We start from the raw sequence: 48,931 nt of genomic DNA on the forward strand, positions 1-48,931 counted from the left end.
TTGTGGTTAAAAACATTGTACCGTAAAAGGGCTGTTACATGGCCTTTTATCTTTTACACAATTATATGGACTTTATCATAACGAGTTAACTACAACTAAATAACATTATTTTATTCGATTAATTAGAAGTTTATTAGGTTTAATTTTTTTTTATGAATTTGTATGCTTAATATACTTCCCCACTATTATCGCTATAACAGCAACCAAATCAGCTGTTTATTTTCAAAATTCATTCTCCAACAAAAACATAATGAACTGTTTTTATGATGTCTTTGAAAAGGTTCTCTACCTTGCTGAAAAAGCAAATAATTATCCAAACAATAATTTCTTTTTTTTTTAAAAAGTGATGGCAGACTGTAGACAATCACCTAAATTCGAAGTGTTGTTTTCAGTCTTTTTATTTTATATTAATCGTACAAACAATTTTGAGAGGGATCTTAATGATGAGAAAACAAGCCATTGAACTAATTTTTACAGATGCAAAAGAAGAAGAGCCAAAAAAATAAGCCGGACCGTCCCAAAATAGTTGTTCCGATTTTGAGATAGTCTGGCTTGTTAAAAAATATTTTTATTGCTGTTTCTTGAAGGAAAATGATTTAGAACATCGAACTCGTTTTAACCTTAGCAAGAGGTCAGTCTAAGATCAATTAATATTCCATCAATGTGATCATGTCATATCCTTCGATTTTTTCGCGGCCTTTTAGTTCCATCAATTCGATCAAGAATGCACAGCCAACTACAACGCCACCTAGTTCTTCCACTAAGTCGATCGTTGCTTTGATCGTACCACCTGTCGCTAGTAGATCATCGCAGATCAATACGCGTTGGCCTGATTTGATTGCATCTTTATGCAGTGTCAATGTGTCTGTACCGTATTCAAGTCCATAAGTCACTTCGATGGTTTCACGAGGCAATTTTCCTTTTTTACGCACTGGAGCAAAACCAACACCCATTTCATAGGCTACCGGACAACCAACGATAAATCCGCGAGCTTCAGGTCCAACTACCATGTCAATTCGTTTTTCTTTTGCATAATCCACGATTTGTTTTGTGGCTTCGCGGTAGGCATCCCCATCTGCCATAAGTGGGGAGATATCCCGAAAAATGATTCCTTTTGATGGGTAATCAGGAATGCTTGCAATATAATCTTTTAAATCCACTCTTTGTTTCCTCCTAGGTTGTTAACCTTTTTTTAATAGTTGGAATATCACTCAATAGTAAAAATTCCTCCACTTTGATCTTCTTAAGTCGCCGCTGATAAAGCGGGCTTTCAGTCAATGGATGACTTTCAGGTTTTTCGACTTTTTGTAAAACGCCATTTTCTATTGTAACAAATTTCAGCTCAAAAAACACCTGAATCATAAAAATTAATAATTTTTGTGGTATTTTCAAATAAGTTGAAATTGCTTCTAACTTATAACGGATATCGATTTTATCTTGCGTATGGATCAATTTGAACAATTTCGCATACTGTTCTCTTGTACCGACACCATTTAAATACGCTTCATCATAAGAAACCCCTAATAAATACATTCGATCAAATGAACCAAACGTAAGGATTTCTTCCAAAACAAGGAGATCGGTGGGACAATCAACGAGTAGCAATGCGTGGTACGCTTTTCCTTCAATTAACTCTTTCGTCTTTTCAAGGTTTTCAAAAAGTATGATCTTCTCTCTTATTTCCTTGTTCAACTCTTTAAGAGAATTTTTTTCAAAAGCCAAGTAAAAGATATCTTCTTTGAATTCGGTTAGGGTTCTGTACCGTTTTGAACGCCAATCGAATATCTGGAAACCATTGACGCCAAAATCCGTCACCATCAACTGCGGTTTCTTGCGGCCATTCCATTCATTGACTGAAAGTTTCCCCACCACATCAATGGGGTTATTCAATAGTTCGTTTTCTTCACTACCAAATCCGAAGGCAACAGCATCCAATTGTGCACCATCGTCTACTAGCGTTAATTTTAAATGTTGTTGCGCTGTACCGATCCTTTTTACATTTTCGACTGAAGTCTGACGGAACAGAAACTGCGGAACCGGATTATCCGTTCCAAATGGTGCGAGTAACTTCAAGGCATCGATCAACTCTACGGTTGCATCCTTTGGTGTCAAGATTTCATCAATCCTTAAAACAGGCCCCTTAGTTAAATCGATTTCTTGTTCTACAACATAGTGATTCATGCGTTCTTGTAAAGCTGAGATATTTTCTTTTGGCATCGTTAGACCGACAGCTGCATGGTGCCCTCCGAAGAATGTAAATAGATCACGCATCTTATCCAACATTTCATATAGATTCAGTGCGTCAACACTGCGACCAGACCCTTTAGCTGTTCCATCTTCTTTTATCCCCAGAACAATAGTTGGTTTGCCTGTTTGGTTCATGATTTTACCAGCTACAATCCCCAAAACACCTTCATGCCAGCCTGGGTGTGCAAGTAAATGGATCTGATTCATTTCGTCGATCATCCCTAGTGCTTCCTGAACGATGTCATCCACTATTTTTTTTCTTTGATCATTGATTTCATTTAGTTTCTTGGCTTGTCTCGCTGCATCTTCTTCATCAAAAGTAGCCAATAATTCCACAGCTGGATTTGGATCACCCATACGACCGATGGCATTCAATCGAGGCGCAATCGAAAAACCGATCATTGTTTCATCTACCTCTTTCGCCTTCACACCACTTTCTGAGAAAAGTGCTTGTAATCCGATGCGTTCAGAGTGCTTGATAGCATCCAAACCTAGAGAAACTAACACACGGTTTTCATCCGTCAGCGAAACCAGATCGGCAATCGTACCGATAGCAACTAAATCCAAGAATTCAGCCGGAGGTTCTTCTAGTAGAGCAGTGGCCACTTTAAAGGCTACACCTACTCCAGCAAGATCCGGAAAAGGATAATTTCCTTCTGGATGACGGGGATGTACGATGGCATAAGCCTCTGGTAAATGATCAGGTAACTCGTGATGGTCTGTAATGATCACATCCACCCCAGCTTCCTGTGCATAGGAAACGGCCTCATTCCCTGCTACGCCATTATCGACAGTGACGATCAATTGGACCCCTGCTTCGATTTTTTCTTTGTATACAGTAGAATTCGGGCCATATCCATGCAGAAAACGATTGGGTAAAAACGTTTCGACCTCTGCTCCTAAGAGTTCTAGTGTCTCTTTCATTACTGTCGTGCTGGTGATTCCGTCTGCATCATAGTCGCCGTAAACCAAGATTTTTTCTCCCTCAATCACAGCTTTTTGAATCCGACTGATGGCTTTGTCCATGTCGTGCATCAAGTAAGGATCATAAAGAGATTGTTCTTTTGGATTTAAAAATCGTTGTAATTCCTTTTCTTCTCGATAACCGCGTTGCCATAGCAACTTGCCGATAAAAGGAGAGATACCTTGTTTTTCGATCATTTGGAGAAAGGATGCGGAAGGCTCCGTATCACTTAACTTCCAATCATAGTTTGCTTGTCTCACGTTCTCACTCCTAACTTAGTTATTATAGCAAAGGAAAACGCTAAAAAAAAGAAGAAAGAAACAAAAAGAAAGCCCGAAAAGAGGAAGGAATCCTAAAACTTTTTCGGGCCTCGCAAGAAATAGTCTTTATCAATTTTCTTAGCCTAAACATTCATGATAAAACCGATCAATCAAAATAATTATAGCTTTGTTTAGGTGATGGCGTATTATTTTCCTTTGATGTTTGCAACTGTTGCAGTTGTTCTTTCATTGCTTGCAGTTCTGCTTGATAAGCAGCTTCAAGTTCTGCGCGTTCATTTCTGAATTCACGCTGTTGTTCTTCTTTTGCCTCGTTCACTTTTGCTTCCACATCTTTTTGGGCTTCAGCTAGTTCTTGTGTCAACTGTTTGATTTGTTTTTTTTGTTGCCATAATGTCGTTGAGGCGGTGACAAAAACAATCAATGCGCCGATGATCGCAGAACCTATGATGACTAGTATCAGCGGTGCAGAAAACGAAGCAACACCGAAACTAACTGGCACATTTTTGTTATTCAATACCGCAAATAGTACAATGACTAAAACAAGTAGAAATCCGATGATCACACCACTTTGTTTTTTCACTTTTCTTCACCTACTTTTTATTGAAAATACCACTCGCTAAATAATCGCCAATTGTTGGGAAGAGCGTGTAAAATTTAGCTGCGATTTCAAGAATCACTGGTTTATTGATTTCACGTTTCGGATATTTCATATTACGAACGATTGCTTTCGCTAATTTGGTTGGATCCAAAACAAGTTGATCTACTTTTTCTAAATAGCTGCCACTAGGATCTGCTTTGTCAAAGAAATCTGTAGCGACAGGCCCAGGATTGACAGTAGTAACGCCTACGCCTAATGGTTTCAATTCTAATCTCAATGCATTGGAAAATCCCAAAACGGCGAATTTCGTAGCGGAATAGATCGTTGACTTAGCTGTAGCCATTTTGCCAGCCATCGAAGCTATATTGATAATATGCCCTTGTCTTCGCTCAGCCATATCAAGTGCGAATTTTTGAGTCAAGACCATCATTCCCAACACATTCACTTCAAACATGTCGTATGCTTTGCCTAAATCAAAGCTTAGAAAATCTTCGAAAATACCGAAGCCCGCATTATTGACTAACACATCGACTCGACCGACTTCATCCATTACTTTTTCATACAATGCATCGACACTATCGGGATCACTGACGTCTACTTGAAAAGCATAAGCCTCTGTTCCACTCAGTCTTTTGCATTCTTCTTTCACTTCGCCGATCATCTGGATCCTTCTCGCACATGTGATGACGATTGCCCCTTGTTTTGCTGCTTCATAACAGATTTGAGCGCCTAATCCTCCAGAACCACCTGTTACTAGCACTACTTTATCTTCTAGATTCACATCTATTCCTCCTCACGAAACGGTACTTCAATCGTTTCAAAATCTTTCATAATCAACGTATTAGGAAAGATTTCTTTTGCTTCATTTTCAAGTTCCAATGCTGCTTTGCCTAAATAACGAGCACTGATATGTGTCAATAATAATTTGTTAGTTTTCGCTTCTTTCGCGATTTCCGCTGCTTGATGCGTAGTTGAATGGTAATAATTACGCGCCATTTTTTCCTCATTTTTGTTAAATGTACTTTCATGAACGAGTACATCACTATCCTGAGCAAGAAGGACAGAATTACCTGTTTTTCGAGTATCGCCTAAAATCGTGACGATCCTACCTTTTTTATCCGGTCCCACAAATGCTTTGCCATTGATGGTCCGTCCATCATCAAGAGTGACTGTTTCACCTTTTTTTAGCTTACCATAAATCGGTCCAGCTGGAATAGCTAATTCTTTCAGTTTGTCGACTTGCAATTCTCCTTTATGGTCATGTTCCACGACCCGGTAGCCAAAACTATCGATGCCATGATCCAGTTTCTTTGTATAAACAGAAAATTGTTGGTCTTCAAAGATTGGCTGATCCTCAGTCAATTCAATAAATTTCAGCGCATAACCTAATCGAGTTTGCGAAACAGCTAAAGAAGTTTTGATAAACATTTCGATTCCCTTAGGTCCGTATATTTCAAGCGGTGTATCTCCCCCTTGAAAAGAGCGACTGCTAAGTAAACCAGGTAATCCAAAAATATGATCCCCATGTAAATGGGTGATGAATATTTTTTCGATTTTTCGTGGGCGGATACTCGTACGCAAGATCTGCATCTGTGTTCCTTCCCCACAATCAAATAACCAAACTTCATTTCTTTCATCTAAGAGTTTTAATGCAATACTTGTCACATTTCTATGTTTAGCAGGTACCCCTGCTCCTGTTCCTAAAAATTGTAATTCCATAATCTACCTGACTTTCTTTAAGTTCCCTATTAATTTTATGGGAAAATCAACTGATAATCAACCGAAAGTCTGAAATGCTTCAATAATCATAAGAAATAAACAAAAATCGAAAAAGAGGTCGAGACAAAAGTCGTTTAGGTTTGAGAAATTGGAGAAAAAAGATGCTGGGACAGAAGTGTTTAACTCCGAGAAATAAGAAGGAGTTGCTTCTGCTCCCACCGTTTATTCGTTTTTAAAGAATGAGACAACAGTGCTTCTTACTTTTGTCCCACACTCTTTTTTGAAATTTCCGAAAAACCTGACTTTTGGCCGCCGTTTATTCAAGAGTCTGTAGCAGAACGATTTTTAATTTTATCCCACACTCATCGTTATTCAGCTGGATGATCGGAATCAGCATCCTGTTGAGGATGTTTGTCTTGCCAGTTTTTCTTGGCAGTTTCTTTGGCTTTATCCTCGACTTCTCGGGCATCATGGACATCTTTTTCTACATCATCGTAGTCCAAGCGAGTGATTTCTCCCCCTAATTCCATTGTCACTAATTGATTCAATGGACGGTTGTCTTCTTCTTCAGCAATTAAAATCAGCCCCGTCGTACCTTCACTGATTTTACTTCCTACAAAATCGAAAACTGTCTGTGCATCTTTGATTTCTTTTGCATCTTGTGTTGCTCCGATCATTCCGCCAGCAAACCAGCCTAACAAAATCCCTAGTGGTCCTCCCAGAATGCCAACTAACATGCCGATCAATCCGCCAGTAGATGATTTGTTATTGCCTGTAAAATCTAGAAAATCTTCAATTTTGAATTGATGGGCCCCGTTTGGTTCATGACGGATGACTGCCATTTGCTCTCCTTTGATCGAACGAGCAGCATGGAATTTTTTGATTTCCGAAAATGCTTGATAGGCTTGACTCTCTACAGGAAAATTTAAAATGATTACTCGTTTATTCATCGAAAACACTCCTTCTTCTTTTTATTCATTCTACCGTTTATTTCAAAAAAACAAAAGAAATACCCTTTAAAAATAACAAAAAAGAGCAAGAAAAAAGCAAACCTACTTTTCTCTCACTCTTTAGATACTCAAAAACAAACTTTTATTATTTTTACTTGAAACAAATTACCATTATTCAACGAATTCAAATTCAAATTCGCCGATTCTTACGAGGTCACCATCTTTAGCCCCTCTAGCACGTAAAGCTTCGTCGACACCCATTCCACGTAATTGACGGGCAAAGCGCATGACTGTTTCATCATGGTCGAAGTTTGTCATTTGGAATAATTTCTCGATTTTTTCACCAGATAAGATCCAAGTAGCATCTGGATCACGATCGATCTTGAATTCTGGCTCATCTGGATTAAAGCCATATTGTACTGTTTCTTCCTCGATTTCTTCATCATATAGAGGAAATTCTGGTGTAACCTCAAGTAGATCCGCTGTTGCATTCAATAATGAATCAATTCCTTTTCTAGTCACGCCTGAAATTGGGAAAACAGGAATGTCATCTGCAAACTCGTCTGTTTTTTCTTTGTTCAATTGCTCTTTGAATTTTGCCAAGTTTTCCTCAGCGTTTGGCATATCCATTTTATTTGCAACAATGATCTGTGGACGTTCGAGTAAACGTAGATTATAAGAAGATAATTCATGATTGATCGCTAAATAATCTTCATATGGATCTCTTCCTTCCATTCCACTCATGTCGATCACATGTAGTATAACGCGCGTACGCTCGATGTGACGTAAAAATTGAGTTCCCAGTCCAACGCCTTGGGAAGCTCCTTCGATCAGACCTGGTAAATCAGCGGCTGCAAAACTTCTGCCATCGCTAGTTGTAACCATGCCGAGATTCGGAACAAGGGTCGTAAAATGATACGCACCGATTTTCGGACGAGCTGAAGAAATCACTGAAAGAAGTGTGGATTTACCTACAGAAGGAAAACCAACCAAACCTACATCAGCCAGTACCTTCAATTCTAATTCGATTTTTCTTTCTTGTCCTGGTTCGCCATTTTCGGCAATTTCAGGTGCTGGATTTTTTGGTGAAGCAAATCGGATATTTCCGCGACCGCCGCGGCCACCTTTTGCTACAACAAGTGTTTGACCATTTTCAATCAAATCACCTAGTAAAGCGCCTGTTTCTGCGTCTCTCACTGTTGTTCCCTGTGGCACCTTGACATACGTATCTTCTGATCCACGGCCATGCATACCTTTACTCATCCCGTTTTCTCCAGGTTGAGCTTTAAAATGACGGTTGAAACGAAAATCCATCAATGTGCGTAATCCTTCGTCAACAACTAAGATCACCGCACCCCCGTGTCCGCCATCACCGCCAGCAGGACCACCATCAGGTACATATTTTTCTCTGCGGAATGCCACCATTCCGTCGCCGCCTTTACCGGCTTTCACATCGATCGTCACTTGATCTAAAAACATGGACATCTTTAAGTCCTCCTATTAATTTATTTATATTTAATTACTTGACTGCCTGAATTTCCACAATAAACAAAAGTCCTATTTATTTTATCGGTGAAAAGCCATTTTGTCCATCTTTTCAGCCAAAGTTTCTCCCTTTTATCTGTTTTATCTCTGATTTGACTTGCCTACTTACTTGCGAAGACTCAAAAAGAGAAATAATTAAGGTCACTTTACTTTTGTAAGTATAATTTTTTGACAAATCAAAAAAACAGGAGGAAAATAATGGATGTATTAATGAAGATTGGGCATTCGACAATCTCCAAATAAAGGAGGAACTTTTGATTATGACAGTAAAAGTAGGTATTAATGGATTTGGACGTATTGGACGTTTGGCGTTCCGCCGTATCAAAGAAGTATCAGATGATATTGAAGTAGTAGCAATCAATGACTTAACTAGCCCAACGATGTTGGCTCAATTGTTACAATTTGATTCAACACACGGTACGTATCCAGGTACAGTTACTGCAACAGAAGACTCAATCGTAGTTGATGGTGAAACTACACGCGTGTATGCGGAACCTGATGCAAGTAAGATCCCTTGGGTTAAAGAAAATGGTGTCGATATTGTTTTAGAATGTACTGGTTTTTACACTTCTGAAGAAAAAGCACAAGCCCACTTGAACGCAGGCGTTAAACGTGTCGTGATCTCTGCGCCAGCCGGAGCAATGAAAACGATCGTTTATAACGTAAATGATGATACGTTAGATGCAAATGACAAAATCATTTCTGCTGGTTCTTGTACAACAAACTGCTTAGCACCAATGGCTTACTTTTTAAATAATGAATTTGGGATTGAAGTAGGAACAATGACAACTGTCCATGCTTATACTTCTACACAAATGTTACTAGACGGCCCAGTAAAAGGTGGTAACTTACGTGCTGCTCGTTCTGCAGCAGATAACACTATCCCTCACTCAACTGGTGCTGCAAAAGCTATCGGCTTAGTTATTCCTGAATTACAAGGAAAACTTCAAGGACATGCACAACGTGTTCCAGTCGTTGATGGCTCATTAACAGAATTAGTTTCCATCTTAAAAACAAAAGTAACTGCTGAAGAAGTCAACGAAGCAATCAAGAAACATACGGTTGACAATCCTTCATTTGGATATGACGATCGCGAAATCGTTTCTGGTGACGTTATCGGAACGACTCAAGGTTCAATTTTTGACCCAACACAAACTGAAGTAACTACAGCAGGTGATTTCCAATTAGTGAAAACAGTTGCTTGGTACGACAATGAATATGGGTTCACTTGCCAAATGATTCGTCTATTAGAAAAATTTGCAAACCTTTAATTTTTAGTCGTTTAGGCTTGAGGAATTGGAGAAAAAAACGAGCAATACGTTTTGTATTGCTCGTTTTTTTGAAATTTACGAAAAACCTGACTTTTGGACGCCGTCTATTCGAGAGTCTGTAGCAAAACTGATTTTTAGATTTATCACACTCTGTTTTTTTACACTAATACTGACTGATCTTTTTTTATAACCTGACTTTGTTTAGAAACGCTACTTTTTTTGCTGAATGTCTGCTTGTTCTGCCTTTTTATTTTCCTCTACTAAATAGTAGGTGAATCACTTGAATGTGCTTTTTCATAAAAAGCTGGATTGTCTATTCCACCTGACTTAGCAGGCAACTTCCGATGTTTTTTGATTGTGTCCATACTTTTTTGGAATGCACTAAGTTTTTTCTCCTCTATTTGCTTTTTTTCATGAATACTAAAGGATTTTTCATACGAGAGATCAGATGTCTTTATATTTTTTATCGCTGCTGCTAGATTATTTTTCTGTTTGCTTGTAAATTTCGGTGAATTTTTTTCTATGCCTGTAAGATGATCAATAACTAGTTGATGGATGATTTCGATGTTTTCTGGAAGTGAAAGCATCTGCGGTTCTTTTGCCAACTCCTCATTGAAAATCCCCGAACAAACTGCATAATTTACTGCACATTCAAAATTTTTGATATCGCCTTTATCCACGGTATCTACCTCTTCGTATTTTCGAAATTCTTTCTGTACGCTTATCTTATCCAATCCATCATATGTAGAAAACTTATTATTGCTCTCTCTTGTTGACGTTAACAGATCTGCAATAAGATGTGTTCTAACGGTTGGAACAAGATACCTAGTTAGAACAACATTAGGTCCTTGTGATAAAAATTTTTCTAACTCTTTGTTCCTTATATCCTTAAAATAAGTATTATGTTTATCTATGACAATTATTTCATAGTTGATGTCATCGAACTTACGGATAACGACGCCACCTGATTTCCCCCTGTTAGTATTTTTAGACGTGAAAAAAGCCGGATAAACTAAAAATGAAGATTTGGTATTTGCACTCAATTCATATAAAGAACGAATGGTTCCATATTTACTTGTTAAAAACGTTGCACTCTTCTCTAGCGAAACACTCAATAGGTGAAACAATATTTTGGGAGTATTTATCGGATTTAGTGAGTCTTTTGTTAAGCTACCGTTTTTAAATAGAGTTGCCCAATAGGATAAATAAGATTTAAACTCTTCGTTAACAAACGATTGCTTCTCACTTTTACTACACGCTAAACCTATCATTCTTGCATGATACTGCTCGATTTTCTCAAACCCTTCGTCTTTCTGGAATAATTCAGTAAAAAAAAGCCTTGTTTCCTCCTCCGCTTTCCTCTGTTCGCGAGAGATAGTTTTTCTACTTGAAGCTTTTTGATACTGATATTTTTCTTTCAAGGATTCTTTTTCTATATTTTTCTGTCTTTTTTCCGATACTTGATAATTTTTTCCTAACAAAGGTTTCTCATCTTTGGTTTCTGATCTTTGTTTTCTCATCTTTGGTTTCTCCTCTATAATCTATCAATGGCTCGTTGTTCCCACAATTATAATCACTAGTGCACTTCGCTTATTTTCCAATATTTAATGTAGTTTTCTGACTATTAGTTTATCTTGTAATACCAAACAATTAGTCCTTTTTTTATTTGCATCTGGAAATTTAGTTTTCTCTAGAAGCTACACCTTGAATAAGCCTAGCAGATAACTAATGAAAAATGGCTTATCAACTATTAGAAACAGATACTAGCTATGGTCGCTTCTTAAACACTTTGGTTACAGTACATACAAAAAAGACAAAGGCATCTACTTATCTTCTCCGCAAGAAAATAAATCGATACTTTTGTCTACAACGTAAAGCTTGCTAGTGATAAACAAATAAGTAATCAGCATTTTAACTATTTCACTTTTTTATCTTGATCGAATCGGATCGTTGAAATTTTTACCCTTAAACGATTTTCTCCTCATCCGATCGTACGATTAGTCACTCAACAGCAACTAGTCGACTTTTTACCAAATCCCTCGAACTCTACTCTTCACACTTATCCCCATAGTTCGATCGTTTGACACTTTCTACACCGCCGACAATTTATTTCTTTGAGTGTCTCGCACTCGATTTCCCCCTCGCTTTCTATTTTTATACTAAAAGAATAACAACAAAGCGACCGTTCATGTTAAAAATATCCTTAACACATAAAAAAAGTCTTGTATGGAATAAAAATAAGTTTGGTTATACATGTTTCTTTTTTTATATATCACAGACAGATCCAAGCAGCCTCAGTTTCATTTGATCTACGAGAGTGGGACAAATCTAAACGATTTTTGTCTCGACCTCATTTTTTGCGCATCTCAATGATAAAAGTGTTCAACTACAAAAAATAAGCCGAACAACCACCAAAAAGAAACATTCTTGGGATCATTCGGCTTAGTGCCATTTGTTGATTTTAGGAGAAACTTTCGTTTATTCCGTTCGACCACACGGATTACAAAAATTTTATTTCAACTGAAAATCATTGGACATATTTATTTAAAAAATTTTTTACAACCGTTTGGTATTTTTCTGGATCGATCGAATACGCCTTTGCGTGTTCAGCACCTTTGGCTACGTATTTCTCTTTTGGCCCTTTCGTTTCATCATATACTTTGTCCAACATTTCATAAGGAACAAAGGTGTCCGCGTCCCCATGAATAAATAACATTGGTCGTGTATTTTTTTCTAACTGATCGACCGCACTAGCTTCGCCAAAGAAATACCCTGCTCTGACTTTCGTCATCAAACTTGTGACTGGGATCAATGGGAATGCCGGCAGATGAAACATGTCATCTAATTGATAGCTAAGTTCATCGCTAACGGAAGAATATCCACAATCTTCAATGATTGCTTTTACGTTATCAGGCAGTTTCTCCCCGCTAGTCATCATAACAGTAGCTGCTCCCATACTGATACCATAAAGAACGATTTTTTGCGATGGCCCCTCTTTTTCTATGATCTGATCGATCCACTGGACATAATCTTTTCGTTCTGGCCAGCCAAATCCAATGTAATCTCCTTCGCTTTCTCCGTGGCCGCGGGCATCTGGGACTAACACGTTATAGCCTAAGTCATGGAACATTTTTGCGTAATTTGCCATTGTTTCTGCGTTGCCCATATAGCCATGAGCGGCAATCACTGTTTTCTCACTTTTTGTTGCTGCCGGTAGATAAATGGCTGAAAGTTTCAAACCATCTTTTGAAGTAAGGTGCCAATAACTACGATTGTCTTTGTCATTGAACCATTTTTGTGCTTCTGTTTCCTTCACTACCTTTGATGTACCTGGTGTGTCGTCTTCTAAAAAATCTTTTTCAGATGGCACGACTGCGTAATTATAAAAATAATTTCCTGCAAATAATAATGCCATGATAATCACTATAATGATTCCTATGGCTATTTTGATCCAAAGTTTCATGTCATACCTTCCTTTATTTCAATGTTCCAACAGTCTTTTCTAAAATCAGTATAAATAATCAGCCCCATAGATGCAAGCCTACCTAATAAAATCAGATAGCTTGATAACAGATAGATCATATTCTTCGTTTTTTATCAAAGAAAGTTCTGCCCGCTTTTCTTTTGATGCTAAGCTAAGATAAAAAGGAGTGATCTTATGGATACTAAATTAACTGACGAAACTGCGTGGAACGCAACCATTACTGCCACCTATCGCAAAGATCCCAATTATAGTTACCGAATGTTGGAAATACATAACCAAGTTCTTGATCTAGTAAAAAATCGACTAACCCCTCACCCAGATGATCTCAAAGAACTTTATTCTATCTATTTAAATATAATTGAGAATGATCATTCAAGAAAGTTTGTCGAGGAAAAAAATCAGTCGACTGTGGCTAAGTCAATTTATCAAAGTATTTCTGTGTATCCTAGTGTTCAGCTGTTAAAAGAAGCACTTTCCAAGTTAGATTCGGAAAACAAACATTCCTTTCTACTTTTTCCAGCAGGATTCAATGTATCAAAATACAGTGGCCACACTTGTTGCTTCGTTTGTACAAAGAAAGAGAATGAATCATTATATGTCGACCTTGTTGATACTCTGGCACGGTATCACCTAAGTTATCCTTTGAAGCACACAGCTCCGGTTCATCGTTTTATTATTCCAATGAAAAAGATTCATCAATTAGCAACTTATTTAAACGCTAGTGCTTTTATGCCCGACTTAAAACACGACGAGAAATTTTTTATCCAGAAGAAATTACTCAAGATTGCCCAATCCAACAGACCATTGGATTATCTATTCAAAGAGGAACAAAAGGTCGGAAATTGCTACCTTAAACAATCCCAATTTGGCTTGCAATATGTACTCTGGGTAAGAAATACTAAAAAAACAAACATCATCACTTGGCCCATTTCTACAAAAATCATGCATCAAAAAATTAGTGAAACAATGAGGAATAACCCCCGTTTAAGCCCTGAAATCAAAAATCAGATGAAAAACTTTTTCCTCTTTTATCAAAAAAATAATTTACATGTACTAAAAAGAACGGCCTTTGAAACACGTTGGCAAAACGCACAACTAGAAAAAAACTATGAAAAACAGTTGTTTGCACAAAAAGAGGACCGCTAGATGCCTTCCTCCCAATAGCAATAGCTGTTCTCCTAAAAAAGGCATCTCATGTTCTCCCTACGATCAAAGTAGGGAGAACAAAAGATGCCTTTTCGTCTATTCTATCCATTTTTTGGTGAGGGCCAGACTATGAATTGTATATTTTTAATCGTTCATTGGCGGTTGTTTTTTCGTATCAAAGCCAACTATTTATTTTCGATCAATTTGAAGTTTGACCATGGTTTCAAGAAATCTAACAAGAACAATTCATCATCAGCAATACGTCCCACGACATTCACGCGTCCATCATTTTTCATTTCTTTCAACGCAATTTGTGTTTCCCCTTTATATTGGCCATACCCTACGTTATCGATCAATACATCTCCATGGGTCATATCACGAGTATTATGCGCAGGAAAAGGTTTATCTTTGTAATATACACGAGTCATCGTTGATCGTAGGATATATTCCGAGCGGTCACCGCGATAACTATGCAGATTGTCGAACAAACAAATTCGTTCATCTTCTGTGATGTCTTCTGCCACATCAACTTTCAATGTAGGATAATCTGCTTGGAATGTTTCCGCCATCGCTTGTAGTTCAGCCTCGCTTGCGTAAGCATTTCCAATAGAGATATCGTCGATCAGTCCTGTCAGGATCAAGTGTTTGACTTGTGTAGAAATCTCTAAGTCGCGGTGATCTTCTAGCGTACATAAACCATCTTGTGTTGGCCATGGCCCAAAATCAGCGGCCTGTGAGTTCACAAAAGCCATTGTATTTAAATTATACTTTCTGAACTTTTCTGAGCAGTAAACAAAGTGATCATAACCTAACCCAGAATAGCGATGAGGATAGAAATTGTGGGAACCTAACAAGTTTGAAGTATTTGGTGAATAGCTCATGATGTTGTCCACATAGTTCGTTCCTGAGCTCATATTGATCTCAATTTTTATGCCATAAGGATTACGCGTCATCTTCGCTTCTTCAGCACCAGTAAATCCTACGTCCAAGCGAATACCATAAGCGCCCATCTTATCAAAGAAAGATAAATCATCGTATGATATCTCAAGTTGATCAAATAAGGCTGGATTGATATCCACCATTACTTCCATCCCTAAGCTGTTAGCATACTCCACGACTTTAGTAAAATCAGCTAAGACTTGCTCTTTATCTCCATCGATTTGAAGTAGACTTGTAAAAACACGTTTAAAGCCATATTTATGCGCTAAATCAAGATAGGCTTTATCCTTTTCAAAAGTTGAACGTTCTGGATAGATCGAAATACCTAATTTTCCCATCAATAAAATCCCCCTGTGTTTTCTTTTTGTATCCACTTACATTATAACAAAAGCACTTCAAATGGTCTACACCTTTCCTCTAAAAGAAAATTTAACGAAAATTTTATAGGTAAAAAGATAGGTATTCGTACCATAGTTTGTTATCATTATAGATAACAATAATTTCAACTTGAAAGGAAAGAAAAATGAAAGTAAAAAAAGTATTTTTAAGCATTGGATTAGCAGCAACCTTACTATTCTTCGCAGGTTGTACGCAAAATAATTCAGAAAGTTCTTCTTCAACTACAAATGACTCCACTGAAAAAACAACAGAAACTAGCACAAAAGAAAGCGTGGATCTTGATTCTTTGACCTTGCCACAATTGACGAATGAAGTAGCAGCTAATGAAGATTTGGTTGAGATGGTCACAAATAAAGGGACAATCAAAATCAAACTATTCCCAGAACTTGCACCTAAAGCCGTAGAAAATTTTATGACCCATGCCAAAGATGGCTATTATGACGGTTTGACTTTCCATAGAGTCATCAAAGACTTTATGATCCAAGGAGGTGATCCAAAAGGTGACGGTACTGGCGGTGAAAGTATTTGGGGCAAAGGCTTTGAAACAGAGATTTCAAACCAGCTATACAATATCCGTGGTGCCCTATCAATGGCTCGCAGCCAAGACCCGAATAGCAACGGCAGTCAATTCTTTATCGTCCAAAACTCTGACGATGTCCATGACGGACTTTTAAAAGATGACTATCCTCAAGCAATCATCGATGCTTATAAAAAAGGTGGCTACCCTACATTAGATGGTCAATATACTGTCTTCGGACAAGTAATTGAAGGCATGGATGTCGTTGACACGATCGCCGCTACCGAAACAGATAGTTCGGATAAACCGAAAGAAGATATCAAGATCGAGAAAATCAATATTTTACAAGAAGCAAAATAAACGAAAGGATGAGTCCAAAGCAAAATTGCTTTGGACTCATCCTTTTTCAATTTAATGTGATGACAGAACTAGAAGAAATTACGCCAATAATAAGTTGTATTCATAAAAACAAATATCTCATTTCTACAATTACTTTCTTATTTTTTGAACCTCCTCTTTCCATTCCTATCTTTTTCTTTAAGAAAATTTATTATTTACTTAAGCATCTTTATTAACGATAAATGTAAATTCACATTCACATACTTTTTTGTCGTCGACATACGCTGCGGATAACGCTGTTCCCACCGCACCCTTCATCTTTGTGATCTCAAAGTGGCATTTCATCACATCACCTGGGACTACTTTTTGACGGAATTTCGCTTTATTGATCCCTCCGATATACGCTCTTTTACCCAAGAATTCTTCCGATTTCAAAATAAGGATAGAGCCTGCTTGCGCTAAGGTTTCTAAGATCAATGCGCCTGGCATTACTGGATTATCTGGAAAATGTCCTTGGAAAAAATCTTCATTGATCGTTACATTTTTCGTGGCAACGATTTTTTTCCCTGGTTCCAAAGTATCTACATAGTCGATATAACAAATTGGATAGCGATTAGGAATCAAGTCCATCACTTCCGTGGCTGATAATACGTAAGACATAAATTACTCCCTCTTTCGGCTAAACGCCTAGTTTATTACTTTGATTATCAAAGTATCATATTCTTAAAGTTTTAGCAATCTTTTTTTTTTCTGCAAAAAAATAGTTTGACAATCAAAGCATTTTGCCTAATAATAGAAAAACAAGAGGTTATTTATTGCATTTATTTTTCATTATTACGACCTATCAAATTTTTCTAGGATCAAAGGAGTGTCAATATGTCTTTTTTAGAAGGAAAGAAAATCGTCATCATGGGAGTTGCCAACAAGCGTAGTATTGCTTGGGGCTGTGCTGAAGCGATGATGAAACAAGGTGCGGAAATCATCTATACTTATCAAAATGAAAGAATGAAAAAATCATTGGTTAAGTTAGTCGGTGAAGAAGCATTTACAGTTGAATGTGATGTGTCAAGTGATGAAAGTATCGAAACAGCGATGAACGCAATCGGTGAATACGCTGGAGAGATCCATGGATTGGTGCATGCCATCGCCTATGCCAATAAAGAAGAACTATCAGGTAACGTATCTGATATTTCCAGAGATGGTTATCAATTGGCGCAAGATATCAGCAGTTATTCTTTGATTGCTGTTTCAAAATATGCGCAAAAGTATCTTGCACCAAACAGTGGGATCGTCAGCATGTCTTATCTAGGATCAGAACGTGCGATACCAAATTACAATATGATGGGGATCGCCAAAGCATCACTAGAATCTGCTATCCGTTACTTGGCAGCAGAATTCTCACCTAAAGGGATTCGTGTCAACGGTATTTCTGCTGGAGCAATCAAAACATTAGCCGTTACTGGCGTGAAGGATTACCAAAAGCTGATCCAATTGTCTGAATCACGTACACCTGACCAACAAGGTGTCACGATCGAAGAAGTTGGGAACGCCTGCGCCTTCTTGATCAGTCCCCTTTCAAGCGGTATGATCGGTGATATCATCTATGTTGATAAAGGTGTTCATTTATCTTAATTATCTAACTAAAAAGGAAAGAATCCGTATGATGCGGATTCTTTCCTTTTTAGTTAGATTTTTTCCAAATGGTTTATCCCACCACTTGGATCCACCCTTCTGGCGCTTCTATATCGCCGAATTGGATGCCTGTCAATTCATCATACAAACGTTTTGTCACAGGTCCGACTTCCGTTTCACTATAGAAAACATGAAGATTGTTTTCGTAGTAAATACCACCGATTGGCGAGATGACTGCTGCCGTACCACACGCACCTGCTTCTGCAAAGTGATCCAACTGATCAATAAAGATATCCCCTTCAACCGCTTTTAAGCCTAAACGTTCTTCTGCTAGTTGCAACAAAGAATATTTCGTGATACTTGGTAAAATTGACGGTGATTGTGGCGTAATGAATTGACCATCTTTCGTGATCCCAAAGAAATTCGCAGCCCCCACTTCTTCAATTTTTGTATGGGTCGCAGGGTCGAGATAAACACAATCAGAATAATCCAATTCTTTTGCTTCTGTTCCTGGTAATAGGCTTGCGGCATAGTTACCGCCCACTTTAGCAGCTCCTGTACCTTTTGGCGCAGCACGATCATAATCAGATACGATAAAGTTCGTTGGTTTCAATCCACCCTTGAAATACGCGCCTACTGGTGTACAGAAAACAACAAATAAGTACTCTGGAGCTGGATGGACGCCAATGTTTTCCCCTACCCCGATCAATAAAGGACGTAAATATAAAGTGGCTCCTGTACCGTATGGAGGCACAAATTCATCGTTTGCTTTTGCAACTTGTTTGACTGCATCGATAAACATTTCTTCTGGTACCATCGGCATCAATAGCCGTCTTGCACTTTGATTCAGACGTCGACTATTTTGATCTGGACGGAACAAGTTTACTTTTCCATCTTTTCTTCGGTAAGCTTTCAATCCTTCAAAACATTGTTGTCCATAATGAAGCGCTGGAGAACCTTCGTGGATTGTTAAATAATTATCTTCTGTCAACTCCCCTTTTTCCCATTGCCCATCTTTCCATTTTGCTACATAGCGCCAAGGAGTTTTAATATATGAAAATCCTAAATTATTCCAATCCAATTGCATATTCATTCCACCAATCATTGCTTTTTGAATATTTTAGCACTATCACTGTTATTTGTCATTTGAATTTTTGTTAATTTCTGAAATTAAGATATCCCTTTAAAATATTTTCATGGAGATTTTCTTTTGTGTCAGTTATTGTTACAATACAAGTACATCAAATAGTATAGAAAAGGAGATTTTATGCTTTTACAATTAGCTACTGCTTCATCTACCACATCTACAGGAGAAACATTGACGGAACAGGCAGCCAACCAAGTAAATGCCTTTCAACGTTTTTGGGACGGGATCGATTGGGATGGGATTCTAGCCACACTTATCCAGAAAGGACTTTATTTAGTTTTTTTGATCGTCTTATTTGGCGTGATCAATCGAATCGGAAAATATCTGATGGATAAATCATTTAAACAGTATGCTAAAAAAACAGTCCTAAACGAGAGTCGTTTAAAAACGTTACACAGTCTATTAAATACCATTTTTCATTATACGATGGGTTTCTTCTTCATCTATGCGATTTTATCAGTGATCGGTGTCCCAATTGGCTCACTATTAGCAGGAGCTGGAATTGCCGGGGTTGCTATCGGGTTAGGTGCGCAAGGATTTATGAGCGATGTCATCACAGGTTTTTTCATTATTATGGAACAGCAAATGGATGTCGGTGACTATGTAAAATTGGCGAACTTGACGATTGAAGGAACAGTTGTTTCTGTCGGTATTCGAACATTGCAGCTAAAAGCAACGGATGGAACAGTCCATTTTATTCCTAACCGTAATATCACAACGATCAGCAATCTTTCACGGGCAAATATGCAAGTTTTATTAGATATTCGGATCGTTCCAGAAGAAGGATATGACCGTATCTACGGTATCATTGAACAAGTAAATACACGTTTAGCAGAAAAATACAATGATGAACTACAAACACAACCAGAGATTTTTGGTCTAGTTGATCTAGGGAACAGTAACTTCGCGATCCGCACGGTTTGCTACGTGTTAAATGGGAAACAGTTTGCGTTAAAAGAAGAATTTCTAAGCTCTTATGTCAAAGAGCTCACTGCTGCTGGCTTTACGATCCCTAACACTCCGATCATTTTAAAATAACTTAGATTTGTCATTCTAATAAAAGCAGCTTAAGCAAACGAGACTTTACTCTTGCCTCACTCATCTTTATATCAAAAAAGTGTTTCAAAAGCGCTCTGAGAAAATTGTATCCTCTGAAATAAGTCACTTTTTCAGAGAATCAGCTTCTCAGTGGGTGCTTTTGAAACACTTTTCGTTTAAGGTAGAAAGTCGACTGCCTTATTTTTACTCATTCGTCTAACTGACGATATTGATTTTCTCTTTTAATTCTTCTACTTTAGGAGAGACGATGTTCCGACGTTCTAATTCATGAACCATATAGTTCACAGCCTTCAATAATTCTTTTCTGGTAATGATCCCCTTAAAGACTTTTTCTTCTGTCACAACTGGTAAAAATGGCGAATCCACTAGCAAATGCAAGACATCTTCTAGTTCCCAATTCTCGTCGATCGTTGGAACATTTGTCTCCATCACATCAGCTACTGTCAACCCTTCTAAAGGATCCATACTGATCGTTTGAAGGTCGATCATCTTGTTTACCACATCGGATAGACTAACTAATCCAACAAAACGGTCATCTTTTCCTAAAACAGGGATCTTCGTGTAGCCAACTTTCGATAAAACGAGCAACCCATGTGATAAAGGATGTTGATACATCACATTTGCTACATTTTCAGCAGGAATCAAAAAAGTTTCCTGATTTTGTAGTAATAAATCTCTTACAATAGGTCCAATCATCGGATGCCCTCCATTTCTATTTCACTCAACAATCTTATTTTACCGAAAACGGATGCACAAATCATAAAATCAATTGATTTTTTAGCAAAAATTAGAGAAATTTAAGTTAGCGTGCATACGTAAATGTCAATTCCTCTACTGGTTGGTGTGCACGATTATAGTACTGTACCTCTATTTTGGTTGCTGTACTATCAATAATTGCATACGATGGGATTTGGATTGGGCCACGAGGCTGGGAAATACTGCCAGGATTTAAATAGAGAATGCCTTGGTCAAATTCACAACCGATTTGATGAGTATGTCCAAAAAAGATCATGTTCGCTCCTAGTTCTTTAGCTGCCATCGCTAACTGAGTCAGGCCAAAACGGACATTCGCTAGATGTCCATGAGTAAGCAATACTTTATCGACCCCTGTATCGATAAATTGCTTTGTTTCGTATCCTGGACCAAAATCACAATTGCCTTGAACGACATTAAAAACATTCCACAACACATCTTCTGCTGATAATTCTGAGTCCCCACAATGGAAGAAATGATCAATCTTTCCTTGGTAACGTTCGACCAGCTGTACTAAGATATCTCGATCGCCATGATTATCACTTACTACTAAATACCGCACTTATTTCCCACCTTCCAGCCATGTTTTCCACTGTTTGCTTAATTTTTTCATCGCTTGCGCACGATGGCTTTTTTTATTTTTTTCTTCACTTGGTAATTCTGCTGCTGTTTTATCAGACCCATCTGGTAGAAATAACGGATCATAACCAAACCCATTTTCACCTTGTGGAATCCTAACGATCTTCCCTGGCCATTCTGCCTCCACTACTAAACTATCCTTGTTTGGTGCAGCAAAAACCAACGTACAATGAAATTGGGCAGTCCTTTTTTCATCTGGTACTTCTGTCAATTCATAAAGGAGTTTTGCATTGTTTCCAGCATCACTTTTATGTTCCCCGGCAAAGCGTGCCGAATAGATGCCCGGCATGCCCCCCAAAGCATCCACCTTTAATCCAGAATCATCTGCTAACACAGGTTGATTCAGTAAATGAGCAATCGTTTCCGCTTTCAAGCGTGCATTTTCTTCGAATGTCGAACCCGTTTCTTCCACGTCTGGCAACTCTGGATAGTCGAACAATGTCTTCACTTCGTATCCTTCTTTACCGAACATCGCTTTGAACTCTTCTGCTTTTCCTGCATTTCTAGTAGCGATGACGATTGTCTTGTCTTTTTCCAAAGTATCTGACACTTCTGGAGTAAACAAGCTGTTTTTTTGTTCCAAGATCAGCTGTTCAATCGCACTCTTTCCATAAAAAAGCATTTCATTCAATTGTTCGCCATCAAAAGTGGCTTCTTCACCAGTCCCTTGGATCTCCACAAACTTTCCTGATTCAGTCATCACGAGATTCATATCCACCAATGCAGCAGAGTCTTCTTCATAATCTAAATCCGTTGCACAGGTTCCATCTGGAAGAATCCCTACACTGATTGCTGCTAAGTGTTCTTTGATAGGGTCTTCTTTTAAGTTCTTCTCTTGAAGCAATTTGTCAACAGCTAGTTTCAAGGCTATAAACGCACCTGTGATACTTGCTGTACGCGTCCCGCCATCTGCTTGTAAGACATCACAATCCACAATGATACTACGTTCTCCTAGTTTTTCTAGGTCAACGACGGCTCGCAAAGAACGTCCGATCAAACGTTGGATCTCCATCGTTCGACCTGATAGTTTTCCTTTGCTGCTCTCTCTGCGGTTTCTCGTATTCGTCGCACGCGGAAGCATGCTGTATTCAGCAGTGACCCAACCTGTACCGGTATCTCTCAAAAAAGGAGGGACACTGGTTTCAACCGTTGCAGAACATGCAACAGTCGTATCACCAAACCTGATCATAACAGAACCTTCCGGATGTTTAAAAACATTTGTTTGGATCGTTACTTTTCTTAATTCCTGTGCCTGTCTTCCATCATGACGCATGTCTCATACTCCTCCTAGATCAATATGTTCTACTTTTACATGGTCGATCGGTAACCAGTCTTCTGCAATCTCTTTAAAAAGTTTCGCAGAACCCGTTGTATAAAATCGACAAATCTCTCGGCCGTTTTTTGGCGAATTACTGATTTCAAAATAGTCTAATAACATAGATACTTCACCTACTGTTTCAGCTCCTGAATCAATCAGTGTAACATTCTCTCCCATAACATTTTGAATAATCGGACGCAGCAATGGATAATGTGTACATCCTAAAACAAGCGTATCGATATTTTTAGAGAGAAGCGGTGTCAAGGTTTCCGCTACTATTTTTTTTGCTACTGATGAATGGTACTCATTACTTTCGACTACCGAAACAAATTTCGGACAAGCCAAACTAGTCACTACTAATTCCGGTACTTTTTCTTTAAGGGCTGTTTCATACGCACCACTTTTTACCGTTCCTAGTGTACCAATGATACCAACATTTTTATTTTTTGTTTTCTTCACTGCCGCTCTTGTTCCAGGTAGGATCACACCGATAACTGGAATGGGGAGCGTTTCTTTGATTTTTTCCAACGCAACCGCTGTCGCTGTATTGCAAGCAATCACCAACATCTTGATTCCTTGCTCCACCAGATGGTTTGTCATTTCCCAGGTAAATTTGATGACCTGCTCTGCGGGTCTTGGACCATAAGGACAACGTGCAGTGTCTCCCATATATAAAATATTTTCGTTTGGCAATTGTTTCAAGGCTTCTTTCACTACGGTCAAGCCGCCGACCCCTGAATCAATAAAACCTATTGGGCGCTTATCAGTCACTCATATCATCCTTTTTTCAATAAATTCTATCTTCCTTATTGTGGACTTTTTGCCCTTATTTTTCAAGTCCTACATTCTTAATTGCTACCCCCTATTTCTATAGTTATTATTTGAAAACCGAATGTGGGACAAATCTAAAAATCAGTTTTGCTACAGACATATAACATGGTTAGATATAGATTTTTACATCATTCAACTGAAAAGTTTGGAATCCCCTTCGATTTTCCCATATAATGCAGTATACATTTGCTGATTGTTGTTACAAAAAGAAAAGAGTGTGGGACAAAAGTAAGAAGCACTGTTGTCTCATTCTTTAAAAACGAATAAACGGTGGGAGCAGAAGCAACTCCTTCTTAAATAAGCCGAAATTCACAAAAATTTGAAAAGCAATTTTCGTGAATTTCGGCTTATTTCTCGGAGTTAAACACTTCTGTCCCAACCTCTTTTCTTTTATTCGCTGTTCGGATTATTTTTGAAGTTTTCTGTAAATTTAGTTACCGTTGATACAAGTTATAGATATAAATCAACTCGTCCTCTATTTTCGTCTCATAAGTAAAATCAAGTTTCTCAAGCAACCTGATTGAAGCATCATTTTCTGGTAAAACACCCGCCTTGATCACCTTGCCTCCTTGATCGATGACCCAATTTATAGTTTCAGTAACTGCTTCTGATGCGTAGCCGTTTCTGGCATATTGTGGATGAATAGTATACCCGATCCAATAGGTATCATTTTCCTTTCTCAAATAGATATCCCCCACCAACTGATTTGTGTCTGTATGGATAATTACAAGCTGCATCCCTTTTTCCAAAGAGACATCATGAAGTAATTCAGCTTCGTAGAACGCCTTTGACTTTCCTTTAAACCCTTGATAACGCATCCAATCAATATTGTTTCGATAGTCCATAAAGCTATCGATGTCTCCAGAAACAAACTTCCGTATGTTGAGACTCTTCGTCTTTATCTCCATTCTGCTTCTCCTCACATCCAATTAGACTTAGTGAAATATCTGATCGCTTTTTGGTTATATTCTGCCATTTTATCAGAGATAATGCTACTTACTTTTTTTAGAAAAGATGTCAAAACAAAACTTATTAAGACAAATCGATAACTTAATCTTGACTGCAAAATAACTTTTGTCGTTACTAAAGTAAATTTCACATGTGTTTCATTCAAAAAAACCGTTACTCGTAAAATGACCCGTTTTACGAATAGCGGTTTTTTCTAATGATCGTGCGTTTATGCTTCTTTTTAAAGCTTGTAATAGCCTAGATTTTGGTTTAATAACTGTATTTTCTTCTTTCTAGATAAGAAGAAAGCAATGATAATGCATAACAAACAACGAAGTACATGAATGTCATAGCGACGAACATCGGTAAGACATAATTCGTGTTTTGCCCGTAGATGATTCGTGCTTGGTGTGTCAATTCAGGTAACGAAATGATCACTGCCAAAGAAGTGTCCTTGATCAATGAGATCAATTGGCTGACGATAGCAGGAATCATTGATTTAAAGGCTTGCGGTAAGACAATGATTCTCATAGTTTCAACATAAGTCAGTCCTGTCGAAAGCCCCGCTTCCATTTGTCCTTTAGGAACAGCATTCAACCCGGCACGAAAAATTTCTGATAACATTGCTGATTCAAAAATCGTCAAAGCGACAACAGCTGACCAGAAGATATTCATTTGAATCCCGATCTGTGGTAAAGCAAAATATGTGAAAAAGATGATCAGCAATAACGGTAGATTTCGTATGATATCGATCACAAATCCTAAGATTTTTGAAAAATAAGGAATATTCGAGAAACGGATGACCCCTGTCAAACCGCCAATCAAAAAGCTAAAAATGATCGAGAACAACGATACTTCTACCGTGACTTTTAGTCCTTCTAATAAAAAGCGGATATTCATCCATGAAAAAGCGCCACTAAAATCCATTCTGTTTTCCCCTTTCTATGAACGAACTGCCCATTTTTTTTCAAGATAAACCATCAAATAAGACAATGGCAAAGTAATCACTAAGTAAAAGAGCCCAACAATGATATACGTATCGAATGTATTAAATGTTTCACTCGCAATCAAGTCTCCTTGGTACATTAGATCCAAACCGGCAACAATGGCCAAGATCGAAGAATTTTTTACTAAATTGATAAACTGGTTTCCAAGTGGCGGTACCACGATCTTAAATGCTTGAGGCAAAACGATATAACGCATCGTCTGCGAATAAGTAAGACCCGCGGATAATCCAGCCTCTGTTTGACCTTTTGGTACTGTTTGGATCCCTGAGCGCACTGTTTCTGCAATAAATGCAGATGTGTAGATTGTCAAACCGATCGTCCCTGCTTGGAATCCATCAAAGCTGATCCAATAGAGAGGAACAACGACATAGAAAAACATCACAATGATCAATAATGGAATATTTCTAAAAAATTCAACATAAGCTTTTGCTAAACCGCTGATTAGTTTGTTTTTCGACAATTGGAAAATTGCCATCAATGTACCGATGATCAAGCTGAATAACAAGGCTAAGATACTTGAATAAATCGTGATTTTAAATCCATCTACGAAGGTGGATCCATATGTTTGTATCAATTCACCCATTCTTTTTCCTCCTTAATCCACTTTCCCTTGCGTTGAACCTGGGAACCATTTTTGGTAGATTTTTTCATACGTACCATCTGCAAGCATATCCTTCAACGCTTTGTTGACAGCATCCAAGAAATCCTTCTGCCCTTTATTGATTGCGATCCCATATGGTTCATTCGTGAACGCTCCTCCAGCTAAAGTGTACTCAGGATTTTCATCTGCCATCCCTAATAAAATAGCATTATCTGTTGTCATCATATCCCCTTGACCTGACTGCAACGCTGTAAAAGCTTCTGCATAGTTTTCTAGTTCAAGGATCTTTGCATCTGGTGCATGTTTTCGAATATTGATGGCTGAAGTTGAACCTTTAACCGCTAATACCGTTGTATCCGCGTTCAAATCATCCACACTTTTGATTGGACTTCCTTTTTTGACAAGTAATGACTGCCCTGCATCAAAATAGACTTCCGAAAAGTCAACTTGTTTTTTTCGTTCATCCGTGATCGTCATCGTCGCAATGATTGCATCAATGTTCCCATTTTTCAATAGAGGAATACGTGTTTTAGATGTCACTTCCACAAATTCCGCTTTTCCTTGTTTGCCTAGAATTTTCTCAGTGATTGCTTTAGCAATATCAATATCAAAGCCTTCTACTTTGCTGCTTTTAATGTCCATCATACCAAACAATCGGGTATCATATTTTACGCCCCAAACGATCGTATCTGTTTTTTTACTACGTTCTAATATGTTTTCATTTGCAACACTTTTTCCTTTACAGCCAGTCAATACCAGAAACATGAGCCCTAAAAGGAAAAATAAACGAATAATCGATTTTTTACGCATCTTATTCCTCCTACTGATGATTAATGATTGATTACTTTGCTGATGAATTGTTTTGCTCGCTCTTCCTTTGGATTTTCAAAGAAATTCTTCACATCACGACTGTCCTCTAACACTTCTCCATCAGCCATGAAAATCACGCGGTCTGCTACTTCTTTAGCAAATCCCATTTCGTGAGTAACCACGATCATCGACATGCCATCATGTGCTAATTTTTTCATAACATCCAAAACATCACCGATCATTTCTGGATCAAGTGCAGAAGTTGGCTCGTCAAAAAGCAGCATTTCAGGATTCATCGCAAGTCCGCGAGCAATCGCTACACGCTGTTGTTGACCACCAGACAACATTGATGGATAAGAATCTTTTTTATCTAACATATTGACTTTCTTCAAAAATTTTTCTGCATTTTTTACAGCACTTGCCTGATCTTGTTTCAACACTTTGATTGGTGCCAAAGTGATATTTTCTAAGACAGTTTTATTTGGATAAAGATTGAAATGTTGAAAAACCATCCCAACATTTTTACGTACTTCTGTTAACTTTGTCTTTTTATCATGTAGGTCGATATCATTAATCAACAGCTTTCCAGAAGTGATCACTTCTAACCCATTGATACATCGAAGCATAGTGCTCTTCCCAGATCCAGAAGGACCAATGACAACGACGACTTCCCCTTTCTCAAACTCAAGGTTTATGTTTTTCAAAGCTTGGAATTTGCCGTAGTATTTCTCTACGTTATCAAATTTAATCATTGCCATCACATTACACTCCCATTATTATTTAGTAAGATTTCCTTTAAAGATATATAATAGAACATATTATATCTGATAGGTAAGCTACTTGTAAAGTTTCTTTGAAAATTTCCTAGATACTCTTTTCTAGCAAGTCTTTGACTATCTTACCGTTTTTTTCTCTATTTTACTTGAATTTTGATTGGCAACTGTTGTGTCTTCATCTAAAAAACGGTAAGATATGAAGTGCTTAGTCTTAGAAATCGTAAAGAGGTGTCTTTTTTGAAAAATATTATTTTAACAGGCGATCGACCAACAGGAAAATTACACTTAGGCCATTATGTTGGTTCATTAAAAACACGTGTTGACATGCAAGCAGACGAGAACAATCAACTATTTGTGATGATCGCTGATATGCAAGCATTAACTGATAATGCTAAAAACCCAGAAAAAGTATCTTCTAATGTCTTAGAGGTTGCACTCGATTATTTAGCAGTAGGACTTGATCCAGCAAAGTCTACGCTCTTTATTCAATCTCAGATACCAGAATTAGCAGAGTTGACGATGTACTATTTGAATCTAGTCAGCGTAGGTCGTGTGCGTCGTAACCCTACAGTCAAAACAGAAATTGAACAAAAGAAATTCGGTGAAAGTGTTCCCACTGGGTTCTTCATCTATCCTGTTTCTCAAGCAGCTGATATCACAGCCTTCAAAGCAAATCTAGTTCCTGTGGGCGAAGACCAAAAACCAATGTTGGAGCAAACACAAGAAATCGTGCAAAGTTTCAACCATACGTACAGTGATGTCTTAGTTGAACCAAAAGGTGTTTTTCCACCTAAAGGAATGGGTCGCTTACCGGGTATTGATGGTAACGGAAAAATGAGTAAATCATTAGGAAACGGGATCTATATCTCTGATCCCGCTGATGTCGTGAAGAAAAAAGTTATGAGTATGTATACTGATCCAAATCATATTCATGTCGAAGACCCTGGACAAGTTGAAGGAAATATGGTCTTCACTTATTTAGATGTCTTTGGAAAAGATAAAGAAGCAATCGAAGAGATGAAAGCTCATTATCGTCGTGGCGGACTTGGTGATGTGAAGATCAAGCGTTACTTGATTGATGTTTTAGAAGAAGAATTCGCGCCGATCCGCGCCCGTCGTGAAGAGTTAGCCAAAGATCCAGATGCGGTCATGGCGATTCTTCGTGAAGGAAGCGCAAAAGCCGCAAAAGTAGCAGCGAAAACATTAGCAGAAGTCAAAACTGCAATGGGTATCAACTACTTCAATTAATCGGATAAACAAAAAAACAATGACTAAATCGTACTGATTTAGTCATTGTTTTTTTATTATCGAATATTTGCTTGGACTGTTTCGGTCAGTTTTTTCTCTACTTTAGCCATCGCTTGATTGATTTCTTCATCGGTCATTGTGGCTTCTGGGTTCGTAAACGTCAAACTGTACGCCAACGATTTATATCCTGGTTCGATATTTTGTCCTTGATAGACATCGAACAATTGGATACTCGTTAAAAATTTTCCTGCTGCTGCACGAATGACAGTCATTACTTCTTGATTTGTCACTGTTTCTTTCACTAACATTGCAATATCACGTGTCACACTTGGGAATTTCGTCACTGCTTGGAATGTGATTCCTTTTTGAGCGGCTGACAATACTGAAGACAAATCGAATTCCGCTACATATGTTTCTGGAATATCATATGCTTTTGCTGTGTTTGGATGAACTTGACCGACAAAACCAAGATACGTTTCTCCTAGATAGATTTCCGCAGTTCTTCCGGGATGCATGTCTTTCATGGTAGTAGTTGGCTGATAAGAGATTTCATCTGCCACTGCTAATTGTTCAAACAAGTTTTCCAATACACCTTTGATCGTATAAAAATCAACTGTTTCAGGTTTTTCTTGCCAACTCTTTTCCTGCCATGTCCCTGTCAAGGCTAGGGCAACATGTTTCACTTCTTGTGGCAAGTGTGTCAACGGATCATTTTCTTGGTAGAAGACACGACCTACTTCATAATACGCTACATCACTATTCTTTCTTGCCACATTGTAGTTGACATTATCCAATAGACCACTGATCAAATTCATTCTTAAAACAGAACGTTCTTCACTCATTGGCCAGTCCAGTCTTGTGATCTGTGATTCCTTTGTTGTGAATTGGCGGGATTTTTCTTCTGTTGTCAATGCATAGCTGATTGCTTCACTTAATCCACTACCTTCTAATAAAGTACGGATCTTACGTGTGGCTGCTTGTTCACTCGTCAAGCTTCCTGCGACAGTTGCTCCACTTGGCAATGTAGAAGGCAAACGATCATAGCCGTAAATCCGAGCAACTTCCTCGATGATGTCAGCTTCGATTTGAATATCCCAGCGTCTAGGTGGAACAACGACCGTATAAGTTTCCCCGGTCACTTGATAACCGAAACCTAACGCCTCAAAAATTTCATTCACTTCAGTTACTGTTAATGCTGTTCCTAGATATTGGTTGATTCGCGACAATGTAATCGATACTTCTACTTCATTTGCTTGATATTCAGAACCTTTGACAGCACCTTCTAGTACTTCTCCTCCTGCTAGTGACTGGATCATGGCAGCAGCAACATCACTTGCTTCACCAACAGTTGCTTTGTTGATTCCTTTTTCAAAGCGTGCAGAAGATTCACTGCGCAAATTGAATTGTTTTGCTGTACGACGGATCGAAACTGGATCAAACAAGGCAGATTCCAGTGCGACTGTTGTCGTTGTTTCTGTGATTTCAGAGTCAAGTCCACCCATCACACCAGCTAATGCAACTGGTTCTTTTCCATTTGTGATCACTAGATTATCTGATGTCAAATTACGAGTTTCTCCATCTAATGTGACTATTGTTTCTGCATTTTTTGCATGGCGAACAACGATTTCTTGAGAACCTAATTTATCATAATCGAATGCATGAAGCGGTTGTCCAAACAAGAGTAAGATATAATTTGTGATATCCACGACATTATTGATTGGACGAATGCCTTCATTCATCAATAGATTTTGTAACCATTGCGGACTTGGTTGGATCTTGACATTTTCAATGATCCGAATTTGGTAGGCAGGGACTAATTCTTGATCCTCTACGGTTACATCGATTTTATCCGCTGCTTTGCGCGCAACTTCAACTAGTTTTTCATCTGCAAATTTCGGTGTTTGACGATAGATTGCTCCCACTTCATAAGCAACCCCGCGCATGGATAACGCATCTGCACGGTTTGGTGTGATCGACAGTTCAATGATCGCATCGTCCATATCAAGGTAAGAAAAGACTGGTTCTCCATTTATCGCATCTTGAGGCAAATAATAGATTCCTTCCGCATACTCTTTAGGAACGACGCTATCAGAGTAACCAATTTCTTGTAATGCACAGATCATTCCATTTGATAATTGTCCGCGCATTTTTCCTTTTTTGATTTTTACATTTCCTGCAATGCGTGAATTTGGTAAAGCGACGATTACTTTGATCCCTTTTTTCACATTTGGTGCACCACAGACGATTTGTGACAGTTCTTCTTCACCGATATCTACTTGGCAGATCGACAAATGGTCAGAATCTGGATGTGGCACACACTCCATGACTTCACCAACGACGATTTTTTTCAAACCTTCTTCTGGAACAGTGATTCCTTCTACTTCGATCCCTGTCACAGACATTTTATCAGCCAGTTCTTTTGGTGAAACTGCTGATAGATCGATGTATTTATTTAGCCATTTATAAGAAACTAACATGCTTTTTTACTCCCCTTTGAACTGACTTAAGAAACGTAAGTCATTTTGATAGAAATTACGGATATCATTGACACCATAACGTAACATTGCCACTCGATCTGGTCCAAGGCCAAAGGCAAAGCCAGAGTATTCTTCTGGGTCGATCCCTGACATTTCCAAGACATTCGGATGAACCATTCCTGCACCTAGGATTTCGATCCAGCCAGTGTGTTTGCAGACATTACAGCCAGCACCACCACATTTGAAACAGCTCACATCTACTTCTACAGAAGGTTCCGTAAATGGGAAGTAGCTTGGGCGTAAGCGAATTTCACGGTCTTCCCCAAACATTTTTTTCATTACGACTTCTAATGTTCCTTTTAAGTCACCCATCGTAACGTTCTTATCAACTACTAGTCCTTCAATTTGATGGAACTGGTGGCTGTGGGTTGCATCATCTGTATCTCTACGAAAAACTTTTCCTGGAGAGACCATTCGAAGTGCACCTTTAGAGAAATCATGTTTTTCCATTGTACGTGCTTGAACAGGTGAAGTATGTGTACGGATCAAAATATCCTCAGAGATATAAAAAGTATCTTGCATATCACGGGCTGGATGATCTTTCGGTAAATTCATCCGTTCGAAATTGTAATGGTCTGATTCCACTTCATTTCCTTCAACGATTTGGTAACCCATTCCCACAAAAATATCTTCGATCTCTTCCATGATCTGTGTCAAAATATGACGTGTTCCTTGTTTTACCTGACGGCCTGGTAAAGTAATATCGATTGTTTCTTTTTCTAATGCAGCATTTAATGCAGCTTCTTCTAATTTTTGTTTTTTACGCTCGATTTCAGCTGTTAAGAGGTCACGGATCTCGTTTGCAAAACTTCCTACTTTAGGACGTTCTTCTGGACTAAGATCTTTCATTCCACGTAAGACTTCAGTGATTGGTCCTTTTTTTCCTAAAGTTTCTATACGGATTTGATTTAATTCTTTCAAATCTTGTGCAGTCGTGATTTTAACGATTGTAGCTTCTTTCAAGCTTTCTAGTTGTGCTTGTAAAGACATTTGCCTGTTTCCTCCTTCAAAATTCAAATACAAAAAAAGACCTCATTCCTGTAAAGGAACGAGGTCTTCGCGTTACCATCCTAATTTACGGTCGAAACCGTACACTTATTTTCTTTAACGACAATTGCCGGTCTGAATCATCAGACGAACTCGGAAAGTGAACTTCATTTTTCAAACGCAGAATCTGCTTACAGTCTATGACAGATCTCCCTGGTCAGGTTTATCCAAATTACTCTTTTTCGTCATCGTTCTTTATCTATTCAACTAACGTTAGTTTACAAGATTTTCTAAACAAAATCAACTGCATTCTTCCTCAGTGACCCACTTCTCACTCCAAACTTGCAATTGGACCATTGCTTTTTGGAGATCTGCGCCTTTTTCAGTCAACATATATTCAGAACGACCAGAATCATTACATGAAATGTTTCTTGTGACGATTCGTTCTCGTTCGAGCTCTTTTAATCGTTCAACTAAAACGCGATCACTCACCATAGGTATTTTCGCTGCGAGATCAACAAAGCGTTGCGGACCGTTTTCGAGCAATACATCGATAATCAACCCATTCCATTTTTTTCCTAATATCGAAAAAGTTTTTTCAAATTTAGGACATAGAGCGAATTCTGTCTGTGTTAGCTCCATCTTACTCACCTCTTTTTTAGAGTATAGCATATTACTTACAAAGTGTAAGTCGCAGTTGCTCAATTATTATTATTTATTAAGATTTATTATTTTCTTCGCATCCAATAAAATAAGATACACATTTGTCACTGGTTTGTCTAGTGCTTCTGACAAAGCTTTTTTGTATAAATTCAATTGTCCTTGATATTTTTGGACGATTTTTTCTATTTCCGCTTGATTTTCACCATTTGAAATATAGTCAGTTTTGAAATCATATAACTCGATAAACTCTGGAAATTCGATGTAGCCATCGACGATCCCATGAATCAGCAATTCATCGTCTTCATTTGGATACTGATCGAACACTTGATCAGCAGACAAGAGCATCGAAAATGGCTGTTCTCGTTTCACTAGTTCGCTGTGTTGCACCAGCCGTTTCCCAAGTTCAGTCTGATAAAACCACAAAATACCAGAAAGATCGATTTTTTTAGCGACTTTTTCATCGACTAGCCGTTTAGCGACCAACTCTTCTAAGAGAGAACGGATGAAGTTGGTCGTTGGCATCTCTAATGGAAGCAACTGCAATAAATAGTGTGTAGCTGTTCCAATAGAGGCAGCAGATATTTTTTGGCTTTTTTGTAAGAATTTTGGCTCAGCCAAAGTGTTTTGTGTATAACGGAATTGCTGATTATATCTCCGTTTTTCATTGTTTTCCCAAACTAGTTTGGAATCAGACGTATCATCTGGATCTTCAAATAAACGCTTAATTTCTGAAACGGATTGGTAACTTGTCGTCTGGGTCGATGCTTTGTAGGGGTAACTGTAAGCTAAACGGGCTTTCAATGATTCTTGAAGTGGTGTTTGGTCTACCTTCACTGATTCAAGTTCTTTCTTCGTCTCATTTGCCAATGATTGGCGGTTCTCTACAATATCTTGTTGCTTCATCCATGTGATCAAAAAGCGGCTTTCCGACTGTACCAACTGATTATGGACCGTTGTATCTTCCGCGTATACCTTCATTTTAGGATGACGCATCAAGCTGTAACCAATCCAGTTCAGCAAACTGCCTTTTCCTTTCAAACGAGTCGACGGCTCTAAAACAAGGGAGGTTTGGTTAGCCACTTCTGACCAGATTCTTAACGTTTCTTCCTTATTTTTGTAAGAACCCACGATAAACAGTTTTTGTTCGGCACGTGTCAATCCTACATATAGTTTACGCATTTCCTCAGACAATAATTTATTTTGTTTGGCTAATTTTATTGCTTGGTACGGCAATGTGTCGTAGAGAACACGTGTATCAGGGTCCATGTAACGGATACCTGCCCCTAGTTTTTCTTCAAAAGCATATCTTTTTCTTAAATCTTGGAGATTGAATTGTTTTGTCATATCCAATAGAAAAACAACTGGAAATTCCAACCCTTTACTTGCATGGATCGTCATGACACGCACTGCATTATCTACAGATGCAAGAACTGGTTCTGCAAGATCTTTGTCTTTTTCCTGCATTTTTTCGATGAATCGTACAAACTGATAAAGACCTCTAAATGAGCTTTTTTCATAAGATTTTGCCCGATCGACTAACGCATAGAGATTTGCTTGGCGTTGCGCCCCAGCTGGCAATCCAGCTACATATTCTAAGTAGCCTGTCTGATAATAGATAGCCCATAAAAGATCTGTAATGGAAGAACGGCGGGCTAGTTCGCGCCATATCTCCAACTGTTCACCAAAATGAGTCAGCTTATCTGCAAGTTCGTCTGTATGCTTAGCTTGATAAGCAAGAACAGCTTCATAATACGTATGCGACCGATCTGCTAAACGAATTCGGGCTAGTTCTGGTTCGATCAATCCAACGATCGGTGAACGTAAAACAGATGCTAAAGGAATATCCTGATAAGGGTTATCGATCAATTGCAGCAAAGAGACCATCGTTCGGATCTCTGTCGCTTGAAAATAGTTCTGAGCGTCATTCATTTCCAAAGGGATATCAAACGTCTTGAATATCTCTAAAATCGTCAGATTATTATTCTTTGTAGGAGTCAAAAGAACGATATCTCTATACTCGATAGGTCGATTTTTTTTCATTTTTTTATCATAGATCATGAATTTTTCATCGACCAATTGGCGGATCTTTAATCCAGTCATGAACAATTCGCCTTCTGTTTTGTCTTCTAAAATATCATCCACTGGCAATTCGATCGTCGTTTCTTCCTGTTCTTTTTCGTAAATCAATATTTCTGGTTCAAATTGTTCAGTTTCTGGAAAATCTGGGAAACCGAGAACAAGCTTTGCCGCATCATCATACGAAATCTGACCTACGACTGGGTCCATGATTTGTTCAAAGACTAAATTTGTGAATGAAAGCACTTCTTTTCTGGAACGGAAATTTTCTGCTAAAACGATACGGCGTCCGCCTTCTGTTTTAGAAAAAGCTTCGTACTTTTGGATAAACAGGCTTGGGTCTGCTAAACGAAACGAATAAATGGATTGTTTGACATCTCCTACCATAAACATGTTGCCTTTTGTTTCATTCGGTTCACGCAACCAGTAAAGAATGGCTTCTTGTAACTGATTGACATCTTGATACTCATCCACCATGACTTCTTTGAATTGCTTGCGATAATGATCGGATGCTGCGCTAGGCAACCATGTATCATCGGTTTTTTTCGTCAATATTTGTAAAGCAAAGTGTTCTAGATCATTGAAATCCAATAACCCTTTTTCACGTTTACGCTGGCTAAAACCATTCATAAATGCCTTTGTGACTTTTATCATTTCTTTCACTAACGGATATGCCTTTTTGGTCAGCTCCTCCATTTGTTCTGGTGACACAGGAAAGTAATTTTTTCCAAGTTGCTGAATGATTTTTTTTGCACGGTCTCTTAACTCTTTGACCTCAGCAGAGCGTTCTTTCAATTCGGCTTTCCGACTACTTTTAAACGTTGTGAATGTCAGCGTCTCTAATCCAGAGTAGGCTTCTGGAATCTGGTCTTGTAACAGATGTTCATAGATCACTTGTATCTGGCCTTTTTCACCAGATACCTGATCGTACATTTTTTCAAGACCTTCTTCCTGTGCTAATTGCACCATTTTCTCATACAGTTGCACGCATTGATGCATATCAGCTAAAATCAGCGGACGAAGCTGTGTTTTGTATAGGTCAGAATCAGCGAGTCCATTCTCTAAGCGATAACTCTCACTTAATTTTGTTAACCACTCTTTTGGATCAGGATTCGCACGAGCAAATTCATAAAGTGAAAAGACCAGATTGGTTAGACCATCATCTGAACGATCATTCGAGAAATTCATCGTCAATCGAAAAAATTCTTCCCTATTTTCAGCATAGAACGCCTCTCGTAATTCATCCCAGACATCTTCTTTCATCAAGATCGTTTCGGTTTCATCTGTCAACATTCGAAAAACCGGATCAATGTCGATCAAATAGTAATAACGGCGTATCACTGTCAGACAGAACGCATGCAATGTTGAGATATTGGCCGTTGGCAATAAGACCAACTGCTTAGTGAAGTGCTGTTGTCGAATGGGATCACTTTCTGTATTGACTGCTTCTTGTAGTGCCTCCTGGATTCGTTCCTTCATTTCTCGTGCGGCCTCCTCGGTAAACGTCACTATCAGCAACTCGTCCAGATTGACCCCCATCTTCAATTTCTCGATGACTCTGCGTACAAGTACTGTTGTTTTCCCAGAACCTGCTGAAGCTGAAACAAGCAAGTTATCTCCTTGATCAAAAATAGCTTGCCATTGTTCATCGGTAAATCTTTCATTTTCTGGTTTTAAAGGAATTTGATTCACTCTTCTTCGCTCCTTTTTAGTATTCTACGCAGTGCTTCTTCTTTGTTCAATTTTTCTAAGCGGTGATAGTTGTTTTCCTTCAGCATCACATCAAATGTGCATACACTTCTAAACGGACAAAATTGACAAGCAATTCGTTCTTTGTCCTTATACGCTGGATTCAGCTTGATTTCACCAGATGTGATCTTGTCTCCCGCTAAACGCATATTCGCTCGGTTATGCGCCATAAAAAGCTGCAACTCTTCTTCTGTATAGAATTTATCTTTGCTGAAACTTCCTTTTTGATACTCGTCTTTCGCATTCTTTTTCACTGGGTAGATCAAAGAATTTTCTTTAGCTTCTAAAGAATGATCCAATACTTCCAACAATCCTGGATCATCGACAAACACACCATCATAGCTGAATTTCTTCAATGTGTCTTTTTCTACTTCGTTGGTATCCGTCAGCACCGGATTATGAACATGCAGATAGTAGGAACCTGCAGGACGAACAGCTGCCTTGCCTGTAAGACGGACCGCATCCATCAGTGCCACATCTAAGTAGGTCAATAATTGCATCGCCATCCCATAATATGCTTCCGTCACATCAAAGGAACGGCCACTAGATTTATAATCAACGACACTCAACCATGTTTCTGCATCTTCAACAGCGACATCCACTCGATCGATTTTTCCACGTACATGTAATTTCCCGCCATTGTTCAACGGAAGTTCTAAACCAGGGATACCATTTGCGCCTGCGATTTGACCAAATAAAATCTCTGTCTGCAATGGTTTCAACCCAGTATTTCTACTTTGTTTTTGCAACGCCCAAGCTACTTTTTGAATCGTTTGCCCCAATTGATAACGAATGTAATTCATACGGGCAGAACTATCCAGAATCTCAAAACGTAATTCGCCAAACACTTCCTGGAGTACTTTTTCCGTAAATTCTTTTCGCTGTTTGTCCGTCATTTCAACTAATGACAACTGATTTGAGAAAAGCAATTTGAAGAAACGGTCTAGTGATTCATGGTAAAAATCTCCAGTGGCCGCTGGAGTCAGGCCGTAAACCATCCGTTCCTTGAGTTTCAGTCCAAACTGTACAAAGTATTTGTACTCGCAATTATAGAAGTTCTCCATTCTGGAAATTGACGTATAGATTTCCTTGCCATACAGCTCTTCTGCCATCTTTTGCGGCAGTGAGACAGGTATGTTTAAATGATCTTGGCTTTCGAAAATACGCAAAGCAAAATTACGCCATCTCGACTGTAAGACGACAGTCCGCAACTCCTGCCAGTAAGCGGCAAGTGGTTGTTTCTCTTCTTTAGCTAAACGATAGACACCATTGATGATATTGATCGCACTTCGATACGTGCCGACATAACAACTAGGATCGCCATCCAAGTGGAGATGTTCTTTTCGTTCGATTGGAATCGTTAAATATTCAAGGATACGACGTAGATACGGAGACATTTTCAATGTATTCGTATCGTAACTTTCCGCATAACTCAAGTACAAACGTTCCGTAGCAGAAGAAAAGACGAAATAGGCTTGAAGAGGCTCAAAGGACATCGTTTCTTTAGCTGGATCAAATAGAAACTGTTCTTCCCCCAATCTTGCATTCAGTGTTTCTCTTTCTTCACTTGATAGCAGTCCTTTCGTTTCATGACGATCAGGGAAGACTTGATCATTTAGGCCAATGGCAAAAGTGATTTTCGCCTGATTTGGCCGAACAAGTTCCAAACGATTGATTCTGACCTGATCGATTGCCGTTGGGATCTTCCCATAGCTTAAATTCTCTAATCCGCTAGACATGATTTCTTGGAACAAGCTCCAATCAAATGGCGTTTCTCCGTAGATCAACGCATATTCATCCAATAGATTGATCAATGCTTCCCATGTTTGTTCATGGTTCCTTGCTTCTGCCAGATTCCCGCGTTCGATTTCCTGATTGCGCCAAAACAGTAATTGCTGCTGGACACCACTCTGAACTAAAAATTGATAAAAGACGGACGCACCTTCTTGTCCAGTCTTACATTCTTTGATCTTTTCAAAAAAAGGAGGAACCATTTCTTTGAAGAAGTGGCGGATCTCGTTTGATTGTTTTTCCAGCTTTTGAACGTCTTCTAATTGTTCTGCTTCAAAATCATAGGAAACAAATTGCCAGTCCTTTTCTTTCGTCCAATAAGTTCCCTGATAGTTATATGCCAGTGCGACGTTTTCTGTCACATCAAGTTTTGTGCGGAATTGGTTTCGCATCACCTGCCAATTTTCCAAATCAAGTACCTCATCTTGTCTGCAGATGAACAGCTCTGTTTTGAAAAAACGCATGATGTCATCCAAACGATACGCATAACGATCTAATGCAAACAAACTATTGATCCATTCAATGAGCGGATGATTCTCCATCAGCTGATCTTCATCGACATAGTAAGGGATCGCCATTTCTTTAAAGATAGGTTGCAGCAGATTCGCATAAAGCCCCATCTCCTTCGTCAAGACTTGGATATCTCGATAACGATAATTTTCTTCACTGACTAATCGGCGGATCTCAACAGCTAATTGTCTGACTTCTTCAGTTGGATTCTCAGCCTCCCATACATGCAAGTCTTCTTGTTGCCCCAGTTTTATCGGCTTGGCTTTTTTATTGCTTGAAGTATCTTCCCAGACCGTTAATACACTCTGCAATGCAGTTGGCAGTGCTCGATCGACAGCATATTTTTCAACAAAAACCGGCACTTTTCGTTCTTTTGCGCTATTGATCAACTGAAAATACAGTTTTCCAGTTTCATGGAATAAAGTCAGTACTTCTGGCATCTCGGCAATATAAGGTCGATCAAGTACCAGATCCACGACTAAGTGTCCTTTTTCCATCATGAGTTGCAACAATTGGTATTCCTGTGCGTTCAATCGAGAAAAACCGCTGATGATAAATTGGACATTTTTCATATCTAGCGTCTTCATGTAGCTCGCTAAAACAGTCAAAGTATCTTCAAACTTAAGCGCCCGTTTCATCAATTCCTCCTCAAACTCAGAGAAGATAAGCTGGAGGTCTTTTAATTTCAATTGCTGGTCTTCTTCCTTTGGTGTTCTCTCCTCTTTGAAAAGAACTAGATCAACTGGAGAAATATTTCCCACACGCATTTCATTGTAAAGATCCTGCAATTGTTGAATAAAGCCTTTTTTATTGATTTCCCCACGAAAAATCGTTAGTTTTTCTTCGTTTTTTTCCAGTATTTGCCGTAAAATCATTGCCGAACCCGCTTCTGAAAGCTCATTGCCAGACAATAGAGTCGTTTGTGCTAACAGATACCAAGCTAAACGATAAAAACTAAAGACTTGAACGTTCGTTGTGCTGAATGTTTCCTTGCCATTTTCTTTACGCAACTGCGCCAAAATCTCTTGCTCTTGTTCAAATTTATTATAATTAGGTACAAGGAAAAATACTTGATGGTCTTTTTCTTGCGCCAGCCACTCCACCGCTTCGGCGATCAACGTGCCGCGATGATCCTTCCGATTCGTTCCAAGAATAAATTGTAAAGTCATTTTCCTCCTCCTTAATGATCGAATTCCGTTTCTTATCTATTATAGCAAAAATGAGTGAACATTAGTTCTTTCATCTCTATTTTGAACAATAAAAAAAGAGACAATCGATAAACGACTGCCTCTTTTTAATGTTTATGGATTAATGGATCGATCCCATCAATTTCTTGATTGGTTCTTTGATCGTAAAGAGTAAAACAGCTCCAACGATTGCTACCACACCGACAATTCCAAAGTACATTGATTCTGTACCTGGTGTGTAGAAACGAGCGATTTGCGCATTGATTGCTTGCGATGAAGCATCAGCTAAGAACCAAATGGCAATCGTTTGCGATTCAAATGCTTTTGGTGCAAGTTTTGTTGTCGCAGATAAACCGACTGGTGATAAGCATAATTCAGCGATAACCACGATCAAGAAGCTACCGATCAACCATAATGGGCTAACTTTACCAGATGTTCCATAAAGCATACCTGGAAGCATCATCAATAAGAAAGACAACCCTGCAAATAGTAGTCCTAAAGAGAATTTAACCACAGTTGACGGTTGACGATTCCCTAATTTTGTCCATAACGTGACGAATACTGGTGTTAGTGCAAAAATAAAGATTGGATTCAATGATTGGTACCAACTTGCTGGAATGGTCATTCCAAACAATGTAGATTGTGTACGTTCACTAGCAAACAACGCTAAAATCGAAGAACCTTGTTCTTGTAGTGACCAGAAGATGATTGCTGCAAGAAATAGCGGGATGTATGCCCAAACTTTTGGTTTTTCATCTGTTGTTACATCTTTTGAAGTTAACATTTTGATAAAGTAGTACAATGGCAACAAAATACCTAAGACACTGATTGTATTTATAAAGAAATCAATTGTTAAATGTCCTGTAACTTGCGCACCACCAAAAATAGCTACAATAACGATCAACGCGATCACTAAGTTGCGGATAAACCCTTTACGTTCTTCTTTAGACAACGGATTTGGTGCGACTGTTCCAACACCATCCAACGTTTTACGTCCTTGGATCACATATTGCAACAAACCGAAGAACATACCGATAGCAGCTAGTGAGAAACCTAAATGGTAGTTATAATTTTGACCAAGCGTTCCTACAATGATTGGAGCGATCATCGCACCTAAGTTAATCCCCATGTAGAAGATAGAGAAACCTGCATCACGACGTAAGTCTGTTTTCGAATAGAGATGCCCAACCATTCCTGAAACATTTGGTTTCAAAAAGGCTGTACCAATAATAATCAAAGCCATTGAAATAAACAATGTAGAAACTCCGAATGGCAAAGCAAGAACGATGTGTCCAATCATGATGAAGATACCACCGAAAAACACTGTCCGTTTCGCACCTAGAACGCGGTCAGAAACCCAACCACCAACGATACTTGACATATAAATCAATGAACCATAAATGGACATGATCGCCAATGCTGACGCACGAGGTAATCCAAGGCCCCCGTTTGTAACGGTATCGTACATATAGTAGATAAGTAATGCACGCATACCATAATAACTAAATCGTTCCCACATTTCAGTAAAGAACAGTGTTGACAACCCCTTCGGCTGGCCGAAGAAGCTTTTGTCTTGCTGATTTTCCATAATCTATACCCCAATTCTTTAAATTTTCAGAAAATAACATACACACTTCCCGAAAAAAATAGCTAAAAAACTTATTTTAGAAATATATACTTATTTTCTATAAAAATCAGTAAAAAACGATTGGAAAATAATAAGAAAAGACATATACGAATTTAATAATTATATAGATGTTAATCTTGAAAAAGCGAACTGAAGCTCGTTTAATCACAATGTAACCGCCACCTTATTTATTGTGATCGTTTCATTTTTCATAGAGAAAAAATTTATTTCTTTTTGCTGAGCATTTCTTTTTACTTACTTTTTGTAAGATGATATACTTCTTTTTGTACTCATAAAAAATATGCACTACGCAATCAAAGGAGATTTTTAACATGACAACTTTTACAAATACATTGAAAAACCGTCGTTCTATCTATCATTTAGGACGTAACATCACTTTATCTAATGACGAACTAACTGCATTGATCAAAGAAGCAATCAAAGAAAGCCCAACAGCATTCAACGCACAGTCTACTCGTGCCGTGATTCTTTTTGGCAATGCACATGAAAAACTATGGGAAATGACTGAAGAAGCACTTCGTCCATTGACACCTGCTGAAGCATTCCCAAACACACAAAACAAATTAGCCGGATTTAAAAACGGATACGGAACTGTTCTATTCTTTAAAGACACTGATGTAGTCAAAGGACTTCAAGAACAATTTGAATTATATGCAGATAATTTCCCAGATTGGTCAGAACAATCAAACGGGATCGCTACTGCAAATACATGGGTTGCATTAGCAGACCAAGGACTAGGCGCTAACTTACAACATTACAATCCAGTAATTGATGACGCTGTAGCTAAAGAATGGGACATCCCTTCAAATTGGAAATTACGCGCTCAATTAGTATTCGGTTCACCAGAAACACCAGCTGGCGAAAAAGAATACATGAATGACGAAGATCGTTTCCGCGTATTTGACTAAGTACTAGAAAAAAGCTAGGTAGTTACGAAAACCGTAACTACCTAGCTTTTTTAAGGTTATTTCTAAATCATGATCTCTTCTATGCTTGTTCACAACAACACACTATCCTTCATCTGAATCGATCATGATATCGATCTCAGCATCCTCATTTAGATGTTGCGCCAAAAAAGGAACTAATTCCTCCATTGAAACAGAAAATTTCATTAGGGGCCCCCGCCAACCATTACGAAAAAAGTTCATTTTAATTTCGTTTGAACCTTTGGGTTGATAAAGAACAATCTTGTTGATTTCAGAAAACGGCACTCCTCGCTTATCAAAACTATTTAACACTAACCCTTCTTCCGTTATTCCCCGACTATCGAGTAGAAAACTAATGAAGACTAATGCTGATAAAATCCCTTTCGCTAAATCATCTACACTTGGTTCACTGATAAGTGTAAACCATAACACTAATATAGCTAAGAAAGGTACCACTAAATATACCCAGCGATTTCTAACTGTCTTATAGATGATTTCTCGACGGACAAGCCAAAGAAACAAGCACATCGCTAGTACAAATAAAAACAATAATATCGTAAATAGACTAATCATTTACCTACACCTCTTTCCTTTTCTCACATCCAGAAAAAGAAATAAACCGCTACATAGTAAAAGGACTTGCAGCATCAAACCTGTTGTTGCATGTCCAAATTTTCTTTCTTATTCAAATGTATCATATTTTGCTACAACCATGCTGGCTTTTTCTTCTAGTAAATCTTGGTCCTCAGAAGCGCATTGAGCAACTTTGACTACGGCACAGTTTGTCATTTTTGAAACTACTTCGCCAACGACTGTCTGTGTAAACCCGATTGGCTTACATGAGTATTGCTCTCCTAAATTGATCATTTCTTCCGTCATCAAAATCCTCCTAAACTGCTAAAACTCTTACAGACGAATAAGTCTCAAAAAAAGTAGTAATACTATCTCAATTTTCATTGTCTTTAAAAGTTCGTTTTTTATTAATTGTTCTTTAACCTTATTGGCATTATAGCGTATTGATTTCGTTTTCACAATTAAAACAGTTGGCAAGTCAAAATATTTTATTTTTTTTGCAGAACAATCGTTATCCCTTAAGAAAAACTTGTTCTTTTTTAATTAGAAAAGTCAAATTTCATTTGTTTTTAAATAAAAACCATTATACTATATGTCAGACTAGACGAAGGAAGTATTCTAATGAAAAAAAACCACGCAAAAAAAATCATGTTTTTAGGTAGTCTAGCATTGATTTTTCTTTCTAGCACGTACTATGTCCTGCATCGAAACGAGGGTGAGAAAGCCTCTCTCTCCACAGCAGAACAAGTCAGCAACTCCTCCTCAAAAAAAAAAAGAAGTCTTGCTTGATGTTCCTTTAGAAAATCAATTTGATACACCCGCTTTAGAAAATGGATGTGAAGTAACTTCCCTTTCGATGCTTTTATCTTATTATGGATACACTACGACGAAAAACCAATTAGCAGATCAGTTGACTTATGTCCCAGTCTTCAATGCAGACGGTACTCACGGTGATCCAAATGAAGGCTTCGTTGGTGACATTACTGGCGGTGATTGGGCAATGGGCGTCTATGTTCCTCCTATTGCTACTTTAGCTCAAGAAATCGTCGGCACAGATTATTATACTGAACCAAAAACAGATGCGACCTTGAAAGATATCAGAAAAGCGTTGCAAAAAGAAGAACCTGTATGGACTTCTGTCACTATTGATTTTCAGGTGCCTACTGACAGTGATTTCACAACATGGACAACCAATAATGGTGAAGTCAAAGTAACCCCTTTGATACACGCTTGTGTGGTCACAGGTTATGATGATACAACGATCTATGTCAATGATCCTTATGGAGAAAAAAATCGAGCTGTTCCAATAAACGATTTCAATAAAATTTTTACGGCAATGGGCGGCCAAATGCTGACTTTAAAGAAAAGCTAGTATTTTTTTTGAAAGTATCTTATACTCTAGCTAAAGAAAAAGAGAAAGGAGCAAGGGAAATGGAACGATTTATTCATAAAAAGATAGACCCAAATGACATGCCGATTATTTTTGTTAGAGATACCAAAGGGAATGTTCAACGAAAAGTATCAGTAAAAGAATGGACAAACCGCTATAGCCCTGCTTCTCTCAATGAGCTGGAAATAAAACTTTATCGTCAAGCTCTCAGTTATTATTCTGAGAAAGACTATTCAAAAGCGATCGATCTTTTAAAATTTCTGATCATTCGAACTGGTTATACGCGCTTTGAGTATATTGAACGCTTAGCTACAATTTATCAAATACTCGGCAACCAACAGGAAGAATATCTGCTTCTTACTACAGTATTATCTGCAGCAACGTTGATTTCTCTTCCGTCTAGTTTGATCAAAAAAATAGAGAAACGAGTAGTCCTACTTAAAGAAGTGCTCTACCCAAAAGATTAATAACTTGCGTTTTTTTAATTAAGTGCTAAACTATTTTTGTTGATTGAATGGGATGTAGCCAAACTGGTAAGGCACTTGACTCTGAATCAAGCAATTGTAGGTTCGAACCCTGCCATCCCAATAAAAATAGTGTAAAAGCACACCACTACGCGAAATAAGCCAGATCATCCGAAATAGCTTCGTCTATTTCTTAGATGATCTGGCTTGTTTTTTCAAAAAAACAACGATTTTATGATTTAACTATCCTTAGGTTTACATAATAAAAATATAGTTTATACAATGATTTCTAATGCTTTTTCTGGTACTGCTTGTTTGTCTATTTCTTCGTATGTTTCAATATGTGCGCCTTTATTCGTGATTTTTAAATAGCAGTTCTCTTTTAAAACTGAAATGCCATTATATTCGATTGTCCGTTCATTTCCGTCACTGTCGGCAGCCGTCTGAACATATTTAGCTGTACCGTAAGAGTTGACCTCTTCAGGTTTCGTGGTTTTCACATATACTTCTCCCCTAGTCACAAGGGGATTTAGCTGATCCATGACTCCTGCCATCTCGCTATGAGAATGTTGCGTATATATTTTTAAACCAAATAACATAACACCGGCCATACAAGCAATGCCGACAAAAATCTTTAATACCTTCATTTTTTTCCCTCCTAGTTGATTACTTTTCCATTATATAAATAGAAAAACAAAGGCTCATCCGTCTATGGTTGTAATTTTCTCTCATACTTTGGCTCAGAAAATAGCAGATACTCCATAAAAAAACAAATGTATTCAGATGTTTGTTGTCAAAAAAATGGTGTGCATGATGAAATAGAACAAAAAACAGACAGATGTACAACCCGATCTCCATAAAAAAATCCAACTGCCACAAATTAGGAAACATTTTGTGGCAGTTGGATCTTCTTTTTTCGTACTGATTATTTCGAGCAGCTTACTTAGTATAAACGTGTTGGATCATAATGATAAGTTACATTGCCATTGAGTAGCGCTTTACCTACAACATATTTACGATCCTCTAATTTGAGCCATGCTTCACGAAAGAGCATGACATCTTCTCTATTGACGTCTATTTTCTCAATTTTCCCATCAATCAAATCCTGGATAAGTGCTTCATATGGATTCATCGTTTTCCTCCGTTCCCCATCAATAAGTGGTAAAAATTGGGTCGTGGACTGTTTTTGTGTCGAGATCCTTCCTTACATTCACCGTTGTGTAAAGTACTTTCTCAACTGGAATACTATAATAGCTATCTTCTCCATTACTAAAATGATGAACATCTTTTTTGGCTAATATCCCGTTGATTTTGTTGATTAATACTCTCTTTTCTACGCTGTTACTTACAAGATAGTAAATGACGCGGATATTGTTGACTAAATGTAAATCGACTTCTAACATTACTTGATCCATGAAATTTTCATCCTTTCTTTCGACATAATTATAGCAAGAACAGAGGAGATAATCAAAAGAAGGAAAAAAACAACATTTATAAAGAAAACTTCCACGTATAGCTTGCGTATAATCTCACAAAGTGTTATTTTGTATCAGGGATTTTAAATAAATAGGAGGCGTTATATGATTACAATCGGACAACTGATATTTTATATTCCTTTTTTTATCATGTTGAGCATCCTTTTTTACTACATAAAATGGACGAAGAAAAAATTTTCCATTTTAATTGCCAGCCTCCCTTGCGCTTACTTCACTTATCAAATCTTTTCCTTTCGACATTGGGAAACGCCCATTGCCCTGATGAAGAATACCGCAGGACTATTGATATCTTCTTTACTTCTGATTCTTTGGATTTTCTACTTATATAAAAAGCAAAAGTAATATATAGCAAATTCAAAGAATAGTTGGATGGGCCTGTTTGATCCAAGACATCTAACTATTTTTACGTATAACGATAGATTTTTTCATTCTTAAAACGAACTTTTTTTAAGCTAGATTTAAGGTTGGATCCATATAGTTTACTCATCCCAAATAACCTTTTTCATTTTTTACTCCTGAAAGAGCGTGGGACAAAAGTAAGAAACACTTTTGTCCCACGCTCTTCTTTTCTATTTGTCCAAATCCTCAATAAATCGCATCGTATTTATCAATTCTTTGTAATCTTTACTATAAAGTTCCGTTAATTTATCTGGTAAAACGAACCATGCAGGATGGTACCCATTTACTGTTACTGGGAATCCTTTGTCCTGTGCATCGTCCCCATCCCATCTTATAGCGATTGCTTTTTTTGCATACCATTTGACTAAAGCAACGGAATAGCCTTTTCTTGTTTTTGTGCCATCTTCTAAAATAGCAAGCACTTCGATTTTTTCCTTTGGTGCCTTTACTTCTTGTGGACGTACCATGATAATTCCCTCCCTCTTTTATTTCACTACTAATACACTGCAAGAGGCATGAGCAACGACAAAGGAAGCTGTCGATCCAACCAATGCCTGTTGGATTGCACCTTTTCCGGTAGCTCCCATCACGATCAAATCCACATTTTCTTGTGTTGGAAAAACAGTAGCAATCAACTGTCGTGGGTCACCTGTCTCAACAATCGCATGGATTTCAGTCAAACCATATTCTTTTGCATCGTGGATTTTTTTTAACATTTCAACTTCGATCTTTTGTTTCTCTTCTGCATAGATCTTTGAGAAGGCATAAGCACTATGTGTTAACTCCACTTTATTGATAATAGAAACAATGATTAACTCTGCTTCATTATCTTTCGCTAAATCAAGGGCTTCCAAAAATGCCTTTTCCGCTTGCTTTGATCCATCCACCGCTACCATTATCTTTGAATATCTATTACTCATATCATCGCCTCCTTGTTTCTTTCATTGTAACATCCTCCTTCAAATTAAAAAAAAAATACGCTGTTTTGACTATTTTTACTCATTTTTTTTAGAAAAAAAGTGTTTTATTGAACTTTTACCTTTGATTACTTTCTAATTTTAATAGCCCACATCCGCCCCTATAATAAAACTTTATGGCTTTTTTCTCATTTTTATTCACATTTTCCGATAACCTGTTTGTTACAAAAAATGAAGATTTGTCACAAAGTGTTATGAAGCTATTACCTATGAAATATTTCCACGTGTTAAAGTATTCCTCGTTGAACACAACAAATACTTTTTAAAACGACGAAGGAGATTTTACATGAAATCACTTAAAACATTATTTTTAGGAACAACTTTGGCTGCCGGCGCTCTATTCTTTATGGGTACATCTGCACATGCGGACGAAGCTTATACCGTTCAATC

The 48,931-nt window shown here is 38.0% G+C and carries 44 protein-coding genes, 1 tRNA gene, 1 pseudogene and 1 other annotated feature; of the genes and pseudogenes, 12 read left to right on the forward strand and 34 right to left on the reverse strand.

Annotated elements, in window-relative coordinates; genetic code table 11:
- Nucleotides 1–647: 647 nt before the first annotated feature.
- The 7 genes from DVW83_RS09455 to obgE form a co-directional block, all read right to left on the reverse strand.
- Nucleotides 648–1,160, reverse strand: a complete 513-nt coding sequence (locus DVW83_RS09455) for an adenine phosphoribosyltransferase (protein WP_104661421.1) — start codon at nt 1,158–1,160, stop codon at nt 648–650.
- Between the two features lie 13 nt (nt 1,161–1,173).
- Entirely contained in the window at nt 1,174–3,471 is a 2,298-nt protein-coding gene (gene recJ / locus DVW83_RS09460; protein WP_123862419.1) for a single-stranded-DNA-specific exonuclease RecJ, read from the reverse strand.
- A gap of 166 nt (nt 3,472–3,637) precedes the next feature.
- Nucleotides 3,638–4,072, reverse strand: a complete 435-nt coding sequence (locus tag DVW83_RS09465) for a lipopolysaccharide assembly protein LapA domain-containing protein (protein ID WP_104661423.1) — start codon at nt 4,070–4,072, stop codon at nt 3,638–3,640.
- A 10-nt stretch (nt 4,073–4,082) separates the two neighbouring features.
- Complete coding sequence (locus DVW83_RS09470) at nt 4,083–4,871, reverse strand: SDR family NAD(P)-dependent oxidoreductase (RefSeq protein WP_104661424.1); 789 nt, start codon at nt 4,869–4,871, stop codon at nt 4,083–4,085.
- Nucleotides 4,872–4,873: 2 nt separating this feature from the next.
- On the reverse strand, nt 4,874–5,809 hold the full coding sequence (gene rnz, locus DVW83_RS09475; protein WP_104661425.1) for a ribonuclease Z: 936 nt from the start codon (nt 5,807–5,809) through the stop codon (nt 4,874–4,876).
- Nucleotides 5,810–6,177: 368 nt separating this feature from the next.
- On the reverse strand, nt 6,178–6,759 hold the full coding sequence (locus tag DVW83_RS09480; protein WP_104660764.1) for a DUF1269 domain-containing protein: 582 nt from the start codon (nt 6,757–6,759) through the stop codon (nt 6,178–6,180).
- A gap of 171 nt (nt 6,760–6,930) precedes the next feature.
- Nucleotides 6,931–8,244: a GTPase ObgE gene (gene obgE / locus DVW83_RS09485; protein ID WP_104660763.1), complete on the reverse strand. Its 1,314-nt coding sequence runs from the start codon at nt 8,242–8,244 to the stop codon at nt 6,931–6,933.
- Between the two features lie 320 nt (nt 8,245–8,564).
- Here obgE and gap point away from each other — a divergent pair, with 320 nt between their 5' ends.
- Complete coding sequence (gene gap / locus DVW83_RS09490) at nt 8,565–9,575, forward strand: type I glyceraldehyde-3-phosphate dehydrogenase (RefSeq protein WP_081133494.1); 1,011 nt, start codon at nt 8,565–8,567, stop codon at nt 9,573–9,575.
- Between the two features lie 260 nt (nt 9,576–9,835).
- Here the strand turns inward: gap and DVW83_RS09495 are convergent, their stop codons facing one another.
- Nucleotides 9,836–11,095: a hypothetical protein gene (locus DVW83_RS09495; RefSeq protein ID WP_104660762.1), complete on the reverse strand. Its 1,260-nt coding sequence runs from the start codon at nt 11,093–11,095 to the stop codon at nt 9,836–9,838.
- 1,007 nt (nt 11,096–12,102) lie between these two features.
- On the reverse strand, nt 12,103–13,038 hold the full coding sequence (locus tag DVW83_RS09500; RefSeq protein ID WP_104660761.1) for an alpha/beta hydrolase: 936 nt from the start codon (nt 13,036–13,038) through the stop codon (nt 12,103–12,105).
- A 195-nt stretch (nt 13,039–13,233) separates the two neighbouring features.
- Here DVW83_RS09500 and DVW83_RS09505 point away from each other — a divergent pair, with 195 nt between their 5' ends.
- The gene (locus DVW83_RS09505) at nt 13,234–14,205 is read left to right on the forward strand and encodes a hypothetical protein (RefSeq protein WP_104660760.1); all 972 of its coding nucleotides are present in this window, start codon (nt 13,234–13,236) and stop codon (nt 14,203–14,205) included.
- A 185-nt stretch (nt 14,206–14,390) separates the two neighbouring features.
- On the opposite strand, the gene DVW83_RS09510 is transcribed toward DVW83_RS09505, so the two are convergent.
- Entirely contained in the window at nt 14,391–15,482 is a 1,092-nt protein-coding gene (locus DVW83_RS09510) for a DUF871 domain-containing protein (protein WP_104660759.1), read from the reverse strand.
- Between the two features lie 185 nt (nt 15,483–15,667).
- On the opposite strand from DVW83_RS09510, the gene DVW83_RS09515 reads away from it, so the two are divergent.
- A complete protein-coding gene (locus DVW83_RS09515) occupies nt 15,668–16,420 on the forward strand; it encodes a peptidylprolyl isomerase (RefSeq protein ID WP_104660758.1) in 753 nt (250 codons plus the stop codon).
- A gap of 198 nt (nt 16,421–16,618) precedes the next feature.
- Here DVW83_RS09515 and fabZ read toward each other — a convergent pair whose 3' ends face one another.
- Nucleotides 16,619–17,059 carry a 3-hydroxyacyl-ACP dehydratase FabZ gene (gene fabZ, locus DVW83_RS09520; RefSeq protein WP_005877108.1) on the reverse strand — a complete coding sequence of 147 codons (441 nt, stop codon included), beginning with the start codon at nt 17,057–17,059 and terminating at the stop codon, nt 16,619–16,621.
- Nucleotides 17,060–17,275: 216 nt separating this feature from the next.
- On the opposite strand from fabZ, the gene fabI reads away from it, so the two are divergent.
- Nucleotides 17,276–18,031 (forward strand): enoyl-ACP reductase FabI, encoded by a 756-nt coding sequence (gene fabI / locus DVW83_RS09525; protein ID WP_104660757.1) that lies wholly within the window; start codon nt 17,276–17,278, stop codon nt 18,029–18,031.
- 73 nt (nt 18,032–18,104) lie between these two features.
- Here fabI and DVW83_RS09530 read toward each other — a convergent pair whose 3' ends face one another.
- Nucleotides 18,105–19,118: a branched-chain amino acid aminotransferase gene (locus DVW83_RS09530; RefSeq protein WP_123862424.1), complete on the reverse strand. Its 1,014-nt coding sequence runs from the start codon at nt 19,116–19,118 to the stop codon at nt 18,105–18,107.
- Between the two features lie 180 nt (nt 19,119–19,298).
- On the opposite strand from DVW83_RS09530, the gene DVW83_RS09535 reads away from it, so the two are divergent.
- The gene (locus DVW83_RS09535; protein WP_104662122.1) at nt 19,299–20,216 is read left to right on the forward strand and encodes a mechanosensitive ion channel family protein; all 918 of its coding nucleotides are present in this window, start codon (nt 19,299–19,301) and stop codon (nt 20,214–20,216) included.
- Nucleotides 20,217–20,432: 216 nt separating this feature from the next.
- Here DVW83_RS09535 and cbpB read toward each other — a convergent pair whose 3' ends face one another.
- The 9 genes from cbpB to DVW83_RS09580 form a co-directional block, all read right to left on the reverse strand.
- Complete coding sequence (gene cbpB, locus DVW83_RS09540; RefSeq protein ID WP_005877101.1) at nt 20,433–20,933, reverse strand: cyclic-di-AMP-binding protein CbpB; 501 nt, start codon at nt 20,931–20,933, stop codon at nt 20,433–20,435.
- Between the two features lie 106 nt (nt 20,934–21,039).
- Nucleotides 21,040–21,552 carry a metallophosphoesterase gene (locus tag DVW83_RS09545; RefSeq protein ID WP_104662123.1) on the reverse strand — a complete coding sequence of 171 codons (513 nt, stop codon included), beginning with the start codon at nt 21,550–21,552 and terminating at the stop codon, nt 21,040–21,042.
- Nucleotides 21,553–22,902 carry a ribonuclease PH gene (rph, locus tag DVW83_RS09550; RefSeq protein ID WP_104662124.1) on the reverse strand — a complete coding sequence of 450 codons (1,350 nt, stop codon included), beginning with the start codon at nt 22,900–22,902 and terminating at the stop codon, nt 21,553–21,555. It abuts the gene before it with no gap.
- A 3-nt stretch (nt 22,903–22,905) separates the two neighbouring features.
- Nucleotides 22,906–23,718 carry a glutamate racemase gene (gene racE / locus DVW83_RS09555; protein WP_104662125.1) on the reverse strand — a complete coding sequence of 271 codons (813 nt, stop codon included), beginning with the start codon at nt 23,716–23,718 and terminating at the stop codon, nt 22,906–22,908.
- A 494-nt stretch (nt 23,719–24,212) separates the two neighbouring features.
- Complete coding sequence (locus DVW83_RS09560) at nt 24,213–24,686, reverse strand: GNAT family N-acetyltransferase (RefSeq protein WP_104662073.1); 474 nt, start codon at nt 24,684–24,686, stop codon at nt 24,213–24,215.
- Nucleotides 24,687–24,996: 310 nt separating this feature from the next.
- A complete protein-coding gene (locus tag DVW83_RS09565; protein WP_104662072.1) occupies nt 24,997–25,653 on the reverse strand; it encodes an amino acid ABC transporter permease in 657 nt (218 codons plus the stop codon).
- Between the two features lie 15 nt (nt 25,654–25,668).
- Entirely contained in the window at nt 25,669–26,316 is a 648-nt protein-coding gene (locus DVW83_RS09570) for an amino acid ABC transporter permease (RefSeq protein WP_016176730.1), read from the reverse strand.
- A 12-nt stretch (nt 26,317–26,328) separates the two neighbouring features.
- Nucleotides 26,329–27,144 carry a transporter substrate-binding domain-containing protein gene (locus DVW83_RS09575; RefSeq protein ID WP_104662071.1) on the reverse strand — a complete coding sequence of 272 codons (816 nt, stop codon included), beginning with the start codon at nt 27,142–27,144 and terminating at the stop codon, nt 26,329–26,331.
- Nucleotides 27,145–27,164: 20 nt separating this feature from the next.
- Nucleotides 27,165–27,902, reverse strand: a complete 738-nt coding sequence (locus DVW83_RS09580) for an amino acid ABC transporter ATP-binding protein (protein ID WP_104662070.1) — start codon at nt 27,900–27,902, stop codon at nt 27,165–27,167.
- 255 nt (nt 27,903–28,157) lie between these two features.
- Here DVW83_RS09580 and trpS point away from each other — a divergent pair, with 255 nt between their 5' ends.
- Nucleotides 28,158–29,168, forward strand: coding sequence for a tryptophan--tRNA ligase (trpS, locus tag DVW83_RS09585; RefSeq protein ID WP_005877083.1), 1,011 nt, complete (start codon nt 28,158–28,160; stop codon nt 29,166–29,168).
- 56 nt (nt 29,169–29,224) lie between these two features.
- Here the strand turns inward: trpS and pheT are convergent, their stop codons facing one another.
- From pheT to DVW83_RS09615, 6 genes are all read right to left on the reverse strand, one after another.
- Nucleotides 29,225–31,645, reverse strand: coding sequence for a phenylalanine--tRNA ligase subunit beta (gene pheT / locus DVW83_RS09590; RefSeq protein ID WP_104661131.1), 2,421 nt, complete (start codon nt 31,643–31,645; stop codon nt 29,225–29,227).
- A 6-nt stretch (nt 31,646–31,651) separates the two neighbouring features.
- Nucleotides 31,652–32,695: a phenylalanine--tRNA ligase subunit alpha gene (gene pheS / locus DVW83_RS09595; protein WP_104661132.1), complete on the reverse strand. Its 1,044-nt coding sequence runs from the start codon at nt 32,693–32,695 to the stop codon at nt 31,652–31,654.
- 51 nt (nt 32,696–32,746) lie between these two features.
- Nucleotides 32,747–32,950, reverse strand: a binding site (T-box leader).
- A gap of 42 nt (nt 32,951–32,992) precedes the next feature.
- A complete protein-coding gene (locus tag DVW83_RS09600) occupies nt 32,993–33,334 on the reverse strand; it encodes a winged helix-turn-helix transcriptional regulator (protein WP_104661133.1) in 342 nt (113 codons plus the stop codon).
- A gap of 69 nt (nt 33,335–33,403) precedes the next feature.
- A complete protein-coding gene (gene addA, locus DVW83_RS09605; RefSeq protein ID WP_104661134.1) occupies nt 33,404–37,123 on the reverse strand; it encodes a helicase-exonuclease AddAB subunit AddA in 3,720 nt (1,239 codons plus the stop codon).
- Nucleotides 37,120–40,650: a PD-(D/E)XK nuclease family protein gene (locus DVW83_RS09610; RefSeq protein ID WP_104661135.1), complete on the reverse strand. Its 3,531-nt coding sequence runs from the start codon at nt 40,648–40,650 to the stop codon at nt 37,120–37,122. The genes addA and DVW83_RS09610 overlap by 4 nt, the downstream gene beginning before the upstream one ends.
- A gap of 139 nt (nt 40,651–40,789) precedes the next feature.
- Nucleotides 40,790–42,256, reverse strand: a complete 1,467-nt coding sequence (locus DVW83_RS09615; protein ID WP_104661136.1) for a peptide MFS transporter — start codon at nt 42,254–42,256, stop codon at nt 40,790–40,792.
- A 371-nt stretch (nt 42,257–42,627) separates the two neighbouring features.
- Here DVW83_RS09615 and DVW83_RS09620 point away from each other — a divergent pair, with 371 nt between their 5' ends.
- Nucleotides 42,628–43,224, forward strand: a complete 597-nt coding sequence (locus DVW83_RS09620; RefSeq protein WP_104661137.1) for a nitroreductase family protein — start codon at nt 42,628–42,630, stop codon at nt 43,222–43,224.
- A 102-nt stretch (nt 43,225–43,326) separates the two neighbouring features.
- On the opposite strand, the gene DVW83_RS09625 is transcribed toward DVW83_RS09620, so the two are convergent.
- On the reverse strand, nt 43,327–43,815 hold the full coding sequence (locus DVW83_RS09625; RefSeq protein WP_005877069.1) for a hypothetical protein: 489 nt from the start codon (nt 43,813–43,815) through the stop codon (nt 43,327–43,329).
- A gap of 108 nt (nt 43,816–43,923) precedes the next feature.
- A complete protein-coding gene (locus tag DVW83_RS09630) occupies nt 43,924–44,121 on the reverse strand; it encodes a hypothetical protein (RefSeq protein ID WP_005877067.1) in 198 nt (65 codons plus the stop codon).
- 409 nt (nt 44,122–44,530) lie between these two features.
- Between DVW83_RS09630 and DVW83_RS09635 the strand changes: the two genes are divergently transcribed.
- From DVW83_RS09635 to DVW83_RS09645, 3 genes are all read left to right on the forward strand, one after another.
- Complete coding sequence (locus DVW83_RS09635) at nt 44,531–45,187, forward strand: C39 family peptidase (protein WP_404845314.1); 657 nt, start codon at nt 44,531–44,533, stop codon at nt 45,185–45,187.
- Nucleotides 45,188–45,246: 59 nt separating this feature from the next.
- Nucleotides 45,247–45,672 carry a hypothetical protein gene (locus DVW83_RS09640; RefSeq protein WP_104660512.1) on the forward strand — a complete coding sequence of 142 codons (426 nt, stop codon included), beginning with the start codon at nt 45,247–45,249 and terminating at the stop codon, nt 45,670–45,672.
- Between the two features lie 48 nt (nt 45,673–45,720).
- A tRNA-Gln gene (locus DVW83_RS09645) sits at nt 45,721–45,793 on the forward strand.
- Nucleotides 45,794–45,944: 151 nt separating this feature from the next.
- On the opposite strand, the gene DVW83_RS09650 is transcribed toward DVW83_RS09645, so the two are convergent.
- The 3 genes from DVW83_RS09650 to DVW83_RS09660 all read right to left on the reverse strand — a co-directional run bounded on the left by DVW83_RS09650 (nt 45,945) and on the right by DVW83_RS09660 (nt 47,084).
- The gene (locus DVW83_RS09650; protein WP_104660513.1) at nt 45,945–46,316 is read right to left on the reverse strand and encodes a YxeA family protein; all 372 of its coding nucleotides are present in this window, start codon (nt 46,314–46,316) and stop codon (nt 45,945–45,947) included.
- Nucleotides 46,317–46,612: 296 nt separating this feature from the next.
- Nucleotides 46,613–46,801, reverse strand: coding sequence for a hypothetical protein (locus DVW83_RS09655; protein WP_005877061.1), 189 nt, complete (start codon nt 46,799–46,801; stop codon nt 46,613–46,615).
- 19 nt (nt 46,802–46,820) lie between these two features.
- Nucleotides 46,821–47,084 (reverse strand): hypothetical protein, encoded by a 264-nt coding sequence (locus DVW83_RS09660; RefSeq protein ID WP_005877059.1) that lies wholly within the window; start codon nt 47,082–47,084, stop codon nt 46,821–46,823.
- Nucleotides 47,085–47,249: 165 nt separating this feature from the next.
- On the opposite strand from DVW83_RS09660, the gene DVW83_RS15970 reads away from it, so the two are divergent.
- A complete protein-coding gene (locus DVW83_RS15970) occupies nt 47,250–47,507 on the forward strand; it encodes a glucose uptake protein (protein WP_104660514.1) in 258 nt (85 codons plus the stop codon).
- 227 nt (nt 47,508–47,734) lie between these two features.
- Here the strand turns inward: DVW83_RS15970 and DVW83_RS09670 are convergent, their stop codons facing one another.
- A complete protein-coding gene (locus DVW83_RS09670; protein WP_104662172.1) occupies nt 47,735–48,031 on the reverse strand; it encodes a hypothetical protein in 297 nt (98 codons plus the stop codon).
- A gap of 18 nt (nt 48,032–48,049) precedes the next feature.
- Nucleotides 48,050–48,484 (reverse strand): universal stress protein, encoded by a 435-nt coding sequence (locus tag DVW83_RS09675; RefSeq protein ID WP_104662173.1) that lies wholly within the window; start codon nt 48,482–48,484, stop codon nt 48,050–48,052.
- Between the two features lie 343 nt (nt 48,485–48,827).
- Here DVW83_RS09675 and DVW83_RS15975 point away from each other — a divergent pair.
- A pseudogene (locus tag DVW83_RS15975) lies at nt 48,828–48,931 on the forward strand (LysM peptidoglycan-binding domain-containing protein); the annotation flags it as partial.

Origin of the sequence: Enterococcus sp. VV15 (assembly GCF_005236045.1) — a bacterium.
GTDB lineage: Bacteria > Bacillota > Bacilli > Lactobacillales > Enterococcaceae > Enterococcus_B > Enterococcus_B durans.

What these genes read in the sequence shown, in the direction of transcription:
- rnz (WP_104661425.1), bottom strand. Translation starts at nt 5,809, where the DNA reads ATGGAATTACAATTTTTAGGAACAGGAGCAGGGGTACCTGCTAAACAT.
- DVW83_RS09480 (WP_104660764.1), bottom strand. Translation starts at nt 6,759, where the DNA reads ATGAATAAACGAGTAATCATTTTAAATTTTCCTGTAGAGAGTCAAGCC.
- obgE (WP_104660763.1), bottom strand. Translation starts at nt 8,244, where the DNA reads ATGTCCATGTTTTTAGATCAAGTGACGATCGATGTGAAAGCCGGTAAA.
- gap (WP_081133494.1), top strand. Translation starts at nt 8,565, where the DNA reads ATGACAGTAAAAGTAGGTATTAATGGATTTGGACGTATTGGACGTTTG.
- DVW83_RS09495 (WP_104660762.1), bottom strand. Translation starts at nt 11,095, where the DNA reads ATGAGAAAACAAAGATCAGAAACCAAAGATGAGAAACCTTTGTTAGGA.
- DVW83_RS09500 (WP_104660761.1), bottom strand. Translation starts at nt 13,038, where the DNA reads ATGAAACTTTGGATCAAAATAGCCATAGGAATCATTATAGTGATTATC.
- DVW83_RS09505 (WP_104660760.1), top strand. Translation starts at nt 13,234, where the DNA reads ATGGATACTAAATTAACTGACGAAACTGCGTGGAACGCAACCATTACT.
- DVW83_RS09510 (WP_104660759.1), bottom strand. Translation starts at nt 15,482, where the DNA reads ATGGGAAAATTAGGTATTTCGATCTATCCAGAACGTTCAACTTTTGAA.
- DVW83_RS09515 (WP_104660758.1), top strand. Translation starts at nt 15,668, where the DNA reads ATGAAAGTAAAAAAAGTATTTTTAAGCATTGGATTAGCAGCAACCTTA.
- fabZ (WP_005877108.1), bottom strand. Translation starts at nt 17,059, where the DNA reads ATGTCTTACGTATTATCAGCCACGGAAGTGATGGACTTGATTCCTAAT.
- fabI (WP_104660757.1), top strand. Translation starts at nt 17,276, where the DNA reads ATGTCTTTTTTAGAAGGAAAGAAAATCGTCATCATGGGAGTTGCCAAC.
- DVW83_RS09530 (WP_123862424.1), bottom strand. Translation starts at nt 19,118, where the DNA reads ATGCAATTGGATTGGAATAATTTAGGATTTTCATATATTAAAACTCCT.
- DVW83_RS09535 (WP_104662122.1), top strand. Translation starts at nt 19,299, where the DNA reads ATGCTTTTACAATTAGCTACTGCTTCATCTACCACATCTACAGGAGAA.
- cbpB (WP_005877101.1), bottom strand. Translation starts at nt 20,933, where the DNA reads ATGATTGGACCTATTGTAAGAGATTTATTACTACAAAATCAGGAAACT.
- rph (WP_104662124.1), bottom strand. Translation starts at nt 22,902, where the DNA reads ATGCGTCATGATGGAAGACAGGCACAGGAATTAAGAAAAGTAACGATC.
- DVW83_RS09560 (WP_104662073.1), bottom strand. Translation starts at nt 24,686, where the DNA reads ATGGAGATAAAGACGAAGAGTCTCAACATACGGAAGTTTGTTTCTGGA.
- DVW83_RS09565 (WP_104662072.1), bottom strand. Translation starts at nt 25,653, where the DNA reads ATGGATTTTAGTGGCGCTTTTTCATGGATGAATATCCGCTTTTTATTA.
- DVW83_RS09570 (WP_016176730.1), bottom strand. Translation starts at nt 26,316, where the DNA reads ATGGGTGAATTGATACAAACATATGGATCCACCTTCGTAGATGGATTT.
- DVW83_RS09575 (WP_104662071.1), bottom strand. Translation starts at nt 27,144, where the DNA reads ATGCGTAAAAAATCGATTATTCGTTTATTTTTCCTTTTAGGGCTCATG.
- DVW83_RS09580 (WP_104662070.1), bottom strand. Translation starts at nt 27,902, where the DNA reads ATGGCAATGATTAAATTTGATAACGTAGAGAAATACTACGGCAAATTC.
- pheT (WP_104661131.1), bottom strand. Translation starts at nt 31,645, where the DNA reads ATGTTAGTTTCTTATAAATGGCTAAATAAATACATCGATCTATCAGCA.
- pheS (WP_104661132.1), bottom strand. Translation starts at nt 32,695, where the DNA reads ATGTCTTTACAAGCACAACTAGAAAGCTTGAAAGAAGCTACAATCGTT.
- DVW83_RS09600 (WP_104661133.1), bottom strand. Translation starts at nt 33,334, where the DNA reads ATGGAGCTAACACAGACAGAATTCGCTCTATGTCCTAAATTTGAAAAA.
- DVW83_RS09610 (WP_104661135.1), bottom strand. Translation starts at nt 40,650, where the DNA reads ATGACTTTACAATTTATTCTTGGAACGAATCGGAAGGATCATCGCGGC.
- DVW83_RS09615 (WP_104661136.1), bottom strand. Translation starts at nt 42,256, where the DNA reads ATGGAAAATCAGCAAGACAAAAGCTTCTTCGGCCAGCCGAAGGGGTTG.
- DVW83_RS09620 (WP_104661137.1), top strand. Translation starts at nt 42,628, where the DNA reads ATGACAACTTTTACAAATACATTGAAAAACCGTCGTTCTATCTATCAT.
- DVW83_RS09625 (WP_005877069.1), bottom strand. Translation starts at nt 43,815, where the DNA reads ATGATTAGTCTATTTACGATATTATTGTTTTTATTTGTACTAGCGATG.
- DVW83_RS09630 (WP_005877067.1), bottom strand. Translation starts at nt 44,121, where the DNA reads ATGACGGAAGAAATGATCAATTTAGGAGAGCAATACTCATGTAAGCCA.
- DVW83_RS09640 (WP_104660512.1), top strand. Translation starts at nt 45,247, where the DNA reads ATGGAACGATTTATTCATAAAAAGATAGACCCAAATGACATGCCGATT.
- DVW83_RS09650 (WP_104660513.1), bottom strand. Translation starts at nt 46,316, where the DNA reads ATGAAGGTATTAAAGATTTTTGTCGGCATTGCTTGTATGGCCGGTGTT.
- DVW83_RS09655 (WP_005877061.1), bottom strand. Translation starts at nt 46,801, where the DNA reads ATGAATCCATATGAAGCACTTATCCAGGATTTGATTGATGGGAAAATT.
- DVW83_RS09660 (WP_005877059.1), bottom strand. Translation starts at nt 47,084, where the DNA reads ATGGATCAAGTAATGTTAGAAGTCGATTTACATTTAGTCAACAATATC.
- DVW83_RS15970 (WP_104660514.1), top strand. Translation starts at nt 47,250, where the DNA reads ATGATTACAATCGGACAACTGATATTTTATATTCCTTTTTTTATCATG.
- DVW83_RS09670 (WP_104662172.1), bottom strand. Translation starts at nt 48,031, where the DNA reads ATGGTACGTCCACAAGAAGTAAAGGCACCAAAGGAAAAAATCGAAGTG.
- DVW83_RS09675 (WP_104662173.1), bottom strand. Translation starts at nt 48,484, where the DNA reads ATGAGTAATAGATATTCAAAGATAATGGTAGCGGTGGATGGATCAAAG.